Source organism: Ferrovibrio sp. (assembly GCF_029255545.1).
Lineage (GTDB): Bacteria > Pseudomonadota > Alphaproteobacteria > Ferrovibrionales > Ferrovibrionaceae > Ferrovibrio.
The window spans coordinates 1-43989 of the sequence record NZ_JANLJJ010000030.1 but is presented as its reverse complement, the minus strand read 5'-3'; the positions used below and the strand labels follow the sequence as shown (position 1 = coordinate 43989).

Below are 43989 nucleotides of genomic sequence, written 5' to 3'. Positions count from 1 at the left end.
GCAGGTCGTCGGCGAAACCGGCGGACAGGATTTTCTCGACGGGCACGTCGGCGAACGCGGGATCGGCCACATAGGCATCGCGTGCCTGGAAGGCCAGCCGCGTGGCTTCCGCTTCGATATGGAACCGTTCGATGCCGACCGGATCGTATTTGCTCAAGTCGAAGCCGCTCAGGATATTGAGCATCAGCAGGGTGGTGATGCCCACGCCATTGGGCGGAATCTCAAGCAGCTCAATGCCGCGATAGCTGGTGCTGATCGGTTCGACCCAGAAAGCCTCCTGGGTGGCGAAATCCTCCAGCACATGGGTGCCGCCGAGGCTGCGCAGGTAGTCTACCATGTCCTCGGCGACCCAGCCGGCATAGAAGCCGTCTCGGCCCTTGGCGGCGATCTCGCGGAAGACCTTGGCATGCTCGGGCTGGCGGAACACGTCGCCGGCTTTGGGCGAACGGCCATCCTTCAGCCACATGTGCGCAGTATTGGCATCGGCCTTCAGCTTTGCCTCGTTGCGGCCCCAGTCGGTGGCGACGCGCTCGGTGATCGGGAAGCCGTCTTCGGCATGGCGGATGGCGGGCTGCAGCAGATCGGCCAGCGGCATGCTGCCGAATCGGGCATTCAGCTTGCTCCAAGCATCAACGGCGCCGGGGATGGTGACGGCATGCACCGAGGTCAGCCCGATTTCCCTGATGCCCTGCTTCAGCAGATGATCGGCGCTCAGGCCCTTGGGCGCCCGTCCGGAACCGTTCAGGCCATAAACCTTGCTGCCGGCGCGCAGGTCGGTGCCGGCCGGCGCATAGAGCACGAAATTGTCGCCGCCGATGCCGGTCGAACCCGGCTCGACCACGCATTGCACGGCGCAGGCAGCGATTGCGGCATCGGTCGCATTGCCGCCGCGTCGCAGAATCTCGATTGCGGTCTGCGTCGCCAGAGCATGGGAGGTGGCGGCGGCGCCGTTACGGCCCATGACCACCGAACGGCCGGGCAATTGCAGATCACGCATCGGAATCTTCCTGGACTCTGTTGTGCTCGGGGGAGCCTACACCAGAGCCATCCGCATGCGACAGAGTTTGCGCTCAGGCTTCGTCGCGTCTGGCACGCTGTTTGGCGAAGGCATCAGCCGCCCCGCTTTGCAGTTTGGCTTCTTCGCGTTCGCGGGTGCGCAATTGGTACCATTGGTCCCGCCCGGCCTCGTACTGCGCCGGCCATGCTGCGCCGCGCCAATCGTAATCGGCGGCCGCATGCAGGGTGAAATATGGGTCGGCCAGATGCGGCCGGGCCAGGGCGCAGAGATCGGCGCGGCCCGAGGCGACGATGGTGTTGACCTGGTCGGCCGTGGTGATGGCGCCGACAGCAATGGTGGCGATGCCGGCTTCCTGGCGGATTGCATCCGAGAACGGCGTCTGGAACATGCGGCCATATTGCGGCCGGGCTTCCGTCGAGGTCTGGCCGGCCGATACATCGACCAGGTCGCAGCCATGGGCTTTCAGCATTTTGGCGATGGCGACTGAATCCTCGACGCTCAGGCCGCGTTCGGGCACCCAGTCGACGGCCGAGATGCGCACCGACATCGGCTTGTCCTGCGGCCAGACGGCGCGCATGGCGTCGAATACCTCCAGCGGGAAGCGCATGCGGTTTTCCAGGCTGCCGCCATACTCATCCGCGCGCGTGTTGCTGAGCGGGGAAATGAAATTCGACAGCAGATAGCCATGCGCCATGTGCAGTTCGACCAGGTCGAAGCCAGCTTCGATGGCAAGCTTCGTCGATTGCACGAAATCGTCGCGTACGCGATCCATGTCGGTGCGGGTCATGGCCTTCGGCGCCGGCCCGTCGGGCAGATAGGGGATCGCCGAGGCCGACAGGATCGGCCAGGCCTGTTCCGGCGGCAGCGGCTGGTCGTAGCCGCCGGTCCAGGGCAGGCAGGTGGCGCCCTTGCGGCCGGCATGGGCCAGCTGGATGCCGATCCTGGCCCGGCTGTGACCGTGAACGAAATCGGTGATGCGGCGCCAGGCCCGGGCCTGATCGGTATTCCACAGCCCGGTGCAGCCAGGCGTGATACGGGCCTCGGGCGCGATATCGGTCATCTCGGTCAGGATCAGGCCCGCGCCGCCGATGGCGCGGCTGCCCAGGTGCACCAGGGTCCAGTCATTGGGCAGGCCATCGGTGGCCGAGTATTGGCACATCGGCGAGACCACCACGCGGTTTTCCAATGTCATGCCGCGCAGGCGAAACGGCGTGAACATCGGCGGCGGCGGATTGGTGCCGGCAGGCAGGGAGGTTCCCGCCTCACGCGCGGCCTTCTCGGCGAACCAGCGGTCGATCTGGGCGATGAAGCCGGGATCGCGCAGGCGCAGGTTGTCATAGGTGACGCGCTTGGAACGCGACAGCAGGCTGAGCGCCAGCTGGATCGGCTCGAAGCCGCGATAGCGTTCGGTCTGTTCAAACCATTCCAGCGAGACCTGGGCGGCATGCTGCAGGATCGAGACCTCGGTCAGGCGGGCATCCTCGAAGGCCTTCAGGGCCGTCGGCAGGTCGGCATGGCCGGCATGCAGGGCGCGGTTCAGCGCGATCGCATCTTCCATCGCCAGCTTGGTGCCCGAGCCGATCGAGAAATGCGCCGTATGCACCGCGTCGCCGATGATCACGACGTTGTCATGGACCCAGTGCTCGCATTTGATGGTGGGGAAGGTGCGCCAGATCGAGCGGTTGCTGAGCAGCCGGTGGCCCTTGAGGTGTTTGGCGAACAGGGCTTCGCAATAGGCGATGGTGTCTTCTTCGCTGGCCTGGTCCAGGCCGGCGCGGCGCCAGGTTTCTTCCGTGGTTTCGACGATGAAGGTCGAAAGCCCTTCCTCGAAGCGATAGGCATGCACCTGGAACAGGCCGTGCTGGCTGGCCTCAAAGATGAAGGTGAAGGTGTCGAGCGGCAGCGTCGTGCCAAGCCAGACGAACTTGTTGCGTCGCCAGTCCATGCCGGGGCGAAACTCCGCCTTCCAGGTCTCGCGCACCTGGCTGTTGATGCCATCGGCGCCGATCAGCAGGTCGCAGTTGCGGCGCAGGGCCTCGAAATCATGTTGCTCGGCGCCGAATTCCAGCCGGATGCCTTCCATCGCGCAGCGGGACTGCAGGATCTGCAGCAACCGTTTGCGCGACAGGCCGCAGAAGCCATGGCCACCCGAGCGGATGGTCTCGCCACCGGCGACCACGTCGATTTCGGTCCAGTAGGCAAAATTCTGACGGATAGCCTCGTAGGTGCCGGCATCCTCGGCCAGGAACTGGTTCAGCGTCTCGTCGGAAAAGACCACGCCGAAGCCGAACGTATCGTCCGGCTGGTTGCGTTCGTAGATGGTGATCTCGTGGCGGTTGTCCGCCTTTTTCATGAGCAAGGCGAGATAAAGACCCGCCGGTCCACCGCCGATGATAGTGACGCGCATGGGCTTCCCCCGTCAGATTGGCGGCACGGCCGGTATGGGGCCACCGAAGATCGTTCGGGAGATATTTTATATTTAAAATAAATTCCGACAAGCCGGATTGATCAGCCAAGTCGATTGCCCAGGTCGACTCTCAGGGGCGGCAGGCCGGTCAGCGCGCCCGGTAGGCGGTGATTCCAAAACCGAGCAGAGCCATGCCCAGGCAGATTTTCGCCAGGGCGAGCGGTGGGACGGGCAGAAAGCCCAGATAGCGGTAGCGCGCGAGTTCAGCCATCGCCATGGCCAGGGTGGCCAGCAGCAACCAGCGGGCCGGGACCGGCCGATGGCGCAGGCCGATCAGGGCGGCCAGCAGCAGCACGCCCAGAACGATCATGGGCAGGGGCAATATTCCTATTGGCAGCCGGTCTGCCCCAACGGCAATCAGGATCGCCAGGCCAATGCCGGTGAACAGAGTCAGGCGCTTGCTGCCCGGTGGCACGATCAGGCTGAACACGGCCCCCAGCGCCAGGCCGACCAGACCGAGGCCGGAAGCCAGGTATCGCAGGTCGCTCTCCAGCCCGGTGAAGGCCGACCAGCGCATGGCCGCGGCGAATTCGCTGCCGGCTACCCCCAGATAGAGAACAGCGCCAGCGCCCCAAAACAGGGCGGCTGGCAGTGGACTGCGGCTGACCAGGGCAAGGCCGGCGATGCTGCCGAACAAATAGACGGCTCGTGCAATCAAGATGATGTCTGGCATGGCTGCACTATGCCCGGTCGAATCCTTGCTCGGCAAGCCGACCGGGGGCAGGTCGGGCCGCCGGATGGGCTGGAAAAACCAGCCCGAATAGAGACTTTCTGCGGGGTTGACGCCTGCCGGGGGCGGGGCTATAACCCCCGCCTCGATTTATGCCGCAAGGCAGTATCAACTATCGGAAATCTCAAGCTATGGCTCAGCACAAGTCCGCGGAGAAGCGCGCCCGCCAGACCAAGAAGCGCACGGCGGTCAACCGCGCCCGGCGCACCAAGGTTCGCACCGCCGTCAAAAATCTGGAAACCGCGATCGCCAGCGGCGACAAGGCCGCTGCGTCCGCAGCCCTGAAGGTAGCGCAGCCGGCGCTCGACAAGGGCGTTGGCAAGGGTGTGGTGAAGGATCGCACCGCTTCGCGCAAGCTGTCGCGTCTGAACGCCCGCGTCAAAGCTATGGCTTGATCTGCCGCCGCGCGGGTCTCGCGCGGCTGCAGCCGGTATCGGTTCAAAACATCGCCCGCCTGGTGACAGGGGGGCGATGTTTTTTTATGCGACTGCGAAGGGCTTCATCGCTGACTTGCCGCGTTCGCGGACGTTTTCATCAAGGCGATTAGTCCGTGCGCTATACGCCCATTACGTCAAAACGCCGCAGCAAGTTCCAATTCTGCAACAAGGAAAAATTTTTTTCGGGGAGTCTTCATCTGTCCGCTTGCGTGGCCCCTGCTATTTCCCTTTAATGCCCCTGCAGCCGCGCGACGAAGGGGAATGAAGATGCCTCGTGAAGCGCAGGAAAGCGCTCCGCGATATAAGGCGGACGACCTTCGAGTAGCGGGCGGCACGCGTGACGGACAAGATAGATTTTTTAAACAATAAACGTGGCGCGAGGTTGGGGATGTTGGCTTCGGTGATGGCGGGGGACGCGGACTATGCAGGTGATGTCACGACTACCGAAGCCTGGAACCAGCTTGCGAGCAATCCTGACGCCCAACTGATCGACGTCCGAACCCAACCGGAATGGAGCTTCGTCGGCGCGCCGGATCTCGGCAAGCTTGGCAAGCGCGTCCTGTTCGTATCCTGGCAAGTGTATCCTGAAATGAGTGTCAATCCGCGGTTTGCCGATGAATTGCGTGCCCAGGGCATCCAGCCCGGCCAGGCGCTGTTTTTTCTTTGCCGCTCCGGTGCGCGGTCGCGGGCGGCGGCCAAGGCCATGACGGAAGCAGGGTTCTCGCCTTGCTATAATGTTGCCGGCGGTTTCGAGGGCGATCTCGATGCCGAAAAGCACCGCGGACGATTGGGCGGCTGGAAGGCTGCTGGTCTCGGCTGGATTCAGAGCTGAGGTCAGTCATGGCGAAGTCATCCCATCCACAGCCGCAATCTGTCTCCGTGCCTGACGAAACCGCGCTCGATGCGACCCGCGTTGCCGCCGCTAGCGAGCCGCTGGATGTGCAGTGGCAGCGTGTCCGCTCCCGCCTGCGCGTCTCGTTCGGTGACGCCGCCTTCAATTCCTGGCTGAAACCTCTGGCCCTGGCTGATGAAGGCCTGGCCGAGGATGGCGACGTGCATCTGGCGGTGCCGACGCGCTTCATGCGCGACTGGGTCGCCAATCATTACAGCGAGCGCCTGCGTGAAATCTGGCGGCTGGAAAACGCCGCTGTCCGTCGCGTCGTGATTCACGTCCGTCCGACCGGCGCCACCCAGCCGCAGAGCAAGCCACTGGCCGCCAGCGACCTGCCGGCCACGGCGCCGATCGTGCGGCCGACCGTGACGCGCGCCCCGTCCACCCTGCCGATCTTGCAGGTCCGCGACATGGACGATATCGAGCGCGAATTGTCGGCGCCACTCGATCCCCGTTTCACTTTCGACAGCTTCATCACCGGCAAGTCGAACGAATTGGCCCGCGCCGCGGCCCTGCGCGTCGCCGAGAGCCCGACGGTCACCTACAACCCGCTTTTCCTTTATGGCGGCGTGGGCCTGGGTAAAACCCACCTGATGCATGCCATCGGCTGGCATATCCGCCAGCGCTTCCCCGAACGCCGGGTGGTCTACCTGTCGGCCGAGAAGTTCATGTACCAGTTCATCCGTGCGCTGCGCTTCAAGGACACGATGGCGTTCAAGGAGCAGTTCCGCTCGGTTGACGTGCTGATGATCGACGACATCCAGTTCATCGCCGGCAAGGAAAGCACCCAGGAAGAATTCTTCCACACCTTTAATGCGCTGTGCGACCAGAACCGCCAGATCATCGTCTCGGGCGACCGCTCGCCGTCGGATCTGGAAGGCATCGAGGAACGCATGCGTTCGCGCCTGGGCTGGGGGCTTGTTGCGGACATCCATCCGACCGATTTCGAGTTGCGCCTCTCCATCCTGCAGGCCAAGGCCGAAAAGAATGGCCTGACCAACATTCCGCAGGACGTGCTGGAATTCCTCGCCCGCCGCATCACGTCGAATGTGCGCGAGCTGGAAGGCGCGCTGAACCGGATTTCGGCCTATGCCAGCCTGGTCGGCAAGCCGGTCACCGTCACCTCGGCGCAGGAAGTGCTGCAGGATCTGCTGCGCGCCAACGACCGCAAGGTCACGATCGAGGAAATCCAGAAGCGCGTCGCCGAGCATTACTCGATCCGCTTCGCCGACATGCACAGCCCCCGCCGGGCTCGTGCCGTGGCCCGCCCGCGCCAGGTGGCGATGTATCTGGCCAAGCAGCTCACCTCGCGGTCGCTGCCCGAAATCGGGCGCAAATTCGGCGGTCGCGACCACACCACGGTGATGCATGCCGTGCGCAAGATCGAGGAGCTGCGCGAGATCGACGCCGCGTTCGCGGAAGACATCGATTTGCTGCGCCGCAAACTGGAAAGCTGATCTAGAAAAAATATCTATGTAGTTCAGTAGTTTAATATAGCATCAAGGCCGCCGCAAGGCGGCCTCTTCGCATCTGCAAAAACAGCGCTGAACCGGGCCAAATCCCTCGCGTACAAAAGGGGGGTTTGGTATATTCTTTGGATTCGGCAAAACCCTGCCGAAACCAACAAAAAACATCACCGGTTTCCAGCCATGAAACTCACTATCGAGCGTGCCGTCCTGCTCACTGCCCTGAGCCACGTCCAGAGCGTGGTCGAGCGCCGCAACACGATCCCGATCCTGTCGAATGTGCTGCTGGAAGCCGAGGGCGACCGCCTGGCGCTCACCGCCACCGACCTCGATATCGCCGTGGTCGAGAAGCTGCCCGCCAAGGTGGCGCAGCCCGGCGCCACCACGGTGCCGGCCCATACCTTCTACGATATTGTGCGCAAGCTGCCCGAAGGGGCGGAGGTCGAGCTGACCTACACCCCGGCCGAGCAACGCCTTGATCTGCGTGCCGGCCGTTCAAGCTTCAAGCTGAGTTGCCTGCCGAAAGACGACTTCCCGGTGATGGCCGCCGGCGACCTGCCGCACAGCTTCATGCTGCCAGCCGAACAGCTGCGCCGCCTGATCGACAAGACGCGCTTCGCCATCTCTACCGAAGAGACCCGCTACTACCTGAACGGCATATACGTGCATGCGGCCTCCAGCGCCGGCGTGCCGATGCTGCGTGCCGTTGCCACCGATGGCCACCGTCTGGCGCGCGTTGAGGCGCCGCTGCCTGCCGGTGCCGCCGGCATGCCGGGCGTGATCGTGCCGCGCAAGACGGTGAATGAGTTGCGCAAGCTGCTGGAAGGCGGCGCGGCAGAAGCCAAGATCGAGCTGAGCGACACCAAGATCCGCTTCGCCTTCGGCGATCTGGTGCTGGTGTCCAAGCTGATCGACGGTGCCTTCCCGGAATATGAGCGGGTGATTCCGCGCGACAACGACAAGGTGATGGAAGTCGACAGCAAGGCCTTTGCCGCCGCCGTTGATCGTGTCGCCACCATCTCGACCGAGAAGAGCCGCGCCGTGAAGCTGTCGCTCAAGCCCGACGGCATCGAGCTGTCGGCCACGAGCCCTGACCAGGGCTCGGCCTCCGAGCAGCTTACTGCGGCCTACAGTTCCAAGCCGATCGAGATCGGCTATAACTCGCGCTATCTGCTGGATATCGCCAGTCAGATCGAGGGCGAGAATGCCCGTTTCCTGTTGGCCGATGCACTGGCTCCGACTGTCGTCCGCGATCCCAGCGACGATGGCGCGCTGTATGTGCTGATGCCGATGCGAGTCTGAGTTTGGTGCGTAGCGCAGCTCTGGTTGCGGAAAGGCCGTACGAAGGTGCGACAGCGGGCGGCACAGCCGTTCTCTCGCTCAGCCTGCGCGATTTCCGCAATTACGCCGAGCTGCATCTGCGTTTGAGCGGCCAGCCGGTGGTGCTGACTGGCCCGAATGGCGCCGGCAAGACCAATATCCTGGAGGCGCTGTCGTTTTTTAGCCCTGGCCGCGGTCTGCGCCGGGCCAGGCTGTCGGAAGTCAGCCGCACCACAGGCCAACCGGCTTTACGGTGCTGCTGGGCGGCTCATGCCGAACTGGCCAGCGTGATCGGTCCGGTTTCCATCGGCACCGGTCTGGCCGAGGCGGCGGGTGATGAGGACAATGCCGAGCGCCGCATCGTGCGGGTCAACGGCGAGCCGGCGGCCAGCGCCAATGGTTTGGCCGAGTATCTGGATGTGGTCTGGCTGACACCGCAGATGGACCGCCTGTTCGTCGAGGGCTTGTCGACGCGGCGCCGGTTCATGGACCGGCTGGTTTACGGCCTCGATGGCGGCCATGCCCGTCAGGTCGCTGCCTTCGAGCGGGCGATGCGCGAACGCAACCGCCTGCTGAAGATCGGTGGTGCCGATTCGGCCTGGCTGGCGGCGCTGGAGAGTCAGATGGCCGAACACGGCGTTGCCGTGGCGGCGGCGCGGCGTGACGGACTGGGGCGGATCGAAGCCGGCATGGCGCTGGCCACCGGGCCGTTCCCGCAGGCGCGACTGGCGGCGCAGGGCGTGATCGAAGCCTGGCTGGCCGACATGCCGGCGCTGGCGGCGGAAGAGAAATACCGGACCATGCTGGCCGAGCGGCGTGGCATCGACCGCGAGGCTGGCGCGGCCACCGAAGGCCCGCATCGCAGTGACATGGCAGTGTGGCATGCGGAGAAGGATCAGCCGGCGGCGCAATGCTCCACTGGCGAGCAGAAGGCGCTGTTGATCGCCATCACACTGGCCAATGCGCGGCTGATCCGCGCCCGCCGGCAGATGGCACCGCTGATGCTGCTGGACGAGATTTCGGCGCATCTCGACGCCCGGCGGCGGGCGGCGCTGTACGAGGAATTGCTTGCTCTGGGTGGGCAGGTATGGCTGACCGGTACCGATGACGACCTGTTCGCGGGTCTTGCGGGTCAGGCGGAGTTTTTCATGGTGGCCGATGGCGTGGTGACGCCGCGTGCCGCTTTCAGTTGAGGTAGCGACGATATGAGCGAAGCAGTGGCGCCCCGCAATGGCGGGGAAAACGGCGAGACCTACGATTCCTCCGCCATCAAGGTGCTGAAGGGACTGGACGCGGTGCGCAAGCGTCCTGGCATGTATATCGGCGATACCGATGACGGCACCGGCCTGCATCACATGGTTTACGAAGTGGTCGACAACGCCATCGACGAGGCGCTGGCCGGCTATTGCGATGAGGTTTATGTCGGCCTCAATCCCGATGGCTCGGTCACCGTGCGCGACAACGGCCGCGGCATCCCGGTCGATATCCACCCGGAGGAAGGCGTCTCGGCGGCGGAGGTCATCATGACCCAGCTGCATGCCGGCGGCAAATTCGACCAGAATTCCTACAAGGTGTCGGGTGGCCTGCATGGCGTCGGCGTCTCGGTGGTGAATGCCCTGTCGGTGATACTCGACCTGCGAATCTGGCGTGGCGGCAAGGCCTATGCCATGCGGTTCCGCCACGGCGAAGCCGAAGCGCCGCTGGCCGAGGTCGGCCTTGCCGATGGCAAGCGCGGCACCGAGGTCACGTTCCTGCCGTCGACGGAAACCTTCACCAAGACCGAATTCGATTACGGTACGCTGGAACACCGCCTGCGTGAGCTGGCGTTCCTGAACAACGGCGTCAAAATCGTGCTGGAAGATCTGCGCGGCGTCGAGCCCAAGCGCGCCGAACTGCGCTATGAAGGTGGCGTCGAGGCTTTTGTCGCCTATCTGGATCGCAACAAGCAGCCGCTGCATAAGCCGCCGATCGCCATCCGCGGCGAGCGGGATGGCATCGGCATCGAAGTGGCGCTGGAATGGAACGATGGCTACCACGAGACGATGCTGTGCTTCACCAACAACATCCCGCAGCGCGATGGCGGCACGCATCTGGCCGGCTTCCGCGGCGCGCTGACGCGCTGCGTGAACAGCTATGCCAATGAAAGCGGCATCGCCAAGAAGGAAAAGGTGTCGCTGACCGGCGACGATGCACGCGAAGGCCTGACCTGCGTGCTGTCGGTGAAGGTGCCGGATCCGAAATTCTCGTCGCAGACCAAGGACAAGCTGGTGTCGTCGGAAGTGCGTCCGGCGGTGGAAAGCGTGGTCAACGAATTGCTGACCAGCTGGTTCGAGGAGCATCCGTCTGATGCCCGCCAGATCGTCGGCAAGGTGGTGGAAGCAGCTGCGGCCCGCGAGGCGGCTCGCAAGGCGCGTGAGTTGACTCGGCGCAAGGGCGCGCTGGATATCTCGTCGCTGCCGGGCAAGCTGGCGGATTGCCAGGAACGCGATCCGGCCAAGGCCGAGCTTTTCCTGGTTGAGGGTGATTCGGCGGGCGGCTCGGCCAAGCAGGGCCGTAATCGCGCCTTTCAGGCGGTTCTGCCGCTGCGCGGCAAGATCCTCAATGTCGAGCGCGCGCGGTTTGACAAGATGCTGTCGTCGCAGGAAATCGGCACGCTGATCACGGCTTTGGGCACTGGTATTGGCCATGACGATTTCGATCCGGCCAAGCTGCGCTACCACAAGATCATCATCATGACCGACGCCGACGTGGACGGCGCCCATATCCGCACTCTGCTGCTGACCTTTTTCTTCCGCCAGATGAAGCCGCTGATTGACGCGGGCCATCTCTATATCGCCCAGCCACCGCTTTATAAGGTGAAGCGCGGACAGTCCGAACGCTACCTGAAGGATGAGGCGGCGCTGGAGGATTTTCTAATCAATGAAGGCATCGAGAATGCCGTGCTGCGCCTGCATGACGACAGCCAGCGTGCCGGGCCTGACCTGAAAATGCTGCTTGATCATGCCCGCATGGCGAAGGCTTTGTTGACGGCGATCGGCAAGCGCTACAATCCATGGATCGTCGAGCAGGCTGCCATTCTCGGTATGCTGCGGCCCGAGATCGTCGCCGATCCGGCCAAGGCCGGGCCGGCCGCCGAGGCGCTGGCGGTGCGGCTGAACGCGCTGACCCCGGACCTGGAGCGCGGCTGGATATGCGAAGTAACGGGCGAAGGCGCCATGAGCGTCAAACGCAGCCTGCGCGGTTATACGGAAAGCTATCTGCTCGATGGTCAACTCTTCCGCTCGGCGGAAGCGCGCAAGCTCAACGAGATGGCTGCCGAGTTGCAGGCCACTTATCTGCGACCGGCCGAGTTGCGCCGCAAGGACGAAGCCCATCCGGTGCAGGGCCCGCTTGACCTGCTGGAACGGGTGCAGGCCATCGGCAAGCGCGGGATCACCATGCAGCGTTACAAAGGCCTGGGCGAGATGAACCCGGATCAGCTCTGGGAAACCACGCTTGATCCGGAAGCGCGCAGCCTGTTGCAGGTCAAGGTCGACCATGCCGAGGATGCCGACAACGTGTTCGAGACGCTGATGGGCGATGTCGTCGAGCCGCGCCGCGACTTCATCCAGAGCAATGCGCTGAACGTGGTGAACCTGGATATCTGATGCCTGCGCTCATTCTGGCGCCGCGCGGGTTGACGGCTGAGGCCTTTGCGCCTTATGGCCGGGTTGTGGCGGCACCGGAAGGGGAAGGGCGCCTTTATTGCGGCGAGATGATCGAAAATCGCCGCGCAGACGCGAAGCTCGATTTTTCGCTGACCACGGTTGCATACCAGCAACTGCCGCTGGCCCTGCGGCTATTCGAGCGGCACGCCTTTTCATCGCAATGTTTCATGCCGCTGGATGTGGCGCGGTACCTCGTCGCCGTTTGCCCGGACGACGGCAATGGACGGCCTGATACGGGGCAAGCCACGGCTTTTATTGCCACTGCCGACCAGGGCGTCGTTTATGCACCTGGCACCTGGCATCATCCGATGACGGCGCTCGACCGGCCGGGCCGTTTCGCCATCGTCATGTGGGCCTGCGGCGATGCCGGCGATGAGGAACTGGTGCCGCTCGACCGGGCGATCGAAGTCCGCTCAGATTGAAGGCATCTGCACAACGGCTGCCCATTTTCCGTTTGCGCGTCGCGGCGGGCAGGCGTTTTTATGGCCGAAAGCATGTTGGCCCGCCGTTGGCAGGCAACTTGCTTGAAACAGAATCCTCATCCGCCCAGTTTTCTGGCCTCCCATGACCGATCTTTATTCCAATCCGCGTTGCCGGCATGACATTCCCTATCCCGAGCCACTGAAAGCCATCCAGTCGCTGGCCGCACATGAAGCGGCACGGCGGGAGATCGCGGCGTGGCCGGGTTTTGCCGTCACGCCGCTGCATGACCTGCGGGGACTGGCCGTGCGGCATGGACTGGGAGCCATCCGCTACAAGGACGAGGGCGACCGTTTTGGCCTGGGCAGTTTCAAGGCGCTGGGTGGCGCCTATGCGGTGCTGCGGCAGCTGCAGAAAACCATTGCCGCCACGTGCGGCATCGCGCCGGAAGCCGTGACGGTGGCCGACCTGCGGGCCGGTCGCTATCGCGACGAGGCTAGCCGCCTGACTGTGATCTGCGCCACCGACGGCAATCACGGCCGTTCGGTGGCCTGGGGCGCGTCCCTGTTCGGCTGCGCCTGCGTGATCTACATCCATGCCACGGTCAGCGCCGGCCGAGAAGCCGCCATTGCCGGCTATGGCGCGAAGGTGGTCCGCACCGCCGGCAATTACGACGACAGCGTCCGGCAGGCACAGCAGGCTGCCACGGCCAATGGCTGGCTGGTGATCTCGGACACCTCCTATCCCGGTTACCAGGATGTGCCACGCGACGTGATGCAGGGCTATTCGGTGATGGCCGCCGAGGCGCTGGCGCAATGGCCGGCAGGCGATATGCCGACGCATGTTTTCGTGCAGGGCGGCGTCGGCGGCATGGCGGCGGCGATCCTGGCTTATCTGTGGGAAACGCTCGGTGCAGCCCGGCCGGTTTTCGTGGTGGTCGAGCCGGATCGCGCCGACTGCCTGTTCCGCAGCGCCCGCGCCGGTCGGCCGGTGGTGGTCGAGGGCGCGCTGGACACCATTATGGCCGGCCTGGCCTGTGGCGAGGTCTCGCTGCTGGCGTGGCAGATTCTCGATCCCGGTGCCGATGCCTTCATGACGATCAGCGACGAGCAGGCAGCCGCGCTGATGCGGCGCTTGGCATCACCGGCCGCAGGCGATCCGGCCATTGCGGCTGGCGAATCCGCCGTGGCCGGGCTGGCGGGCGCATTGGCGGCGGCGGAAAATCCGGCATTGGCGGCAGCGCTGGGGCTGGATGCGGCGTCGCGGATTTTGGTGTTCGGCAGCGAGGGCGCCACCGATCCGGCGTTGTACCGGCAGATCGTTGGCCGCAGTCCGGAGGATGTGAAGGGGAGGGGCTGAACATGGCTCGTGTCATCACGGTTGGCGCCGCGCAGCTTGGCCCGATCGCGCGCAGCGACAGCCGCGCCCGGGTGGTCGAGCGCCTGATCGCGCATCTGCGCGAGGCCAAACGCATGGGCTGCGATCTGGTGGTGTTTCCCGAATTGGCGCTGACCACCTTCTTTCCGCGCTGGTACATGACCGACCAGGCCGAGATCGACAGCTTCTTCGAACGGGAGATGCCTGGTCCGGAGACGCAGCCGCTGTTCGACGAGGCCCGCCTGCTGCGGCTTGGATTTTCGCTCGGTTATGCCGAACTGACCGAGCAGGACGGCCGCCCGGCACGCTTCAACACCTCGATCCTGGTCGACAGGGACGGCCGGATAATAGGGAAGTATCGCAAGGTGCACCTGCCCGGCCATCGCGAGCATGAACCCTGGCGCCGCTTCCAGCACCTGGAAAAACGCTATTTCGATGTCAGCGATACCGGTTTCAGAGTGTGGCGCGCTTTCGACGGCATTCTTGGCATGTGCATCTGCAATGATCGGCGCTGGCCGGAAACCTATCGCGTGATGGGGCTGCAGGGTGCCGAAATGATCCTGCTCGGCTACAACACGCCGGTGCATAACCCGCCGGCGCCCGATCATGACAACCTGTCCCTGTTCCACAACCAGTTGGTGATGCAGGCCGGCGCCTACCAGAATGGCTGCTGGGTGGTGGGCGTGGCCAAGGCCGGCGACGAGGAAAATGTGCCGATGATTGGCGGCACCCAGATCATCGCGCCGTCGGGCATGACCGTGGCAGCGACGCGCGGCGATGGTGACGAGCTGGCGGTGGCCGCCTGCGACCTTGATGCCTGCGCCAGCTACAAGACCACGACTTTCAACTTTGCAGTTCACCGCATGCCGCAGCATTATGGCCTGATCACCGAACGCAAGGGAGCCGAGCCGCCGCCATGAAGCATAAATCCAAGGTCGTTGCCCTGCAGCCGGCTTCGCCGGCCAAGGCCGCCGTCGCTCTGCCGCCCCCGCTGGTCGCGGCGATGTTCGGCGAGGCCGGTGTCGCCCTGCGTGCCGGGCGACCGGAAACCATTTCGGCCACGCTGGGGCCGGCTGTGACGCGATTCCGCGCGCTGGCGCGCAAGCTGCCGTTTGAGCGCGAACCAGGCCTGTTTCCGGTGCCGGTCGCTGAACTGCTGAAGAACAGGAAGAAAAAGAAGGCCCGCGCATGAGCCAGGACCCCGCTCTCCTTGGCCTTGTCGAGGCCGCCCGCGCCGTGGCACAGGGTAAACTGACGGCGCAGGCGCTCACCGAAGCCTGCCTGGCACGCGTCGAAGCCTGGCAGCCGCGCCTCAACGCCTTCATCAGGCTGGAGGCCGAAGCAGCCATCAAGGCCGCGAAAGCCGCCGACCGCGCCCGCAAGCGTGGCGTGAAGGGTGGTCCGCTGGCTGGCGTACCGCTGGCGCACAAGGACATGTATTACCGTGCCGGCAGGGAAACCAGCTGCGGCTCGGCGATCCGCCGGCACTGGAAGGCGACAGAGACCGCGACGGCCCTGCAGCGGCTGGATGCTGCCGGTGCGCTGGATCTCGGCCGGCTTAACATGGCCGAATTCGCCTTCGGCCCGACCGGCCACAATTATCATTACGGCCATGCCCGCAATCCGTGGAATACCGACCGCATCACCGGCGGCTCGTCCAGCGGTTCCGCGGCGGCCGTCGCGGCCCGGCTGGTGTTCGGCGCGCTTGGTTCGGATACTGGCGGCTCGATCCGCCAGCCGGCGCATTTCTGCGGCCTGGTCGGGATGAAGCCGACCTGGGGCCGGGTCAGCCGGGCCGCCTGCATGCCGCTCAGCTATTCGCTCGATACAGTCGGCCCGCTGACGCGGCGGGTGGAAGACAGCGCGCTGTTGCTCAACCTGCTGGCAGGCGCCGATCCGCGCGATCCAACGGCCAGTATGGCGCCGGTGGAGGATTATCTCAGGGCGGCGCGCTCAGGTGCCGTGCGCGGCCTGAAGCTGGCGGTGCCACGGCGGTATTTCTGGGACAAGCTGAACAAGCCCAGCGCGGCCCTGCTGGAGCAGGCGCTCGGCGTGTTCGCGAAATTCGGCGTCAGGATTATCGAAATGACCCCACCGGACATGGATGCCATTACTGCGGCCGCCAATGTCATCGTTTCGGCCGAGGCGGCCGCCCTGCATGGCAACTGGCTGCGCACGCGGCCCAATCTCTACAGCGATCAGGTGCGGGCGCGGCTGGAGAACGGCCTCGCATTAAGCGCCATCGACTATATAGATGCCCAGCGCTGGCGCAGCGACGCGATCACGGGTTTTCTCAAGGCCATGAACGGCGCCGATGCGGTTTTCGCCCCGGTCGGCGACCGGCCGGCTCCCACCATTGAAGAGACCGACGTGGCGGGCAGGCCCGAGGCCGGCAAGACGATTGCAGCCCTCACGCGCCTGACCCGGCCGATCAACTATCTCGGCCTGCCAGCCATGACGGTGCCGGCCGGTTTCGTGCGCGGCGGGTTGCCCGTCGGCTTCCAGTTGATTGGCAGGCCTTTCGGCGAAGCCCTGCTTTATCGCCTGGCTGGCGCCTTCGAGATGAAGGTGCCGGCGCATGAGCGGGTTCCGGTCTGACGCTGCACATTTCTTCGGCAACAATGCACTGAGGCAGGCATCAACGCCTGCCTCTTTTATTTGTGCACGTGGAATCAGCCTGTTGGCCGCTGGCACGGAGTTTGCGTTGCTTGCCGCAACGTCAAAAACAGGATGTAGCCATGGCCTCCAAGACGAGCTTCCCCAAACTGTTATCCCTGCTTGCCGCTGCAGCTGTCACGGTGCTGACGGCCGGTTCGGCTTTCGCTCAGGGCACCTTGCGCATCGGCATGACCGCGTCCGACATCCCGCTCACCACCGGGCAGACCGACCAGGGCGGCGAGGGTATGCGCTTCATGGGCTATACGGTCTATGACGCGCTGATCAACTGGGACCTGAGCAAGTCCGACAAGCCGTCGGTACTGGTGCCCGGCCTGGCGACCAGCTGGGCCGTCGATGCCGCCGACAAGACCAAATGGACCTTCAAGCTGCGCGAAGGCGTGAAATTCCACGATGGCAGCGAATTCACCGCGGATGCGGTGGTCTGGAACCTGGACAAGCTGCTGAAGAAGGATGCGCCGCAATTCGATCCACGCCAGTCGGCCCAGGGCCTATCGCGCATTCCCGCCGTCGCCAGCTACAAGACGGCCGGCAAATATGCGGTCGAGATCATCACCAAGACGCCGGATGCCACGCTGCCCTACCAGATTGCCTGGGTGATGATGTCGTCGCCAGCGCAATGGGAAAAGCTCGGCAAGAGCTGGGATGCCTTCGCCAAGACCCCGTCGGGCACCGGCCCGTGGAAGCTGACGGCTTTCGTGCCGCGCGAACGCGCCGAACTGAGCCCGAATTCGGCATACTGGGACAAAGCCCGTGTGCCGAAGCTCGACAAGATGGTGCTGCTGCCGCTGCCCGAGCCGAATGCCCGCGTCGCCGCCCTGCGCTCCGGTCAGGTCGACTGGATCGAGGCGCCGGCGCCGGATGCGGTGCCGTCGCTGAAGCAGGCCGGCCTGCAGATCGTCACCAATGCCTATCCGCATAACTGGACCTGGCATCTCTCGCGCGCCGAAGGCTCGCCGTGGAATGACGTGCGCGTGCGCAAGGCGGCCAATCTGGCCATCGACCGCATGGCGCTCAAGGAGTTGCTCGGCGGGCTGATGATACCGGCCGAGGGCTTCATGCCGCCGGGCAACCAGTGGTTCGGCAATCCGACCTTCAAGGTGAAATACGATCTGGCCGAAGCCAAGAAGCTGATGAAGGAGGCCGGTTATGGCCCCGACAAGCCGCTGAAGACCAAGGCGCTGATTTCCCCCTCGGGCTCGGGCCAGATGCTGCCGCTGCCGATGAACGAATTCGTCCAGCAGAGCCTCGCCGAGATCGGCATCCAGATCGACTTCGAAGTGGTGGAGTGGAATCAGCTGATCAACATCTGGCGCGCTGGTGCGAAAAGCGAAAGCGCCCGTGGTGGCACATCGATCAACTTTACCTACTTCATCCAGGATCCATTCACCGGTTTCATCCGCCACCTGCAATGCAATCTGGTGGCGCCGAATGGCACGAACTGGGGGCATTACTGCGACCCGAAGATGGACAAGCTGTTCGACCAGGTCCGCAACACCTTCGATGCGGCAACGCAGGACAAGGTGCTGCAGAAGGTGCACGAGAAGTATGTCGACGAGGCGCTGTTCCTGATGGTGACGCATGACGTCAATGCCCGGGCGATGAGCCAGAAGGTCAAGGGCTTCGTGCAGGCGCAGAACTGGTTCCAGGACTTCTCGCCGATCACGATGGTGAAATGATGCTTGGCGTCCGGCCCCGTCTGCGGGGCCGGACGCGACAGTCTCCTGTATCACCATGACGGGCCGCCCATGCTGATTTATACCCTCAAGCGGCTGCTGTATGTCCTGCCGGTCGCTTTCGGCGTCAGCGTCGTCTGCTTCCTGCTGGTGCATATCACGCCCGGCGATCCGCTGACCGCTGTGATGCCAATTGATGCCAGTGCAGAGCAGCAGGCGGCAATGCGCGCCGCTTACGGCTTCGACAAGCCGCTGCCGGTGCAATATGTCATATGGCTTGGCAAGGTGATGATTGGTGATCTCGGCACCTCGATCGCCAGTGGCCGTGCCGTTCTGACCGAGGTTTCCCGCGCTGTCAGTAACACCTTGATCCTTTCGGCGGTGGCAACGGCCATCGGCTTCTTCTTCGGCTGCCTGTTTGGTTTTGTCGCCGGCTATTACCGCGGCTCGCCGGTCGACCGCCTGGCTTCGGCGCTCTCGGTGCTCGGTGTCAGCGTGCCGCATTACTGGCTCGGCATGGTGCTGGTGATCATCTTTTCGGTGCAACTTAACTGGCTGCCGGCGACCGGCGCCGGGCCGGGCGGCTCGGCCGACTGGGCCTGGAACTGGGACCATATCCGCCATCTGATCCTGCCGGCAATCACCATGTCGGTGATCCCAATGGGCGTGATCGCCCGTACCATCCGTGCCCTGGTGGCCGAAATCCTGTCGCAGGAATTCATCCAGGCACTGGCCGCCAAGGGCATGACCGATCGCGGCATCTTCCGTCATGTGGTGAAGAACACGGCACCCACCGCGCTGGCCGTGATGGGGTTGCAGCTCGGTTATCTGTTGGGGGGCTCGATCCTGATCGAGACGGTATTCTCCTGGCCGGGCACCGGATTCCTGCTCAACGCGGCGATCTTCCAGCGCGACCTGCCGCTGCTGCAGGGCACCATCCTGGTGCTGGCGATGTTCTTCGTGCTGCTCAACCTGCTGGTCGACGTGCTGCAGACGGCGCTCGATCCGCGCATCCAGCGGAGCTGAACCATGGCCGTTGGCGCAATGGACAGCAGGGCGACCATCACACCCATCCAGGTCTCCGAGGGCTATTGGCGCGGTGTCGCGCGGCGCCTGAGCCGCGACCCGGTCGCCATGGTGGCGCTGGCGATCATCGTGGCCCTGGTGCTGATGGCGGTCTTTGCGCCTTACCTGGCGCCGGGCGATCCGATCAAGGGCTCGATGCTGCGCCGGCTGAAGCCGATCGGCACACCGGGTTATCCGCTCGGCGCCGACGAACTGGGCCGTGACATGCTGTCCCGCCTGATCTATGGCGCCCGACTGTCGCTGTTCATGGGCGTCACCCCGGTTCTGGCGGCCTTCGCCCTCGGCTCGGCCTTGGGCATTTTCGCCGGCTATGTCGGTGGCGCCATCAATACCGCCATCATGCGGACCATTGACGTGTTTTATGCCTTTCCCTCCGTGCTGCTGGCCGTGGCGCTTTCGGGCGCGCTGGGCGCGGGCCTGACCAATGCGCTGGTCTCTCTGACCATCGTGTTCATTCCGCCGATTACCCGCGTGGCGGAAAGCGTTACCACCCAGGTTCGCAATCGCGATTATGTCGAGGCCGCGCGGGCCAGCGGCGCCCACGGCTTCACCATCGTGCGGGTGCATGTACTGGGCAATGTGCTGAGCCCGATCTTCGTTTATGCCACCAGCCTGATCTCGGTCTCGATGATCCTGGCCTCGGGCCTGAGTTTTCTCGGCCTCGGCGTACGTCCACCGGAGCCGGAATGGGGCCTGATGCTCAATACCCTGCGTACCGCGATCTATGTCAGCCCACTGGTGGCCGCCCTGCCGGGCGTGATGATCTTCATCACCTCGATATCCTTCAACCTGTTCTCCGATGGCTTGCGCACGGCCATGGACGTACGGACATGAGGAGGCCGACATGAAGGATGTCCCGCATGACCCGCGCGACCGCGGCGGCCCACGGCAGCCACTGCTGTCGGTCAATCGCCTGATCAAGCATTTTCCTGTGAACAAGGGCCTGCTGGGGCGCAGCAAGACCGTGGTACGCGCCGTCGATGGCGTTGATTTCGACCTGCTGAAGGGCGAGACGCTGGGGATCGTCGGCGAGTCCGGCTGCGGCAAGTCGACCACGGCCCGTCTGCTGATGCACCTGATCCCGCCGGACCATGGTGAAATCGTGTTTGATGGCGAAAGCGTCGGCCATGATCTGCCGCTGCCGGATTATCGCCGGCAGGTGCAGATGGTGTTTCAGGACAGCTACGCCTCGCTCAATCCGCGCCTGACCATCGAGGATTCGATCGCTTTCGCCCCGCGCGTCCATGGCGTGCCGCGCCGCGAGGCATTGGGCCGGGCCCATGACCTTCTGGCCCGGGTGGGGCTGGAACCCTCCCGTTTCGCCGGCCGCTATCCGCATGAGCTTTCCGGCGGCCAGCGTCAGCGCATCAACATCGCCCGCGCCCTGGCGCTTGAGCCGCGGCTGGTGATCCTCGACGAGGCAGTCTCGGCTCTCGACAAATCGGTCGAAGCCCAGGTGCTGAACCTGCTGCTCGACCTCAAGGAAGCCTTTGGCCTCACTTATATCTTCATCTCACATGACCTGAACGTGGTCCGTTTCATGGCCGACCGCGTGATGGTGATGTATCTGGGCAAGGTGGCCGAGATCGGCTCGGCGCAGCAGGTCTTCGCCCAGCCGAGTCATCCCTACAGCGCCGCTCTGCTGGCCTCGATGCCGGCGATGGATCCTGACGCGCGCACCGAAACTGCGCCGCTCTATGGCGATCCGCCCAACCCGATCAATCCGCCATCCGGCTGCCGTTTCCATACCCGCTGCGGTTCGGTGGCGTCGGTCTGCAGCCAGGTCGAACCGGCACTGGAAGACGCCGCATCGGGTCAACGGGTCGCCTGCCTGATGCGCCAGCCGGGCTCCGGTCATCCGGCCGCCATGCCGGCCCTGGAGGTGGCGTGATGAATGATGCCGCACCGATGATCGATATCCGCGACCTGACGGTTACATTCACCGGCGGGCGCAAGCCGGTACATGCGGTGAATGGCGTCACCCTCTCGGTGCAGCGTGGCGAGGTGGTGGCCCTGCTGGGCGAGTCCGGCTCGGGCAAGAGCGTCACCTTGCGCTCGCTGCTCAACATGCATCCGAAGCATCGCAGCCGGCTGAACGGCAGTGTGATTGCCGCCGGCCAGGATGTGCTGAAGCTTTCAGGTCGTGCGCTGGCCGATTATCGCGGCAGGGTCGCCTCGATGATCTTCCAGGAGCCGCTGCTGGCGCTCGACCCGGTCTATACCGTGGGGGCGCAGATCGTGGAAGCGATCCGCCGGCATGAGAAAGCGACGCTTGCCGTGGCGCAGGCGCGGGCATTGGCCCTGCTGCAGAAGGTGCGCATACCGTCACCCGAGCGACGGCTGCAGGCATTTCCCCATGAAATGTCGGGCGGCATGCGCCAGCGCGCCATGATCGCCCTGGCGCTGGCCTGCAATCCGCAGATCCTGCTGGCCGACGAACCGACCACGGCGCTGGATGCCACCGTGCAAATCCAGATTCTCCTTCTGCTGCGCGAATTGCAGCGTGAGCTGGGCCTTACCGTGATCCTTGTTACCCATGACATCGGCGTGGCGGTGGAAGTCGCCGACCGGGTCGCTGTGATGTATGCCGGCCGCATCGTCGAGACGGGGCCGGTGCGCGAAATCATCCGCAATCCGCGCCATCCCTATACCCAGGGCCTGCTGGCCTCACGCGCCCATGATGCCATGTCCGGCGCGCGGCTGGATGCCATTCCCGGTGCGCCGCCCGACCTGGCAGCTTTGCCGCCCGGCTGCGCTTTCGCGCCGCGCTGCAGGTTCAGCGCCGCGGCCTGCCTGGCCGAGGCGCCGGGCTCCGTCGCCGTCGGTCCGCAGCACAGCGCACGCTGCCTGCGCCTGGCCGAGTTGGCGGCAGCCTGAGGATTTTTCGCTTCATCCGGCAAACTTGACGCTAGGGCAGGTCGGCCACCGTATCTTGCGGCCGGGCCGGACTGCTATACATTGGCGCAAACAGAAAGTCCGGAGGCGAGGAAATGGATCTGAATTTCACAGCCGAGGAACTGGCTTTCCGCGACGAGGTCCGCCGGTTCATCGATCAGAATTTCGACAGCGAGATGCGTCAGGCCATGGCGCGTACCCGCACCGGCTATATCGCCAAGCATCTGCATATCCGCTGGCAGAAGGCCCTGAACGAAAAGGGCTGGCTGGCGCCGAATTGGCCGGTCGAATACGGCGGCCCGGGCTGGACGCCGACCCAGCGTTATATCTACGAGCAGGAGATGAGTTCGGCCGGCGCGCCGATCACGGTGCCCTTCGGTCCGCGCATGCTGGCGCCGGTGATCATGAAATTCGGCACCGAGGCGCAGAAGACGAAATACCTGCCCGATATCCTGGCCAGCAACACCTGGTGGTGCCAGGGTTATTCCGAGCCCGGCTCCGGCTCCGATCTTGCCAGCCTTCAGATGAAGGCCGAGGACAAGGGTGATCATTTCCTCTGCAATGGCAGCAAGATCTGGACCTCGGAGGCCCAGCATGCCGACATGATCTTCTGCCTGGTGCGCACGGCCCAGACCAAGAAGCCGCAGGAAGGCATTTCCTTCCTGCTGATCGACATGAAGTCGCCGGGCGTCACCGTCACGCCGATCGTCACGATCGACGAGGCCAGCGAGGGCATGCAGGAAGTTAACCAGGTTTTCTTCGACGACGTGAAGGTGCCGAAGGAGAACCTGGTCGGCGAACTGAACCAGGGCTGGACCTGCGCCAAATACCTGCTCGAATTCGAGCGCGGCAATGCCTATTCCGGTCATCTCAAGCGCCATCTGTCGCATCTTAAAAAGATTGCAAAGGCCGAACGCGCCTATGATCGCCCGCTGGCCGCCGATCCGGATTTCGCTGCCAAGCTGGCCGAGGCCGAGATGAGCATCATGGCCATGGAGATGCTGGAGTTGCGTGTGCTGGGCGGCACCAAGAGCGGCCAGAATCTCGGTGCGGCCTCATCGATGCTGAAGACGCGCGGCACCGAGCTGCAACAACTGGTCAGTGAACTCTCGGCCGAGGCGATCGGCTATTACGCCGCGCCCTACACGGCGCTGGTCGAAGGCCGGAATGAACCCGGCATCGGCCCTGATTACGCCGATGGCGTCGCCGCGCGCTATCTCAACATGCGCAAGGTGACGATCTACGCCGGCTCGAACGAGATCCAGCGCAACATCATGTCAAAGCTGATCCTCGGACTCTGAGGATTCACACCCGGGCGATGGCGGCGATCAGGCCGCCGCCATCGGGCCCCTGATGTTCGGCCCCGCCGGAAACGAAGATCCGGCCATCGCCCAGCATGCCTGCCACCAGACCGCCGACCGCGCCGCGGATATGGCGCTGGGCATTGATGTCGGTGTCGTCCAGCATGGTATGACGGTTGCCGCGCACCTGACCGCGCCGGTCGGGCTCGCATTTCACCAGCACGCCGTGAATCCGCACCGCATCGGCTGCCGGGACCTGTGGCGTGGCGCGGATGCCCAGATCATCCAGCACCGCAGCAACCGCCCCGATATCCAGCGCGTCCTGCATTGGCCGGTGCGCGATGGCCAACTCGCCGCGCCAGCGCGCGGAATTGCCCAGCAGGATCACCTCGTTGCAGTCGACCTCGACGCCGGATGAGATGCTGGCGCGGTCGGATTGCACAGTATAGTCGTTGAACATGGCCGCCTCGGTGATCCGTTCCACAGGCGCATCCCCTAGCGCCAGCGTTACGCCAAAGGTGCCGGCTACCCTGGCATAGGCCATCGAGCGGTTGGAATCGGCGGTAAGCACGCTGGCGCCACGCGCAGCCGCTTCCTGCGCGCGGGCTGAAGTGATGCAGGGTGCCTTCACCTGCACGAAATGCACGTCGCGCGGATCGTCGATGCCGGCGTCTGTCATGGCGCGCCGAACGGTTTCCGCCACCATCTCGACATGCATCATGCGGCCAACGGCTTCGGGCCGCATCGGCGGACTGAAGGCGACCCCGATGGCCAGGCGTTTCGCCGATGAAGCGGCCGGCCCGCCCGGCCTGCGCGCGAACACCAGATAATGTGGCGACAGGACGCCCTCCGTGCCGCCCGACAATACGCAGGGGATTCTTGCGACAATCTCCTGGCGTGGCCGGCCGGTCCGCTCGGCCAGCAGGCTGGAAAAAGCCAGGGTGAAATAACCGCGGGTGAAATCATTCACGCCGCCATTGCCCTCGGTCTTGCCGATCACGGCCACCACATGGGCGGGATCAAGCTGCCCCGCATCAAACAGGGCTGTCAGGGCGGAGAGATCGCCAGGATGGTTCATGGCGAGCCGGTAAACAAAAGCCTGCATCAATCGCACTCCACAAACGGACTGCTGCAGCAGAAGCAAGATGCATTCCGGCGGTTTCCACGGGCGATTCAGCATGCCGCAAGAGCGTGCGCCTAAATATTGGGCGTCGACTGCTGCTGTGATGGGCTGTCTGCAACCCCATGTCTGACCCGCTGCGCGGCAAAGCTGTGACACGCCCGAGTCAGGCCCGGATTCCTGCCATCGCCATGGCTGGCACATTGTATGCACAGCAATGGACAGCAAAATCGATGACGCAGCGTGTTATGTCGGGAACCATCACTGGTCTGTTCCATGTGGCGATCAAAACCGCGGATCTGGCAAGGACCCGCTGGTTTTATTGTGACGTGCTCGGACTGTCGGAAGTGACGCGGCCCGATTTCGGGTATCCCGGCGCCTGGATCGCTGTCCCGACGCCGGTGGGCGAAGCGATCATCCATGTCTATGCCGGCGGCCCGGCACTGGGTGCCGATGGCCAGGTGCCAAGCGGCACTGGCGCCATTGACCATATCTCGCTGACCGGCGTCGGCTATCACGATTTCATCGCGCGCTTCAGGAAACACGGCCTGGACTGGCGTGAGTTCCTCGTGCCCAACACAACCTACTGGCAGCTCTTTGTTTATGATCCCAGTGGCGTGCAGCTTGAGTTGACCTTTGACGGTCGTGCCGAGCAGGGCGCGCCACCCGATATGTCGCCCGGCCGCCGCTATGTCGCTGGCAGCAGCTTCTTCGTTTCCCCGCAAAAAGAATACGTCTGACCGACAAGGAGATACCAATGACCATCCGCTCTGTCCGAATTGCCGCTCTAGCCGGCGCCACGCTCATTGCCCTTGGCCTTGGCCAGGGTGCCGAAGCCGCCGATAAGGTGAAGGTCGGCGTCTTTCCGGTCTCCTCCGCGCTGCCGTATTTTGTCGCGGTCGAGCGCGGTTATTTCAAGGAGCAGAATATCGACGCCGAGATGGTCAAGCTGATGGGCGCGCCGCCGATCGTGCAGGGCATGCTGACCGGCGATCTGGATGCCGGCGCCAATCTTGTTACTGTCGATGGCATGAACGCCAATACCAAGAAGGAGGGGCTGGTTCATTACATATCGCTCTATGGGCAGAACAAGTTCGCCCAGATGGAGCAGTTCGTCGCCAGGCCCGGCCTCGCCGCGGCGTCGGTGAAGGATTTCAAGGGCTCGCCGAAGAAGATCATGTCGGCCCCGGGCGCCGGCAACATGGCCATGGCGCGCGCCGTGCTTGGCGCCGTCGGCCTGAAGGAAGGCGCGGATTATACGCTGACCGAACTGGCGATGAACCTGCATGTCGATGCCATGAAGGCCGGCACCTTCGATATCGGCTATACGCTCGAGCCCAATGCCACGGTGATGAACAATACCGGCGCGGCCAAGACCGTCGAGGCCGGCGTGGTGGCGAAATACATCATCGGCCGGGAAGAGGCTTATGCCTATATGGCCGGCGGCGCCATCACCGGCAAGTTCATGAAGGAGAAGCCGGATGTTGCCCGGCGTTTCTCGGCTGCCTGGCGCAAGGCGCTGAAGGATATCGAGCAGGATCCCACCACCCGCGAACTGCTGAAGGGCAATACCTTCACGCCGCCGGAGCTGGCCATGACCATTCCGCTGCCGCGCATGCTGATGGTCGACCAGCTCTCCGCGCAGGACAAGCAGGATTTCAAGAAGGTGATCGATTTCACCGTCGAGAGCGGTGTGATCAAGGACAAGGTCGACAGCCTGAAATACCTGGTGGTGCTCGACAAGAAGGCGGGTAGCTGATGATTGCGCGCACGCGGGCGGCGATGCGGCTGGTCACGGGCGGTGCGGCGGCTTCGGCTGCCGCACCAGGCAGCCCGCCGGCCGATCAGAGCGAGAAGTCCTATCGCTGGTTTCCGCCCGGCACGCATATCACCGTGCGGGGCCTGTCCAAGCAGTTCCAGGGCAGCCCGCTATATCAGGATTTCGACCTTGATCTGCCGCGCGGGAAGGTAGTCTCGGTCTTCGGTCCGAATGGCTGCGGCAAAAGCACCATCATCAACATGATTGCCGGCCTGATCCCGGTCGACAAGGGCGACATCCTGTTCGATGGCAAGACCATCGACGAGACCCGCATCGGTTATGTGTTCCAGAATTACCGCGAGGCGCTGTTTCCCTGGCTGCGCGCCATCGACAATATCCACTATCCACTCAAGCTGATGGGGTTGGGCCGCAGGGAGCGCGAGGAAAAGGTCCAGAAACTGCTCAGCCGCTTCCAGGTCAAGATCGATTTCAACCGTTACCCCTACGAGCTATCTGGCGGCCAGCAGCAGACCGTGTCGATTCTGCGCTCGCTGGTGATGGAGCCGGAAGTCCTGTTCCTGGACGAGCCCTTTTCGGCGCTGGATTACGAGATGACATTGTTCATGCGCGACCAGATGCAGAAGGCGTTCATGGAGACGAACACCACCATGGTGATCGTCAGTCACGACCTGGAAGAAGCCGTCTACCTGGCCGATTACGTGCTGCTGCTGACCCGGCGGCCCACGAAAATCGCTGATCTCGTCGAGGTGCCGCTGCCGCGACCGCGCTCGGCCGAAACGCTGTCAGATCCGAAATTCGTCGAGATCAAAAGCCATTGCCTCGATATCTTCCGCCGGGAGGCCAGATTGTGATGGACATCGCGGGAAAGCTCGGCCGGCTGCGGCCGATGATCGGTGTGGTCCTGCTGCTGCTGGTCTGGTGGGTGGCGACTGTGCTGGAGGTAGCCGACCCGGTGCTGCTGCCGCCGCCGCAGAAGGCTTTCAAGGCGCTGTATGACGGTCTGGTCGGCGGGCCGCTGCTGACCGATTTCGTCCAGACCATCTATCGCACCGTTCTGTCCTTCCTGATCGCCTCGGCGATTGCCATTCCGCTTGGCGTGGCCTTGGGCGCCGCCGACAAGTTTTACCGCTCGGTCGAATTCGTGATCGATTTCTTCCGTTCCACCCCGGCCTCGGCGGTGTTTCCACTTTTCCTCGTGCTGTTCGGCGTCGGCGACAAGACCAAGATCGCGGTGGCCGCCTTCGGCGCCGTGCTGGTGATCCTGTTCAACGTTGCCTATGGCGTGATGAATGCGCGCAAGACCCGCGTTCTGGCGGCCAGGGTGATGGGCGCCAACCAATTTCAGGTGCTGACTGACGTATATTTCTGGGAATCCCTGCCGCAGACATTCATCGGCATGCGCAATGGCATCTCGCTCTGCCTGGTCATCATCGTGGTGGCCGAAATGTTCATCGGCTCGACCGATGGCATCGGCCACCGCCTGATCGAGGCGCAGATGCTGTTCGAGATGCCGACCATGTATGCGGCGATCTTCGCGGCCGGGGCGCTGGGCTACGGCATGAACTGGATATTCCTCACCATTGAGAAAACCTTTGTGCATTGGGGCGGGAAATGAGCAGTCAGCGGAAACGCATCGTCATCGTCGGTTCCGGGGTGGCCGGCAGCATTCTGGCCTATGGCCTGCGCAATATTGCGGATGCCGAGGTGATCTGCCTGGAGCGTGCCAGCGCCGATGATCACAGCGATGCCGGCACCGGTCTGAATGTCGGTCCCAATGCGATTAAGGCCCTGCGGCATTTCCTGCCTGATCTTGCCGATTTGCTGGTTTCATCCAGCCTGCCCTGGTCGAACTGGCGCATTTCTCTCACCGATGGCCGGGAACTGATGAACCTGCCGTTGACGCAAGTGGCCGACAATGACGGCATCCGCATCCGCTGGTCGCAGCTTTATGCCCTGCTGCGCCAGCCGGTGCTGGACCGCGTGCGCTTCGGTGTCGAGGTGACCGCCATGCGCTATGCCCGCGCGGGAGAGGCCGGGCCGATCGTCGTCGAGACCGTGGATCGGCAGACCGGCGCTGAAGGCAGGATCGACGGCGTCGACCTGCTGGTCGGTGGTGATGGCCGCTATTCCCGGGTGCGCGAAACCTTCCTCGGCAAGCCGCAGCCCTATTTTCTCGGCGTCTGCATTTTCCGGCTGCTGATCGAGCAGAGCCGCCCTGATCTGGTCGACGATTACGAGCAGTGGTTCAACGGCCCGAACCGCCTGCTGGCTTTCCGCGTGCCGGGGAATGGAACCTATATCGCCGGTTCTTTCCCGATCCTGCCCGACCAGGATGTCCCATTGGAAGCCAGGCGGGCCGAGGTATTGCGCGCGCTCTATACGCCGCAGGATGCAGTGCCCAGCGACCAGTGCGCTTTCCTGATCGATGCCATCTGCAACAACCTGTCGGAAATCCATTGGGCACGGCTGCAGGAGGCGACCCCGGTATTCAGCGATCCGGGTCGCCGGATTCTGCTGTTGGGTGATGCCGCGCATCCGATGGTGCCAACCCTGGGCCAGGGGGCCACCCAGGCGATCGAAGATGCCTGCGTGGCCGTGAGCATGCTCGGTACTGCCCTGGGCGATGGCGGGCATGCCCTGGGCGATGCGCTGGAGGCCATCGAGCAGCGCCGTCGTGCCCGGGTGGAATTCGTGGTCGATTTTTCGCGCGATGCCACCGACACCATGCTGGCCGGCGCCGATCCGGTGGCCGGCAGCCTGGCCAAGACCAGGCCGGATTTCCAGGCCAAGCTGGCGAAGCTTTACCGCGACATTCCGGCGGCCTGAAGCGCCGCTTAACCTGCGATGGCTGGCCAGCGCTCGGCCCAGGGCGCGATCGCCTCGTAGCGTCGGCCGATCGCCAGCAGCAGCGCATCGCTGCCGAAACCGCCAACCAGCTGGATGCCGATCGGCATGCCATTGGCATCGGGTTCCGCCGGCAGGCTGATGCCTGGCAGTCCGGCCAGATTGACCCAGCCGGTATAGACCGCATGGCCGCGCGGACCGGCATCCTGTCCGGCGATCCGCTCGGGATAAACCTTATCTTTTGGCCAGGGCTGGGCCGCGGTGCTCGGCGTCAGGATAGCGTCATAGGCGCTGTAGAAGCCGGCAAGATCGCGGCGCAGATCGGTCGCATGATTGAGCGCGGCGAGATAGGCGCCGCCGCTGACCGCTTTGCCGCTTTCATACATTGGCAGCAGCGCCGGGGTGATCCGCTCCGGTCCGCCAAGGCGATCCACGATCATCGCCAGACCTGTTGGCATCAGCACGGCCAGGGCAGCAATCGCGGCATCGATGTCAAAGGGCAGGGGGCCGTTTTCGATCAGGCAGCCGGCACGGCGCAGGGCATCGGCGGCGGTATCGGTGGCAGCGACTATCCCGGAATCCACCGGATGCTGGTCTAGACGTGGCGCATACAGGATGCGCGGCGGCTTCGTCAGGTCCTGCGTTTCTTCCATCGCAACAGCGGCGCGGAAGGCCAGTGAATGGCGGTCGCGCGGATCTGGCGCGGATAACGCGCAAAGCATCGTTGCGACATCCTCGATGCGGCGGCCGAACAGGCCGATCACTTCCAGGTCGTTGTAGATTTCCGGGAAGCCGCCGGTGCGCGCGATGCGCCCCAGGCTGGGCTTCAGGCCGACCAGGCCGGTATGGCCGGCCGGCCGCCGGGTTGAGCCGCCACCATCGGTGCCCAGCGCCAGCGGGCCAAGCCCGGCTGCCACCGCGCTCACCGCGCCGCCGCTCGAACCGCCCGGCGTCAGCGCCGGATTCCACGGATTGCCCGTGGCGCCGAACAGCAGGTTGCAGGTGTAACCCTGCACGGTGAATTCCGGCACGTTGGTCTTGCCCAGCAGCACGGCGCCGGCGGCACGCAGCCGCGCCACAGGTAATTCGTCCTGTGCCGGGACATTGCCTTCCAGCAGCCGGCTGCCCCAGGTGGCGGGCATGCCGCCAACCAGCAGGCTGTCCTTGATCGAGACCGGCACGCCGTCCAGCGGTCCAAGGGGCCGCCCTGCCCGGTAGCGTTCGGCGCTGGCCTCTGCGGCCGCGATGGCGCTGGCCGCATCCAGATGGACGAAGGCGTTCAGGGTCGGATTGAGCGCTGCGATCCGCGCCAGCACGGCCTCGGCCACCACCACGGGGGACAGGCTCTGGGTGCGGAATTTTTGATGCAGGTCGGCAGCGGAAAGCTGCCAGGGATGGTTGGGTATCGGCATGGCTGGTTGGTTTTAATCAAATTCTCCTATTGATGGTATGTATACATTAATCATGATTTATTGCCGAATTATAAGAACAAAATACGAAAATTTGCCCTGAATTACACTTCAATGTATACATACTGCATTCAATAAAAGGGAGGATGAGTCGCAATGGCCGATCTGCAGCCATTCGCCTCGGATAAGGCGACGACAGCGAAATCCGGCAACCAGCCCTGGCCGAAAAATGCCTGGTATGCGGTCGCCTGGGATCACGAGGTCAAACGCAGCCTGCTGGCCCGGACAATCTGCGATGAAGCCATCGTGCTGTATCGCCAGCCCGATGGCAGCGTCACGGCGCTGGAGGATGCCTGCTGGCATCGCCTGCTGCCGCTCTCGAAAGGGCATCTGCAGCCTGACGGCAGCCTGGTCTGCGGTTATCACGGCCTGGTCTTCGATGCCCGTGGCCGCTGCACCCATATGCCGTCGCAGGACACCATCAACCCCTCCGCCTGCGTGCGCGGCTTTCCGGTGGTCGAACGCCATCGCTTCATCTGGCTGTGGCTTGGTGATCCGGTTCTGGCCGATCCGGCGAAAGTGCCGGATCTGCACTGGAATCATGATCCGGCCTGGACCGGCGATGGCGAGACCATCCATGCTCGCTGCGATTACCGGCTGGTGGTCGACAACCTGATGGATCTGACCCACGAGACCTTCGTGCATGGCTCCAGCATCGGCAACCGCGCCGTGGCGGAGGCCCCCTTCGAGGTGACGCATGGCGAACGGTTCGCCACGGTCACCCGCTGGATGCGCGATATCGAGCCGCCGCCATTCTGGGCCGGACAACTGGGCAAGCCGGGCCGGGTCGACCGCTGGCAGATCATCCGTTTCGAGGCGCCCTGCACAGTGGTGATCGATGTCGGCGTTGCGCCGACGGGTACGGGGGCGCCAGACGGCGACCGCAGTCAGGGCGTCAACGGCTATGTGCTGAATACGATCACGCCGGAAACCGAAAAGACCTGCCATTACTTCTGGGCTTTTGCCCGCAACTACCGGCTGGATCAGCAGAGCCTGACCACCGAACTGCGCCAGGGCGTGTCTGGCATTTTCCGCGAAGATGAAATCATCCTGGAAGCGCAGCAGCGGGCCATCGATGCCCATCCAGGCCGGCCCTTCTACAACCTCAATATCGATGCCGGTTCGATGTGGGCCCGCCGCAAGATCGATCGCATGATCGAGGCGGAGCGCGGGATGCTCTTCACGGCGGCGGCAGAATAATCATGTCGCAATCAATCAAGACGATCCTGTCCCTGCGCGAACTGATCCTCAGCGGCGAGCTCAAGGCCGGCGAGCGGCTGTCCGAGCTTTCCATCGTCGACCGTCTCGGCGTCTCGCGCACGCCGGTGCGCATGGCGCTGGTCAGGCTGGAGGAGGAAGGACTGCTGGAGGCACTGCCGTCGGGTGGCTATGCCGTACGGCATTTCTCCGAGGCCGATATTTTCGACGCCATCGAAACCCGCGGCACGCTGGAAGGACTGGCGGCGCGGCTGGCCGCTGAACGCGGGGTGCGGCCGGGGCAGCTTGCCGAGATCAAGGAATGCCTGCATGGCCTCGACCGCCTGGTGCAGGGCAAGCAGGACGAGGAGATGTTCTCCGACTATGTCACGCTGAACGAACGATTCCATCAATTGCTGATTGGCCTGGCGGGCAGCCGGGTGGTGACGCGCCAGATCGAGCGTGCGGTGGCGCTGCCCTTCGCCTCGCCCAGCGCCTTTGTCGAAGTGCAGGCGGCGCTGCCGGAATCGCGGGCCATCCTGCTGGTGGCGCAGGAGCAGCATCGTGGTGTGATCGAGGCCATCGAACATCGCGAGGGAGCCCGCGCCGAAGCCCTGATGCGCGAGCATTCCCGCGTCGCCCATCGCAATCTGGTTCTGGCGCTGGGGCACCAGGCGGCGCGCGATCTGGTGCCTGGCATGGCGCTGATCCGCAAATCGGCCTGAAGCGACGAGGAAGACGTCATGCAGAATGATCCGGTCTGGACTGAGGCGACCCTGACGGCAACCCGGGACCTGACGCCCGATATCCGGCTTCTTGAAATTGCGCCAGTTGGTGGCGCGCTTGCCTGGGATCCAGGCAGTCACATCGACCTTGCCGTCGATCTCAATGGCCGGCTGGATCGGCGCTCCTATTCGCTGGTCGGCACGGCTGACCCGGCGGTTTATCGCATTGCGGTCAAGCGGGTCGCGGCCAGCCGCGGCGGCTCGTCCTGGCTGCATGGTCTGTTGCCAGGCCAGCGCCTGCAGGTCTCCGCGCCGCGTAATCGCTTCCCGCTGCAACATGGCGCGGCATCCTATCTGCTGATCGCCGGCGGCATTGGCATCACGCCACTGCTTGGCATGGCCGAGGCGCTGCTGCAGCGTGGCGCCGACTTCCGCCTGCTCTATGCCGTGCGCAGCCGGCGCGACCTCGCCTTCGCGGACATGCTGACCACGCGGCTGGGTGATCGCCTCGGCCTGTTCGTATCCGATGAGGCGAACCGCATGGACCTGATGCGGGAGGTCGCGGTCCTGCCGGCACATGCAGACATTTACTTCTGCGGTCCATCCCGCATGCTGGCCGGCCTGCAGGACGTGCTGGCTCAATTGGACAGGTCCTCATCAAGCCTGCGCTTTGAAACCTTCGGCAGCGGCGGACTGCAGCCGAATGAACCGTTCTGGGTAAAGGTGCCGCGGCTTGGCATCGAAATCGCGGTGCCGGAAAACAGTACGATGCTTGACGCGCTGGAAGCGGCTGGCGTCGAAGTGATGTCGGAATGCCGGCGCGGGGAATGTGGTCTCTGCGCGGTGGATGTCGTGGCGGTGGAAGGCGGAATCGATCACCGCGATGTCTTCCTGAGCGAACAGCAGAAGCGCGAAAACCATCGCCTCTGCGCCTGCGTTTCGCGTGCCGTCCATGGTGGTCTGGTCATCGATACGGCCTGGCGCGCTGATCAGTGACGCCGTGGCCCGCAGATTCCGCTTGCATCCGCGTGGCGTTGCGCCAAAGTCCGCTACGGTATGAAAAAAGAGGCCGCCGTCGTGCGCATAACGCACGATGGCGGATCAATGAATAAAAACGGAGGAAACGATGAAACGCAGACAATTTCTTGCAGTCCTGCTTGCCGGGCTCGGTCTGTTCGGCGCGGCTGCGGCGCAGGCCCAGCAGACGGTGAAGATCGGTCTGCTGCTGCCAATGACCGGACCTTTCGCTTCCACCGGCCGTCAGATCGAGGCGGCGGCGCGGCTTTACATGCAGCAGAACGGCAACATGGTGGCCGGCAAGAAAATCGAACTGATCGTCAAGGACGATACCGGCGTGGCGGATGTCACCAAACGCCTGGCGCAGGAACTGGTGGTGACCGAGCGGGTCAACGTGCTGGCCGGTTTTGGCCTGACCCCGCTGGCGCTGGCCACTGCGCCGATTGCCACCCAGGCCAAGGTGCCGGCCATCGTGATGGCGGCGGCAACCTCGATCATCACCGAGCAGTCGCCCTATATCGCGCGGACCAGCTTCACCCTGCCGCAGGCCACTGTCGGTATTGCCGACTGGGCAGCCAAGAACGGCATCAAGAAGGTCGTGACCATGGTGACGGATTATGGCCCGGGCCATGATGCCGAGAAGGCCTTCAAGGAGCGTTTCACCAAGGCCGGCGGCCAGGTCGCCGCTGAATTGCGCGTGCCGCTGCAGAATCCGGAATTTGCCCCGTTCCTGCAGCGGGCCCGGGATGCCAAGCCCGATGCCCTGTTCGTCTTCGTGCCGTCGGGCGTCGGCGCGCTGGTGATGAAGCAGTTCGCCGAGCGTGAACTGGCCAAGGATGGCATCCGCCTGATCGCCACCGGCGACGTCACCGACGACGACATCCTGAACAAAATGGGCGACGTGGCGCTTGGCGTGGTCAATTCCCATCATTATTCGGCGGCGCACAAGTCGCCCGAGAACAAGGCCTTCGTCGATGCCTTCCGCGCCGCCAACAAGGACATGCGGCCGAACTTCATGGCGGTTGGCGGCTGGGATGGCATGCATCTGGTCTATCAGGCGCTGAAGAAGACCAATGGCGATGCCGACGGCACCAAGCTGATCGAGGCGATGAAAGGCATGAGCTGGACCAGCCCGCGTGGCCCGGTATCGATCGACCCGCAGACCCGCGACATCGTGCAGAATATCTATATCCGCAAGGTCGAGAAGGTGGATGGCGAGCTCTACAACGTCGAATTCGCCACGCTGGAAGCGGTGAAGGATCCGGTCAAGGCGGCCAAGCAGTAACCCCGGCCCCGTCGGGACGGCCGGCATACAAGCTGCCGGCCGTCCGTATCGCGAAAGAGATTCCCGTGCTGACCATCCTGTTCGACGGCTTTGCCTATGGCATGCTGCTGTTCGTCCTGGCCTGCGGCCTCTCGATTACTCTCGGATTGATGAATTTCATCAACCTGGCCCATGGCGCTTTCGCCATGGCTGGCGGCTATCTCACCGTCGTGCTGATGAACCGCTATGGCGTTTCATTCTTTCTCTGCCTGCCGGCCGGGTTCATCGCCACCGCGTTTCTGGGCGCCATTCTGGAGCGCACGCTCTATGTCCATCTTTATGGCAAGAGCCATCTCGACCAGGTGCTGTTTTCGATCGGCCTGGTTTTCATGGCGATGTCGGCAATCGACTATTTCATGGGCGCGCAGCAGCAGCTGATCACATTGCCCGATTCCCTGCGCGGCCGCATTGATCTGTTCGGCATCAGCATCGGCGTCTATCGGCTGTTCGTGATCGGTATCTGCCTGCTGCTGGCGGTGGCATTGCAACTGGTCCTCAGCAAAACGCGGTTCGGCAGCCAGCTGCGGGCTGCCGTCGACGATCCGCGCGTGGCCCAGGGTCTGGGCATCAACGTGAACCTGATCTTTTCGCTTACATTTGCCTTCGGTTCCGGCCTGGCTGGCCTCGGTGGCGTACTGGGCGCGGAAATCCTCGGCCTCGATCCCGGCTTTCCGGTCAAGTTCATGATCTATTTCCTGGTGGTGATCAGCGTTGGCGGCACCACGACGCTGACCGGCCCCTTCCTGGCTTCGATCCTGCTCGGCATCGCCGATGTCGCGGGCAAGTATTACATGCCCAAGATTGGATCCTTCATCATCTATACCATCATGGTGCTCGTGCTGATCTGGCGTCCTCAGGGCCTGTTTGGCCGCGCCACGGCGCGCTGAGGCCCGCCATGCCGCAATTCCTCTCCATGATCTGGCCCGGCCGCGCGACATCCCGCGGCAAACTCGCCGATGCAGCACGCTGGCATCCGCTGGAAATCGGCTTCTGGGTGCTGGCGCTGGCCCTGCTCTGGCTGCTGCCGACCCGGCTGCTGCTGCTCAACGAGATCGCCATCCTGGCGTTGTTCGCCCTGTCGCTGGATCTGATTCTCGGTTATGCCGGAATTGTCTCCCTCGGCCATGCCGCATTTTTCGGCCTTGGCGCCTACATCGCCGGCCTGCTGGCCAGACATGGCATGAATGATCCCATACTCGGACTGCTGGCCGCCGGGGCCGGCGCCGGCTTGCTCGGGTTGCTGTCCAGCTTCCTGGTGCTGCGTGGCACCGACCTGACCAAGCTGATGGTCACCCTCGGCGTGGCGCTCATCCTGCGCGAACTGGCCAACAAGTTCGACGCCATCACCGGTGGCGCCGATGGCCTGACCGGCGTGACGATGGGGCCGGTGCTGGGCCTGTTCGAATTCGACATCTTCGGCAGCACCGCCTATCTCTACAGCCTCAGCGTGCTGTTCGTGCTGTTCCTGGTGGCGCGCCAGCTGGTGCATTCGCCGTTCGGCCTGATGCTGCGTGCGATCAAGGGCAACAGCCTGCGTACCAGCGCCATGGGCGTGCCAACCAACCTGCGGCTGGTGACGATCTACACCATTGCCGCCGCCTATGCCGGCATTGCTGGCGGCCTGCTGGCGCAGACGACGCAGTTTGTCTCGCTCGACGTGCTGGATTTCCACCGCTCTGCCGATGTGCTGCTGGTGCTGGTGCTGGGCGGCAGCGGTCTGCTATGGGGCGCCATTATCGGCGCCGTCGCCTTCAAGCTGATGTATGACTGGCTGGCGGCGATCACCCCGCAATACTGGCAGTTCTGGGTCGGCATGGCGCTGGTCGCCATCGTGCTGTTCGGCCGCGGCGGGCTGCTCGGCCTGGCCGGCATGCTACGCGACCGCCTGCGCGGGTTGGGGGGCAGGGCATGACGCCGGCGCCGGAGGTTCCAGTTCTCGAAACGCGAGGCCTGCGCAAGGCCTTTGGCGGCCTGATCGCCACCAATGATGTCAGTTTCCGGCTGCCGGCCGGGGCCCGCCACGCCCTGATCGGGCCAAACGGCGCCGGCAAGACCACTCTGGTCAATCTGCTGACCGGCGTGCTGCAGCCCACCGATGGCCGCATCCTGCTCAACGGCCGCGACGTCACGACCCTGCCGTCGCATCGCCGTGTGCAGCTCGGCCTGGCGCGCACGTTCCAGATCAACCAGCTCTTCCCCGATCTCACGCCGCTCGAAACCCTGGTGCTGGCGGTGGCGCAGCGCGAGGGCAAGGCGACGGGCTGGTGGCGCCCGGTCGGCCGGCGCGGAGAGCTGCTTGATGAGGCTGGCGACCTGCTGGAGCGCCTTGGCATCGCCGAGGAGCGGGACCAGCCGGTGGCCACGATTGCCTATGGCAAGCAGCGCCTGCTGGAAATCGCCGTGGCGCTGGCGGCCAAACCTTCGGTATTGCTGCTGGATGAGCCGGCGGCCGGCGTGCCGGAGGCCGAGCGGCACCAGATCCTCGACGTCGTCGCCGCCCTGCCGGATTCGGTCAGCCTGGTCCTGATCGAACATGACATGCAGCTTGTGTTCCGCTTCGCCCACACGATCTCGGTGCTGGTCAATGGCGGGCTGTTCATGGAGGGACCGGCCGCCGAGGTTGCCCGTGATCCGCGCGTCAAGCAGGTCTATCTTGGCGAGGAGCCCGTCTATGGCTGAGCTTCTGACTGTCGAGCGGCTTGCCGCCGGCTATGGCGAGGCCGTCGTGCTGGACGGCCTCAGCTTCAGCCTTGCCGCCGGGGTTTCGCTTGCCCTGCTGGGGCGCAACGGCATGGGCAAGACCACGCTGATCAATTCCCTTGTCGGCGTCACCCGCTATCGCGCTGGCCGCATCCGGCTCGACGGCCATGACATCACGGCCCTGCGGCCCGATCAGCGCGCCGCCGCCGGAATTGGCTGGGTACCGCAGGAGCGCAACATCTTCCGCTCGCTGACGGTGGAGGAGAATCTCACCGCCGTGGCCCGCCCCGGGCCATGGGATGCGCGGCGGGTCTATGACATGTTTCCGCGCCTGGCCGAGCGGCGCCGCAACATGGGCAACCAGCTTTCCGGCGGCGAGCAGCAGATGCTGGCGATCGGCCGCGCGCTGATGCTCAATCCGAAAGTCATGCTGCTGGATGAGCCATTGGAGGGCCTGGCCCCGATCATCGTCGAGGAATTGCTGGCGGCGCTTGGCCGGATCACGCGCGACGAGGGCCTGTCGGCGATCATCGTCGAGCAGAATGCCAGGAAACTTCTCAGCCTGACCGACCACGTCCTGGTGCTGGAACGTGGCCGTATCGTCCATGCCGCAACCAGCGCGGCCCTGCGCGCCGATCCTTCGGTGCTCGAGGCCTGGCTGACCGTCGCCGAAGCCACTCACTGAACTGAAAGGGAGAGAAACCATGCAACGGACCAAACCGCCATTCCGCGCCGACCATGTTGGCAGCCTGCTGCGCACCGCTGAATTGAAAGAGGCGCGTGCCCAGCGCAAAGAGGGCAAGATCAGCGCGGAGCAACTCAAGGCCGTCGAGGACAAGGCGATCGAATATGTCATCCGGCGCCAGGAAGAGATCGGCCTCAAGAGCGTCACGGATGGCGAATTCCGGCGCTCCTGGTGGCATTTCGATTTCCTTGGGTATCTCGATGGCGTCGAATACTACACCTCGGCCGACAAGGGCATCCAGTTTGCCGGCGTGCAGACCCGGGCGGAAGGCGTGCGGGTGACCGGCAAGATCGGCTATTCCGGCCATCCGATGATCGAGCATTTCAAATTTCTCAAGGCGCATACCAGGCAGACGCCGAAGATGACCATTCCGTCGCCGAGCGTGCTGCATTTCCGCAGCGGCCGTAACGCGATCAGCCGCGACCTCTATCCCAATCTCGACGAGTTTTTCCGTGATCTCGGCCAGGCCTACAAAAAGGCAGTGCAGGATTTCGCCGCCGCCGGCTGCCGCTACCTGCAGCTGGATGAAACCAACCTGGCTTATCTGTGCGACCCCGAGCAGCGCGAACTGTCGCGCCAGCGCGGCGACGACCCGGATTCGCTGCCGATGAAATATGCCGAGATGATCAATACCGCCATCGCCGACCGCCCGGCCGATATGGTGATCTCGATGCATCTCTGCCGCGGCAATTTCCGCTCGACCTATATTTCCAAGGGCGGCTACGAGCCGGTGGCCGAAGTGCTGCTCGACAAGATCAAGGTCGATGGCTATTTCATGGAATACGACAACGAGCGCTCCGGCGGCTTTGAGCCATTGCGCTATCTGCCCAAGGGCCACAAGACGGTGGTGCTTGGCCTGGTCACCACCAAGACGGGCTCGCTGGAATCGAAGGATGCCCTGAAACGGCGCATCGAGCAGGCCAGCAAGTTCGCCGATCTCGACCAGCTCTGCCTCAGCCCGCAATGTGGTTTCGCCAGCACGGAGGAAGGCAATGTGCTGGCCGAGGACGAGCAATGGGCCAAGCTGCGCATGATCGTCGAGCTGGCCGAAGAGGTCTGGGGCAAGGCCTGACCGGTCGAGTCGCGGCAGCGTATCCCGGCGGCCCTGCAGCAACCTGCGGGGCCGCTGTCGTATTTGTCACGATGGCAAAGCCGCTTTCTGGCGTAAACTGCGCCGGTCAGACGGAGCAGACGAATGATTCGGCACAGCCTTTCTGCCATCGCCATGCTGTCGGCCGTTATTGCAGCCATTATTGCAGCCATTATTGCAGCCGTGCCGGCGGCCGCCCAGCCGGCCATCCTGCCGCTGATCGACGCCCATGTGCATTACAGCCATGATGCCTGGCAGATGGTGCCGACCGAAGACGCCATCGCCATCCTGCGCCGCGCCGGCCTGCGCAAGGTGCTGGTCTCCAGTTCCAGCGACGATGGCACCCAGAAGCTCTACCAGGCCGCCCCCGACCTGATCGTGCCGGAATTGCGGCCCTATCGCAGCCGCGGCGAGATCGGCAGCTGGATGCGGGATGAAACCGTGCTGCAGCATATCGAGGCGCGGCTGGCGAAATACAAATACGTCGGGATCGGTGAGTTCCATGTCTATGGCGCCGATGCCGATCTGCCCGTGCTCAAGCGCGTGGTGGCGCTGGCCCGGCAGCACAAGCTGTTCCTGCATGCCCACAGCGATGCCGACGCGGTTGAGCGGCTGTTCAGGCACGATCCGCAGGCGCTGATCCTGTGGGCCCATTCCGGTTTCGACCGCCCCGATGCGGTGCGCGTCATGTTGCGACGCCACCCTGCGCTCTGGGCCGATCTGGCTTTCCGCAACGATCATGCCGCACAGGGCCAGGTCGATCCGGCCTGGCGGGCTCTGTTCGAGGAATTTCCCGACCGCTTCATGGTCGGCACCGACACGTTCACGCCGGAACGCTGGTTCTATATCGAGGAGCACGCCAAATGGTCGCGCGGCTGGCTCGCCAACCTGCCCAGGCCGCTGGCCGAGAAGATCGCCTGGCGCAATGCCGAGGCGCTGTTTGCCCGCACCGGCTTCCGGCCAGTGGATTGAGGCCGGCGATGCGGCGGGCATTGTTTCTGGCCGCCACCTTGCTGGTTCTGCCTGTTCTGCCGGCAGCGGCCTGTGAGCAGATTCCAATCGCGGCGCGGGTGATCGAAGGGCCGCGTTTCAAGCTGGTCGTGCTGTCTGATCCCATGCCGATCCCGCTCAATGCGCCATTCGCCTTCGACATCCGGCTCTGCGATGCCCGCATGGCCGAATTGCCGCGACTGGTGCGGGTCGATGCCTGGATGCCGGCGCATCGCCACGGCATGAATTATGCGCCAAGCCTCACCAAGCTCGACTGGGGGCATTACCGCGCCGAAGGGCTGCTGCTGCATATGCCGGGTGAATGGGAGTTCGCGTTCGATTTCATCGCCCTTGAGCGCGAGGAACAGCTGAGTTTCCGTTTCGATGCCCAATGATGCTGTTCCGTGTCTGGCTCGCCTTGTTGCTGACCGTCACTGCCTGCCGGGCGCAGGCCGTTGAGCCGCCGGTCTTTGATGCCACCCAGCTCCGCCTGATCCGCAGTTTCGGTCCCTGGCCGCCGGCCTTCCATCCTGATACCGGCAATCCGCTGTCTGGCCGTCCATCGGCTGTACTGCTGGGCGCGGCCTTGTTTGGCGAGCCGCGCCTGTCAAAAGACGGCGGCATAGCCTGCCAGAGCTGCCACCAGCCGCAGCAGGGCTGGTCCGATGGCCAAGCGCGCAGTCGCGGACTGGAGCGGCTCGATCGCAATGCGCCGGGTCTGCTCGACAGCCGGTTGCAGCGCTGGTTCGGCTGGGATGGCGCCAGCGACAGCCTGTGGGCGGCGGCGATCCGTCCGATCCTCGATCCGCGTGAGATGGGCGGCAGCGTGGTTGCCACGGCCACATTGCTGCGCGGCGATCCGGTGCTGGCCTGCCTGGCCGGCCATGCGGCGGACGGAGCACAGTTGGCGCAGAATGACGAGGAGCTGCTGGTCCTGGCGGCCCGGGCATTGGCGGCTTTCCAGGAAACCCTGGTCAGCCCGCGCACGGCCTTTGATGATTTCCGCGATGCCGTGCTGGCCGGCGACCGCGATGCCATGGCGCGTTATCCCGCTTCGGCGCAGCGTGGCCTGGCATTGTTCACCGGCCGGGGCCAATGCGCCACCTGCCATAGCGGGCCGGCTTTCAGCAATGGCGAGTTCCATGATACCGGCCTGCCGTTTTTTATCACTGATGCGGATGGGGTCCGCCGGGTTGATCCCGGCCGGCATCGCGGTATCGCCCGACTGAAGGAGAATCCGTTCAACCGCCTGGGGCGCTACAATGCCGATCCCGGTTCTGCCGCCGTCATTCCCGTGCGACATGTCGTGCAGCAGCACCGCAATTGGGGGGAATTCAAGGTGCCGACCCTGCGCAGCCTGCTGTTCACCGCGCCTTACATGCATGATGGCAGCAAGCCCGACCTGGAATCTGTGGTGCGGCATTATTCCGAGCTCGACGAAGACCGCCTCCATAGCGACGGCGAGGCGATCCTCAGGCCGCTGCGGCTGGATCGCCAGGAGATCGATGATCTTCTGGCCTTTCTGGGCAGCCTCAGTGCGTCACTGGATGCGCCGGCCGCCGATTATGCCGCCCGGCGGGCGGACGCGCGCCGGTTATGCCCCTGAGCCATGCCCAGGCGTGATCCTGCGCAAGGGCAGGATCACCGTCGCCACCGTGCCCTGGCCGGTCTCCGATGCCAGTTCCAGCCGACCGCCATGCAGTTCGGTCAGGGATTTCACCAGCGGCAGGCCAAGTCCGGTGCCCTGATGTTCGCGCGTCAGCACGCCACGCACCTGTCCGAACGGCGCCAGCGCCTTGGGAATATCCTGCGGTGCCATGCCGATGCCGGTGTCGTGCACGCTGATGCTGAGGGTTTCCGTATCGGGTCGGACCGTCACCCAGGCGCGGCCGCCGCGCGGCGTGAACTTCACGGCGTTGCTCAGCAGGTTGAGCAGGATCTGCCGCAGCATGCGTTCATCCGCTGGCAACAGCGGTAATCCGGCTGGCAGGTCCTCGCTCAAACTCACGCCGGCCTGCTCGGCCTGGCCGCGCATCATTTCCAGGCTGTCTCCGATCACCAGGGCCGGGTCGACCATTTCGACATGCGGCTCCATCCGGCCGGCCTCCACCTTGGCCAGGTCGAGCACGTCGTTGATCAGCTGCAGCAGGTGGATGCCGGATTTATGGATGTCATCGACATATTCCGCCTGTTTGGCCGAGAGGGCGCCGAAATAGCCGCCGAGCAGGGATTCGGAAAAGCCGATGATCGCATTCAGCGGCGTGCGGAATTCATGGCTCATGTTGGCCAGAAAGGCGCTTTTCGAGCGGTTGGCGACTTCCGCCATTTCCTTGGCGCGCAGCAATTCGCGTTCGGTTGCCTCGCGGTCGGCGATATAACGGGTCAGCGCTTCGGTGCGTTCATCGATGCGGGTCTCCAGCGTATCGGCCAGGTCGCGCAACTGGTCCTGCGCCCGGCGCAGGTCGGTGATGTCGGAATAGGATGTCACGAAACCGACCCCCGGGATCGGGGTGCCGATGACTTCGATGGTCCGCCCGTTCGGGCGCCGTCGCTGAATCCGGTGCGGCAGGAAATGGCGCGCCAGTTCGACCCTTTCCCGGGTCATCGCCTCCACGTCGCCCACGTCGTATTCGCCATGCTCGGCATTCCAGCGCACGAAGCTCTCGAATTGCGTACCCGGTCTGGCGAGTTCAGCCGGATAGTCGAGCAGGTCCATGAAGCGCTGGTTGCAGATCAGCAGTTTCAAATCAGTGTCGAACAGCGTGATGCCATGGCTGATATTCTCCACCACCACGTCAAGCAGGCGTTTCTGGTCCTGCAATTCGGCGGTGCGCTCCAGCACCTTCCGCTCAAGCTCCTGATGCGCCAGCAGCAAGGCCCGTTCATTGCGCCGGGATGCGGTAATGTCGCTGTATACCGTCACCCAGCCGCCGCCCGGCAGGGGGGTGCCACGGATATCGAGGATTATGCCGTTGGGCCGCTGGCGTTCCAGATGATGAGGCAGGAATTGTCGCGCCAGTTCGACGCGTTCGCGCACCAGGGTGTCGATGTCGCCCGGCCCATATTCGCCGCGCTCGGCATTCAGGCGGAAAAAGCGTTCAGCGGAAATGCCCGGCACGCCGAGGTCATGCGGGAATCCCAGCAGATCGAGATAACGACGGTTGCAGGCAATCAGTTTCAGCTCCCGATCGAAGATGCTGATGCCCTGATCGAGATGGTCGAGACCCTGCAGGAGCAGCGCATTCTGGTGCACGCCGCCGAGCTCCATGGTTGTTCAATACAAGTGTAGAATAATCCCTGTGGGGAGGGGATGGGAAAGGCTCATGAAAAAAGCCGCCCGGAGGCGGCTTCATTCCTGCCACGCAGAAATCTGCGTCGGACTTACATCGAACCTTCGCGCTGGGCGCGCTTGCGGGCCAGCTTGCGGGCGCGGCGGATCGCCTCGGCCTTCTCGCGGGCGCGGCGCTCGGACGGCTTCTCGTAATGGCCGCGCAGCTTCATCTCGCGGAAAATGCCCTCA

The 43989-nt window shown here is 64.0% G+C and carries 41 protein-coding genes; 34 read left to right on the top strand and 7 right to left on the bottom strand.

The features are described 5' to 3' along the window. The 3 genes from Q1J79_RS05520 to Q1J79_RS05510 form a co-directional block, all read right to left on the bottom strand. Nucleotides 1-997, bottom strand: a 997-nt coding sequence (locus Q1J79_RS05520) for a gamma-glutamyltransferase family protein (RefSeq protein WP_300297602.1), incomplete at its 3' end; no start/stop codon positions are given. Nucleotides 998-1070: 73 nt separating this feature from the next. Beyond that, nucleotides 1071-3425, bottom strand: a complete 2355-nt coding sequence (locus Q1J79_RS05515; protein ID WP_300297599.1) for a bifunctional salicylyl-CoA 5-hydroxylase/oxidoreductase — start codon at nt 3423-3425, stop codon at nt 1071-1073. Nucleotides 3426-3573: 148 nt separating this feature from the next. Next, the gene (locus Q1J79_RS05510) at nt 3574-4158 is read right to left on the bottom strand and encodes a hypothetical protein (RefSeq protein WP_300297596.1); all 585 of its coding nucleotides are present in this window, start codon (nt 4156-4158) and stop codon (nt 3574-3576) included. Nucleotides 4159-4346: 188 nt separating this feature from the next. Between Q1J79_RS05510 and rpsT the strand changes: the two genes are divergently transcribed. The 17 genes from rpsT to Q1J79_RS05425 all read left to right on the top strand — a co-directional run bounded on the left by rpsT (nt 4347) and on the right by Q1J79_RS05425 (nt 23468). Beyond that, nucleotides 4347-4610, top strand: a complete 264-nt coding sequence (gene rpsT / locus Q1J79_RS05505; RefSeq protein WP_300297593.1) for a 30S ribosomal protein S20 — start codon at nt 4347-4349, stop codon at nt 4608-4610. Nucleotides 4611-4989: 379 nt separating this feature from the next. Then, nucleotides 4990-5484 (top strand): rhodanese-like domain-containing protein, encoded by a 495-nt coding sequence (locus Q1J79_RS05500; protein ID WP_367182961.1) that lies wholly within the window; start codon nt 4990-4992, stop codon nt 5482-5484. An 8-nt stretch (nt 5485-5492) separates the two neighbouring features. After that, nucleotides 5493-7001, top strand: coding sequence for a chromosomal replication initiator protein DnaA (dnaA, locus tag Q1J79_RS05495; RefSeq protein ID WP_300297590.1), 1509 nt, complete (start codon nt 5493-5495; stop codon nt 6999-7001). A 192-nt stretch (nt 7002-7193) separates the two neighbouring features. Then, a complete protein-coding gene (gene dnaN / locus Q1J79_RS05490) occupies nt 7194-8312 on the top strand; it encodes a DNA polymerase III subunit beta (RefSeq protein WP_300297588.1) in 1119 nt (372 codons plus the stop codon). Between the two features lie 5 nt (nt 8313-8317). Beyond that, on the top strand, nt 8318-9523 hold the full coding sequence (recF, locus tag Q1J79_RS05485; RefSeq protein ID WP_300297585.1) for a DNA replication/repair protein RecF: 1206 nt from the start codon (nt 8318-8320) through the stop codon (nt 9521-9523). A gap of 12 nt (nt 9524-9535) precedes the next feature. Next, nucleotides 9536-11977, top strand: a complete 2442-nt coding sequence (gene gyrB, locus Q1J79_RS05480) for a DNA topoisomerase (ATP-hydrolyzing) subunit B (RefSeq protein WP_300297582.1) — start codon at nt 9536-9538, stop codon at nt 11975-11977. Next, nucleotides 11977-12459 (top strand): ureidoglycolate lyase, encoded by a 483-nt coding sequence (locus tag Q1J79_RS05475; protein ID WP_367182960.1) that lies wholly within the window; start codon nt 11977-11979, stop codon nt 12457-12459. The genes gyrB and Q1J79_RS05475 overlap by 1 nt, the downstream gene beginning before the upstream one ends. Before the next feature lie 142 nt (nt 12460-12601). Further along, nucleotides 12602-13816, top strand: coding sequence for a diaminopropionate ammonia-lyase (locus tag Q1J79_RS05470; RefSeq protein ID WP_300297575.1), 1215 nt, complete (start codon nt 12602-12604; stop codon nt 13814-13816). Between the two features lie 2 nt (nt 13817-13818). Further along, complete coding sequence (locus Q1J79_RS05465) at nt 13819-14754, top strand: N-carbamoyl-D-amino-acid hydrolase (protein WP_300297572.1); 936 nt, start codon at nt 13819-13821, stop codon at nt 14752-14754. Continuing rightward, complete coding sequence (locus Q1J79_RS05460; RefSeq protein ID WP_300297570.1) at nt 14751-15026, top strand: hypothetical protein; 276 nt, start codon at nt 14751-14753, stop codon at nt 15024-15026. The genes Q1J79_RS05465 and Q1J79_RS05460 overlap by 4 nt, the downstream gene beginning before the upstream one ends. Beyond that, nucleotides 15023-16432 (top strand): amidase, encoded by a 1410-nt coding sequence (locus Q1J79_RS05455; RefSeq protein ID WP_300297568.1) that lies wholly within the window; start codon nt 15023-15025, stop codon nt 16430-16432. The genes Q1J79_RS05460 and Q1J79_RS05455 overlap by 4 nt, the downstream gene beginning before the upstream one ends. Nucleotides 16433-16572: 140 nt before the next feature. Further along, on the top strand, nt 16573-18189 hold the full coding sequence (locus Q1J79_RS05450) for an ABC transporter substrate-binding protein (protein WP_300297565.1): 1617 nt from the start codon (nt 16573-16575) through the stop codon (nt 18187-18189). Nucleotides 18190-18258: 69 nt separating this feature from the next. Further along, a complete protein-coding gene (locus Q1J79_RS05445; RefSeq protein WP_300297563.1) occupies nt 18259-19212 on the top strand; it encodes an ABC transporter permease in 954 nt (317 codons plus the stop codon). A 3-nt stretch (nt 19213-19215) separates the two neighbouring features. Then, nucleotides 19216-20106 (top strand): ABC transporter permease, encoded by an 891-nt coding sequence (locus tag Q1J79_RS05440; RefSeq protein ID WP_300297561.1) that lies wholly within the window; start codon nt 19216-19218, stop codon nt 20104-20106. A 10-nt stretch (nt 20107-20116) separates the two neighbouring features. Next, complete coding sequence (locus tag Q1J79_RS05435) at nt 20117-21163, top strand: ABC transporter ATP-binding protein (RefSeq protein ID WP_300297558.1); 1047 nt, start codon at nt 20117-20119, stop codon at nt 21161-21163. Then, nucleotides 21163-22149 (top strand): ABC transporter ATP-binding protein, encoded by a 987-nt coding sequence (locus Q1J79_RS05430; protein ID WP_300297555.1) that lies wholly within the window; start codon nt 21163-21165, stop codon nt 22147-22149. Before Q1J79_RS05435 ends, Q1J79_RS05430 begins: the two co-directional genes overlap by 1 nt. Before the next feature lie 113 nt (nt 22150-22262). Beyond that, nucleotides 22263-23468 carry an acyl-CoA dehydrogenase family protein gene (locus tag Q1J79_RS05425; RefSeq protein WP_300297553.1) on the top strand — a complete coding sequence of 402 codons (1206 nt, stop codon included), beginning with the start codon at nt 22263-22265 and terminating at the stop codon, nt 23466-23468. Between the two features lie 4 nt (nt 23469-23472). Here the strand turns inward: Q1J79_RS05425 and Q1J79_RS05420 are convergent, their stop codons facing one another. Continuing rightward, nucleotides 23473-24573, bottom strand: coding sequence for a ring-opening amidohydrolase (locus Q1J79_RS05420; protein ID WP_300297550.1), 1101 nt, complete (start codon nt 24571-24573; stop codon nt 23473-23475). Nucleotides 24574-24821: 248 nt separating this feature from the next. Here Q1J79_RS05420 and Q1J79_RS05415 point away from each other — a divergent pair, with 248 nt between their 5' ends. The 5 genes from Q1J79_RS05415 to Q1J79_RS05395 are packed head-to-tail and all read left to right on the top strand — an operon-like array spanning nt 24822 to nt 29194. Further along, entirely contained in the window at nt 24822-25328 is a 507-nt protein-coding gene (locus Q1J79_RS05415; RefSeq protein ID WP_300297547.1) for a VOC family protein, read from the top strand. A 17-nt stretch (nt 25329-25345) separates the two neighbouring features. Then, nucleotides 25346-26347, top strand: a complete 1002-nt coding sequence (locus tag Q1J79_RS05410) for an ABC transporter substrate-binding protein (protein ID WP_300297545.1) — start codon at nt 25346-25348, stop codon at nt 26345-26347. Next, nucleotides 26347-27219 (top strand): ABC transporter ATP-binding protein, encoded by an 873-nt coding sequence (locus Q1J79_RS05405; protein WP_300297542.1) that lies wholly within the window; start codon nt 26347-26349, stop codon nt 27217-27219. The genes Q1J79_RS05410 and Q1J79_RS05405 overlap by 1 nt, the downstream gene beginning before the upstream one ends. Then, complete coding sequence (locus Q1J79_RS05400) at nt 27219-27983, top strand: ABC transporter permease (protein ID WP_300297540.1); 765 nt, start codon at nt 27219-27221, stop codon at nt 27981-27983. Before Q1J79_RS05405 ends, Q1J79_RS05400 begins: the two co-directional genes overlap by 1 nt. Then, nucleotides 27980-29194: an NAD(P)/FAD-dependent oxidoreductase gene (locus Q1J79_RS05395; protein ID WP_300297538.1), complete on the top strand. Its 1215-nt coding sequence runs from the start codon at nt 27980-27982 to the stop codon at nt 29192-29194. The genes Q1J79_RS05400 and Q1J79_RS05395 overlap by 4 nt, the downstream gene beginning before the upstream one ends. An 8-nt stretch (nt 29195-29202) precedes the next feature. Here Q1J79_RS05395 and Q1J79_RS05390 read toward each other — a convergent pair whose 3' ends face one another. Next, complete coding sequence (locus tag Q1J79_RS05390; RefSeq protein WP_300297535.1) at nt 29203-30624, bottom strand: amidase; 1422 nt, start codon at nt 30622-30624, stop codon at nt 29203-29205. 153 nt (nt 30625-30777) lie between these two features. Between Q1J79_RS05390 and Q1J79_RS05385 the strand changes: the two genes are divergently transcribed. From Q1J79_RS05385 to Q1J79_RS05330, 12 genes are all read left to right on the top strand, one after another. Continuing rightward, on the top strand, nt 30778-31881 hold the full coding sequence (locus Q1J79_RS05385; protein ID WP_300297532.1) for an aromatic ring-hydroxylating dioxygenase subunit alpha: 1104 nt from the start codon (nt 30778-30780) through the stop codon (nt 31879-31881). Between the two features lie 2 nt (nt 31882-31883). Beyond that, nucleotides 31884-32603: a GntR family transcriptional regulator gene (locus Q1J79_RS05380; RefSeq protein ID WP_300297529.1), complete on the top strand. Its 720-nt coding sequence runs from the start codon at nt 31884-31886 to the stop codon at nt 32601-32603. An 18-nt stretch (nt 32604-32621) separates the two neighbouring features. Continuing rightward, on the top strand, nt 32622-33599 hold the full coding sequence (locus Q1J79_RS05375) for a PDR/VanB family oxidoreductase (RefSeq protein ID WP_300297526.1): 978 nt from the start codon (nt 32622-32624) through the stop codon (nt 33597-33599). A 130-nt stretch (nt 33600-33729) separates the two neighbouring features. Next, nucleotides 33730-34905, top strand: coding sequence for an ABC transporter substrate-binding protein (locus Q1J79_RS05370; RefSeq protein ID WP_300297523.1), 1176 nt, complete (start codon nt 33730-33732; stop codon nt 34903-34905). Between the two features lie 65 nt (nt 34906-34970). Continuing rightward, the gene (locus Q1J79_RS05365) at nt 34971-35831 is read left to right on the top strand and encodes a branched-chain amino acid ABC transporter permease (protein ID WP_300297520.1); all 861 of its coding nucleotides are present in this window, start codon (nt 34971-34973) and stop codon (nt 35829-35831) included. 8 nt (nt 35832-35839) lie between these two features. After that, complete coding sequence (locus Q1J79_RS05360; RefSeq protein ID WP_300297517.1) at nt 35840-36856, top strand: branched-chain amino acid ABC transporter permease; 1017 nt, start codon at nt 35840-35842, stop codon at nt 36854-36856. Continuing rightward, the gene (locus Q1J79_RS05355) at nt 36853-37623 is read left to right on the top strand and encodes an ABC transporter ATP-binding protein (protein WP_300297514.1); all 771 of its coding nucleotides are present in this window, start codon (nt 36853-36855) and stop codon (nt 37621-37623) included. Before Q1J79_RS05360 ends, Q1J79_RS05355 begins: the two co-directional genes overlap by 4 nt. Then, on the top strand, nt 37616-38329 hold the full coding sequence (locus Q1J79_RS05350; protein WP_300297511.1) for an ABC transporter ATP-binding protein: 714 nt from the start codon (nt 37616-37618) through the stop codon (nt 38327-38329). Before Q1J79_RS05355 ends, Q1J79_RS05350 begins: the two co-directional genes overlap by 8 nt. A 19-nt stretch (nt 38330-38348) precedes the next feature. Next, the gene (locus Q1J79_RS05345) at nt 38349-39461 is read left to right on the top strand and encodes a 5-methyltetrahydropteroyltriglutamate--homocysteine S-methyltransferase (protein ID WP_300297508.1); all 1113 of its coding nucleotides are present in this window, start codon (nt 38349-38351) and stop codon (nt 39459-39461) included. Nucleotides 39462-39584: 123 nt separating this feature from the next. After that, complete coding sequence (locus tag Q1J79_RS05340; RefSeq protein WP_300297505.1) at nt 39585-40451, top strand: amidohydrolase family protein; 867 nt, start codon at nt 39585-39587, stop codon at nt 40449-40451. An 8-nt stretch (nt 40452-40459) separates the two neighbouring features. Further along, nucleotides 40460-40864, top strand: a complete 405-nt coding sequence (locus Q1J79_RS05335; RefSeq protein WP_300297502.1) for a hypothetical protein — start codon at nt 40460-40462, stop codon at nt 40862-40864. Next, the gene (locus Q1J79_RS05330) at nt 40861-42075 is read left to right on the top strand and encodes a cytochrome c peroxidase (protein ID WP_300297499.1); all 1215 of its coding nucleotides are present in this window, start codon (nt 40861-40863) and stop codon (nt 42073-42075) included. The genes Q1J79_RS05335 and Q1J79_RS05330 overlap by 4 nt, the downstream gene beginning before the upstream one ends. On the opposite strand, the gene Q1J79_RS05325 is transcribed toward Q1J79_RS05330, so the two are convergent. Together Q1J79_RS05325 and rpsU are read right to left on the bottom strand one after the other, a co-directional pair. Continuing rightward, nucleotides 42064-43737 carry a PAS-domain containing protein gene (locus Q1J79_RS05325; RefSeq protein WP_300297496.1) on the bottom strand — a complete coding sequence of 558 codons (1674 nt, stop codon included), beginning with the start codon at nt 43735-43737 and terminating at the stop codon, nt 42064-42066. The two genes, Q1J79_RS05330 and Q1J79_RS05325, sit on opposite strands and share 12 nt — an antisense overlap. Nucleotides 43738-43850: 113 nt before the next feature. Continuing rightward, nucleotides 43851-43989, bottom strand: a 139-nt coding sequence (rpsU, locus tag Q1J79_RS05320; RefSeq protein ID WP_300297669.1) for a 30S ribosomal protein S21, incomplete at its 5' end; no start/stop codon positions are given.

Bases quoted from the DNA above. Each gene is read 5' to 3' on its own strand.
- Q1J79_RS05405 (WP_300297542.1), top strand. From the start codon at position 26,347: ATGATTGCGCGCACGCGGGCGGCGATGCGGCTGGTCACGGGCGGTGCG.
- Q1J79_RS05410 (WP_300297545.1), top strand. From the start codon at position 25,346: ATGACCATCCGCTCTGTCCGAATTGCCGCTCTAGCCGGCGCCACGCTC.
- Q1J79_RS05440 (WP_300297561.1), top strand. From the start codon at position 19,216: ATGGCCGTTGGCGCAATGGACAGCAGGGCGACCATCACACCCATCCAG.
- Q1J79_RS05385 (WP_300297532.1), top strand. From the start codon at position 30,778: ATGGCCGATCTGCAGCCATTCGCCTCGGATAAGGCGACGACAGCGAAA.
- Q1J79_RS05380 (WP_300297529.1), top strand. From the start codon at position 31,884: ATGTCGCAATCAATCAAGACGATCCTGTCCCTGCGCGAACTGATCCTC.
- Q1J79_RS05390 (WP_300297535.1), bottom strand. From the start codon at position 30,624: ATGCCGATACCCAACCATCCCTGGCAGCTTTCCGCTGCCGACCTGCAT.
- Q1J79_RS05330 (WP_300297499.1), top strand. From the start codon at position 40,861: ATGATGCTGTTCCGTGTCTGGCTCGCCTTGTTGCTGACCGTCACTGCC.
- Q1J79_RS05510 (WP_300297596.1), bottom strand. From the start codon at position 4,158: ATGCCAGACATCATCTTGATTGCACGAGCCGTCTATTTGTTCGGCAGC.
- Q1J79_RS05475 (WP_367182960.1), top strand. From the start codon at position 11,977: ATGCCTGCGCTCATTCTGGCGCCGCGCGGGTTGACGGCTGAGGCCTTT.
- Q1J79_RS05370 (WP_300297523.1), top strand. From the start codon at position 33,730: ATGAAACGCAGACAATTTCTTGCAGTCCTGCTTGCCGGGCTCGGTCTG.
- Q1J79_RS05515 (WP_300297599.1), bottom strand. From the start codon at position 3,425: ATGCGCGTCACTATCATCGGCGGTGGACCGGCGGGTCTTTATCTCGCC.
- Q1J79_RS05450 (WP_300297565.1), top strand. From the start codon at position 16,573: ATGGCCTCCAAGACGAGCTTCCCCAAACTGTTATCCCTGCTTGCCGCT.
- Q1J79_RS05340 (WP_300297505.1), top strand. From the start codon at position 39,585: ATGATTCGGCACAGCCTTTCTGCCATCGCCATGCTGTCGGCCGTTATT.
- Q1J79_RS05425 (WP_300297553.1), top strand. From the start codon at position 22,263: ATGGATCTGAATTTCACAGCCGAGGAACTGGCTTTCCGCGACGAGGTC.
- Q1J79_RS05400 (WP_300297540.1), top strand. From the start codon at position 27,219: ATGGACATCGCGGGAAAGCTCGGCCGGCTGCGGCCGATGATCGGTGTG.
- Q1J79_RS05395 (WP_300297538.1), top strand. From the start codon at position 27,980: ATGAGCAGTCAGCGGAAACGCATCGTCATCGTCGGTTCCGGGGTGGCC.
- Q1J79_RS05460 (WP_300297570.1), top strand. From the start codon at position 14,751: ATGAAGCATAAATCCAAGGTCGTTGCCCTGCAGCCGGCTTCGCCGGCC.
- Q1J79_RS05470 (WP_300297575.1), top strand. From the start codon at position 12,602: ATGACCGATCTTTATTCCAATCCGCGTTGCCGGCATGACATTCCCTAT.
- Q1J79_RS05325 (WP_300297496.1), bottom strand. From the start codon at position 43,737: ATGGAGCTCGGCGGCGTGCACCAGAATGCGCTGCTCCTGCAGGGTCTC.
- Q1J79_RS05435 (WP_300297558.1), top strand. From the start codon at position 20,117: ATGAAGGATGTCCCGCATGACCCGCGCGACCGCGGCGGCCCACGGCAG.
- Q1J79_RS05430 (WP_300297555.1), top strand. From the start codon at position 21,163: ATGAATGATGCCGCACCGATGATCGATATCCGCGACCTGACGGTTACA.
- Q1J79_RS05445 (WP_300297563.1), top strand. From the start codon at position 18,259: ATGCTGATTTATACCCTCAAGCGGCTGCTGTATGTCCTGCCGGTCGCT.
- gyrB (WP_300297582.1), top strand. From the start codon at position 9,536: ATGAGCGAAGCAGTGGCGCCCCGCAATGGCGGGGAAAACGGCGAGACC.
- Q1J79_RS05355 (WP_300297514.1), top strand. From the start codon at position 36,853: ATGACGCCGGCGCCGGAGGTTCCAGTTCTCGAAACGCGAGGCCTGCGC.
- Q1J79_RS05335 (WP_300297502.1), top strand. From the start codon at position 40,460: ATGCGGCGGGCATTGTTTCTGGCCGCCACCTTGCTGGTTCTGCCTGTT.
- Q1J79_RS05350 (WP_300297511.1), top strand. From the start codon at position 37,616: ATGGCTGAGCTTCTGACTGTCGAGCGGCTTGCCGCCGGCTATGGCGAG.
- Q1J79_RS05345 (WP_300297508.1), top strand. From the start codon at position 38,349: ATGCAACGGACCAAACCGCCATTCCGCGCCGACCATGTTGGCAGCCTG.
- dnaA (WP_300297590.1), top strand. From the start codon at position 5,493: ATGGCGAAGTCATCCCATCCACAGCCGCAATCTGTCTCCGTGCCTGAC.
- Q1J79_RS05455 (WP_300297568.1), top strand. From the start codon at position 15,023: ATGAGCCAGGACCCCGCTCTCCTTGGCCTTGTCGAGGCCGCCCGCGCC.
- rpsT (WP_300297593.1), top strand. From the start codon at position 4,347: ATGGCTCAGCACAAGTCCGCGGAGAAGCGCGCCCGCCAGACCAAGAAG.
- Q1J79_RS05360 (WP_300297517.1), top strand. From the start codon at position 35,840: ATGCCGCAATTCCTCTCCATGATCTGGCCCGGCCGCGCGACATCCCGC.
- Q1J79_RS05420 (WP_300297550.1), bottom strand. From the start codon at position 24,573: ATGCAGGCTTTTGTTTACCGGCTCGCCATGAACCATCCTGGCGATCTC.
- Q1J79_RS05465 (WP_300297572.1), top strand. From the start codon at position 13,819: ATGGCTCGTGTCATCACGGTTGGCGCCGCGCAGCTTGGCCCGATCGCG.
- Q1J79_RS05415 (WP_300297547.1), top strand. From the start codon at position 24,822: ATGACGCAGCGTGTTATGTCGGGAACCATCACTGGTCTGTTCCATGTG.
- dnaN (WP_300297588.1), top strand. From the start codon at position 7,194: ATGAAACTCACTATCGAGCGTGCCGTCCTGCTCACTGCCCTGAGCCAC.
- Q1J79_RS05375 (WP_300297526.1), top strand. From the start codon at position 32,622: ATGCAGAATGATCCGGTCTGGACTGAGGCGACCCTGACGGCAACCCGG.